Below are 57,671 nucleotides of genomic sequence, written 5' to 3'. Positions count from 1 at the left end.
GGTTGACTTATATAAAAAATGGGTTGAAGATCTTAAAAATATTGCTGAAACACTTGATATACGATATAAATCGGCAGCAGCTAAAAATATTGCAGAATGCGAACGCGCTTGTAATCGAATGTATTCAGGAATTAAAACATTGCGAGATAATGATATTGCATATAATGCTTTTATGCTGGCAAACAGAGCAATGTTTATGCAAAGAATACACCTTAAAATGCAAGCAGAAACAGCCGACAAAGACCGTTATCCTGATGATATGCAAATTGCTTCAATTTTGAGTAATATGGATTATAGAAAAGCTGACGATGGAGATTGCAAATGGCGACCTTTTCAGATTGCATTTTTACTGATGGATATTAACTCAATAGTTGATGATGCATCGCCTGAACGTGACATTGTAGACCTTATTTGGTTTCCTACTGGCGGGGGTAAGACAGAGGCATATCTCGGGTTAACTGCATTTACGATTTTCTATCGTCGGTTAAAACACCCTAAACAATCAGGTGGTACTGCAGTGATGATGCGTTATACACTTCGTTTGCTTGCAGCTCAACAATTCACTCGTGCCTCTACATTGATATGTGCTTGCGAATATATCCGCAGAGATTGTGAAGCAAAACGCCACAGGTATCCTTCTTATATGTTAGGTAAAGAGCCAGTTACTATTGGCTTGTGGATAGGTGGAACTCATATTCCAAACAGAAATGAAGATGCAAAGTTTCATTTAGAAAAGTTGTTGAATGTAAAAGAGCATTACTATGTCCGGAGTGAGAAAGACAGACATAATAAATTCCAGGTATTAAAATGTCCTTGGTGCGGCACAAAACTTGTCAAAGATGAGAAGGACAAAAAACTTGTCGGTAAGTGGGGCTACAGTATGAGGGACAATAAGCATTTCTATATGTTTTGTCCGCAAGATGAATGCGATTTTACTACGCGATTGCCTATTCAAATAATTGATGAAGAACTATACGAAGATCCCCCAACATTGCTTTTCGGAACAGTGGACAAATTTGCAATGCTACCTTGGGACGGACGCATTGGATCATTCTTTGCAACAGACACTAGTAATCGTACGCCTGAATTGATTATTCAAGATGAACTTCACCTGATTTCAGGTGCACTCGGAACTATAGTAGGTCTGTATGAAACTGCTGTTGATGCTTTATGCAGCAGTAAAGGTATACGTCCCAAAATAATAGCTTCAACTGCAACAATACGCCGAGCTAAGGAGCAATGTTCTGTTCTGTATAATCGTGAAGTTGTTCAATTCCCTGCTCCTGGCTTAAATTCAGATGACTCATTTTTCGCCCGGGAAGCTAAAATATCATATAAAGAAGGCGTGTTCGGTCGGAAATATGTTGGGATTATGCCGTCTGGAAAAACAAAGGCTATGACTGAAATACGAGTTATGGCTGCTCTTTTACAAAGAATTTATATGATGAACCTACCAGATGAAGTAAAGGATAAAATGTGGACTTTAACAGCGTATTTTAACAGCCTTAAAGATCTTGGTAAAGCATCTACACTTGTAGAAGATGACGTCAAGGATTTTATTATTCGAACAGCAAATCGTATGTTCACATCGCGTAGGTTGATTATTAGTGCTGATGAATTGACAAGTCGTGTAACAACAACTGAGCTTAACGAAACATTAGACAAACTAGAAAAAGTGGAATATTCGAGGAAAAATATTGACGATAAACGTTATGCTTCTAATATTCTCCTGGCTACTAATATGATTTCTGTCGGCATAGATGTTGCTAGACTAAATGTTATGTTGATGATTGGGCAACCAAAGCTGACAAGTGAATATATTCAGGCATCCAGCCGTGTCGGACGCTCATTTCCGGGTGTGGTATTCGTGCAATACGATGCTACTAAGAATCGAGATCGTTCTCATTATGAACAATTCAGAGCATACCATGAGTCGTTTTATCGCTTTGTAGAGCCGACTGGAGCGACACCGTTTTCAAAACCCGCTCGAGAAAGAGCTCTACACGCCTTGCTTGTTTCGATTATACGGCAACAAGCTGGGTTGAACGAGGATAAGGACGCGGTGAACTTTGACAGTGAATACTTCTCAGATATTGTTTCAGGTGCAGAGCAGTTTATACTTGATAGAATTAAAAATATCAATAAACGTGTCGATAGCGGAGTGAATTATGATGCTGATGAAGTGAAATGCGAAATGAGCTCCTTCATTACTGAATGGCAAACGAAAGTTGATTTGTGTCTGGAAGCGAATGTACCATTATTTTTTGGACGTAGATTCATGGTCAATCCTCCTGGCACAGATATGAAACGCTTACTTAAACCGTATAATACTATTGGAGAAGACAATTCGATTGAAACTCTTACCTCTATGAGAAATGTAGATACTCCAGTTAAAGGTAAGGTTATTATTTGGGAGGGATAAGTCAATGGTAAATAAAATCAAAGAAAAAGTCGATCTTAATAAAGTTACACATTCGGTGCGCGCTACCCAAGCCGTTCTGCAATATGGGGTTGGTGCTATGGTTGACTTTCCTGATCAGACTCTTATTACGGCGGCGCCGGAATACTGGAGTGGAAAATTGAGAATCGATGACGAACGGTTTGCAAAGGCACTTGGCGTAGACTATTTTGCGATGCCTGTAGATATATCATATATGAGATTTCCTGAATGGTATTTTTGCCCGAAGTGCCGAAAGTTTCAGCCTATAACTCAGTGGGTTAATGAATATAAGAAACGATCAAAGGCTAGAACACTTGAAAATGATGAGCATATGGTAAGGCACATGCAATGTTTGGAATGCCGTCAAGATTTGGTTGTAGCTAGAATCGTTACTGTTTGCGAACACGGTCATATTAATGATTTTCCTTGGATTAAATGGGTGCATATACAAAGCAAAAAACCGATATGTGCCAACCCTACCCTAAAGTTTAAAACAGGTGCTTCAGGAAGTGAAGGTCTGGAAGGATTGAATATAGCTTGTTCTTGCGGCGCCTCAACGACTCTTAGGGGTGCCTTTGATAAGGACTGTTTTGAAAAATTTGATAAAGCATCAGGATCGAATGATTTCCGTTGTGAAGGTAATCACCCTCACAAACATATCAAAGAAAAATGTGATTGCTATCCGCGAACTGTACAACGAGGCTCATCATCGGTGTATTTTCCTGTGGTATATAGCTCTCTTGTGATTCCTCCATATGCGGATAAGCTAAATGCTCAAATAGAAAAAAGTAAAGCTTTTGCAGATTGTTTGACCATTATTGAGGACGAAGAACCTGGGGATAAAATTAATACTATAAAAAGTCGATTGCCAAGATGGACGAAAAAAATTGCATTGGAAATAGGTGCTGCAGAATCTGAAATAGAGAGTATTCTAATTAGAAAATGGCTTGATTGTTATGAATCTGAAATTGATGTAACGAGCGTAAAGTATCGTGCTGATGAATATGCAGCATTAAGCGGAAAAGTGTCCTCTTCATCCGGGTTATTTGGTGATTTTTCAAGAGAAGAAATGCCAATAGATGAGTATCATCTTCCTCACATCAAGTCTATTTCACTTATCGATAAAGTTAAAGTCGTAAATGCTCTAATCGGATTTTCACGAATCAATCCTGTTGTTGGGAAGAATGATGCGGGTTTTGTCCATGTAAAAGAACCAGATACTCGATGGTATCCTGCTTATGAGGTTCGAGGGGAAGGAATATTCATTGAGTTTGCACAAAATGATATTGATGAATGGATTTTGAATAATCCTTCGGTAATTGAGCGCGTGCACCGAATTAATGAAAATTATGCTATGTCGTTTATTGGACAGGGCAACCCTCGAACCATATCCCCGAAGTTTATTTTGCTTCACACAATATCCCATTTGCTGATCAGGCAACTTAGTTTTGAGTGTGGTTATAGTATAGCGAATCTAAGCGAACGTATTTACTGCGCTGAGGAATCTGAAGGGAAACAAATGGCGGGGATATTTATTTATACAGCTAGCGGCGATTCTGAAGGCACATTAGGCGGACTAGTCAGACAAGGGAAATCGGATGCATTTCCGCGTATTTTTAGAAAAGCGATTGCTGGAGCAAAAGCATGTTCAAATGATCCTGTATGTATTCTAAGTCAAGGCCAAGGACTTGAATCCCTAAATCTTGCTGCTTGCCATACTTGTGTACTTTTACCAGAAACTTGTTGTGAAGAACGCAACGGATTTCTTGATCGAGGTATGCTTATTGGAACATTTGAAGATAGAGGCATAGGATTTTATAGCGAGTTACTGCAAAAATAAAATTATATCTTTGTAAGGCAAAAGAATACAAACCTGTCTTTACAAGATATGTTATTTGGATAACTTGACAATAATTATTGATAGGAAAAATATACACATAATGCTGTTGACGAAAACTTCTGTACTAGAGGGTATATAAATTAATGTATGGGCTATATACGCTAAATAAGCTACTTAAATCCTACAGGATATTTAAGTAGCTTATTTAGCGTGCTATTTTAAGGGGGTGATGCTTATGCTTGCACTGATATACACATTATTACTTGGATAACACAACAAAAGGAGGAATTAAAAATGATCGGTATCGAGCAATATCAAAAAATCCAGGAATACAAAGCACTTGGACTTGCCCAGACCAAAACTGCTAAAGCGCTGGGGCTCACCTATACTTCTGTCAGTAAATACTGGAATATGAGCAAAGAAGATTATGCCAGGGAAGCTGAGCAGGAAAAGTATCATATGGATAATTATCGACAGTACATATTAGAGCAATTGAAAATATGCCCACAAATCCGGGATACGAATATCTATCTCAAATTAATGGAAGCTTTTCCTGATTTACAAGTTAAACGAGCTACTTTCTATCGCTATATGAAAGCCCTAAGGGAACAGCATGGGTATCAGCATACCAGTAAGCAGAAAATCTCGCCACGTGAAGTCTCGCCACCAGGATATGAAGCTCAGGCTGATTTTGGTCAATATAAACTTAAAGATATGTATGGACGAATTGTGCGGGTATATTCCTTTTGCATGGTTCTGAGTTATAGCAGAATGAAATTTGTTTGCTTTTCACCGGATCCCTTCACGACCGAAACAGCCATAAAAGCTCATAACTATGCATTTCAATATTTTGGAGGAAGACCACAGACAATTCTATATGATCTTGATCGGGTCTATGTGGTTAGCGAAAATCTAGGTAATATTATATTTGTACCGGCCTTTGAAGAATATGTAAAGCGTATCGGCTACAGTGTTTCATTATGCAGGCCAAGAGATCCTCAGAGTAAAGGCAAGGTAGAAGAGGTCATTGGATATGTTAAGCAAAGTTTTCTGGAGGGGAGGGTATATACCGGAATTGACAGTCTTAACAGTGCAGCTCTTGCATGGTTGGATAGAGAAGGCAACGGGAGAGTTCATACTGTGACTAGAAAAGTGCCACGAGAAATGTTTATTGAAGAACAAAAACAGCTTTTTCATGTTAAACCATATTCAGAGGTATCAAGTACTGTAGCATCCTTTGATTCCAATGGAGTGGTCAGCTATAAAGGGAATCGTTATCAGATTGATGTCGGTGTGATGGATGCACATCAACGCATACGTATAGAGGATGATGGTAAAATACTTCTATTTTATGATACCGATACTAATGAATTATTAGCTAAGTATCCAGTAACAGAAGATACTGGACAGATATTCAAAGCTGAGGAAAAAAACAACAGAAACAGGGTTTCTCATGCTCTTATAAAACAATATTTTGCAGAGCATGAAATCGCTCAGGAATTTATACGGCGGATGGAACAAGAACAAACAAAATATTTTAATAGCCATTGCATTCGCTTAAATCGCATGACGAAGTTTTATTCGATGGAGCAAATGCTTGATGGGATAAGATACTGTATTGAGACTGAACGCTGCAATGCCTATGAACTTTTGGCTTACATAATGTATAAGCATGGTGAGCAGATAGCAAAGAAGTTCTTACCAAATCAACAGTATTTCAACCATCTGACACGTAGCAAGGAGATAAGGAGGGAAATCGATGGCTGATATAACTGAAATCCGCGAGTTGGCTAAGAAGCTAAATCTATGGAATATTGCCAGGGGATATATTGATTTGAATGATGAGAAACTGTCCAACCTAGATTATCTTCAAATGATATTACAAAAAGAACTAGAGATACGAGCCAGACAAAAACAGATCAAGCTAAGAAGGGCAAGCAAACTTCCCAACAAAGTATTTGATGCATCGAATTTAAACAAAGGTTTGGAATGGCAGATAAAACAATTATCCCATCTGACGTGGCTCAATGAAGAACAAAACATTATTCTGCTTGGTAAATGCGGGACAGGCAAAACTAGTCTTGCAGTTCATCTTGGAGAAACAGCGATCGACAATGGACATAAAACTTACTATGCATCCATTGATGTTTTTATATATATTGTAGAGAACAAAGATATAAACCCAAAAGCAGGCGCAACCTTCTCCTATATGCGGGAATGCGACTTGATTATTATTGATGATGTATTTTATCTAGAACCAACCAGGTCAGAGTTGCAGGCTTTTTATCGAGCAGTTACCTTTCTTAATGAAACAAGAAGTATCATTTTTATTACCAATCGAGAAATATCTACATGGTTATATGTAGTGGAAGACAAACATCTTTGTCAGACTCTGTTAGATAGAATAACAGCAAATTGTCAGATCATTCGCTTGACTGACAGATAAATTAAAACACTCGCCTCTTTTCTAAAAAAAGGTTAATACTTAAATTTGAAAACAATGCCGATTAACGGCTTTAAATAGATGCAAAAAATCTCACGAAATCCTAAGATTAGCTTAACTTTTGAGATTTTCTGCAGTTTCTGGGGTAGGGGGGTCTAAATCTCTACCACTTTTTGCCCCGGAAACGGGCGTGGGGTAACGCGTGAAAATTCGCGGTTTCAAACTGCGGAGATATTTACCGCAGAGTGCATTGGAACAACAGAGGATGCAAATCCATCGTCTGGCGGTGTGTCAGCCGCTTGGAAGAGAAGGGTTCTGATTGCTCCTCTAGGACTATTAGTGAAGCTACGCTGCAAGATGCTGTAGTAAAGGCAATCAATGAGGTGTTAGAAAGTAAAAATACCTTCCTTACTGTTCTGCAGGAGAACATAGCGGCAGTTTTAAATGAGGATAACGACCAGACCATTCAAGAGATAGAAAGCAGGCTAAATGAGCTGCAGCAAGAGCTTCTTCAACTGGTCAATACAAAAGCAGACTATCAAAAAGTGGCGGATGAAATTTACCATCTGCGTGAACTCAAGCAGAACATACTGGCCGAGAATGCTGAGCGTGAAGGCAAGCGGGAACGTATAGAAGAAATGATGAAGTTTATACATGACCAGTCTGTTGAATTACAAGAATATGATGAGCAGTTAGTAAGAAGGCTTATTGAAAAGATAACAGTATTTGATGAAAAACTAACTGTCGAATTTAGGTCAGGAGTTGAACTCGACGTTAAGATGTAAAGTTATGATTGACCGCCAATCAAAGGGTTACACCTCAATTGGCGGTCTTCTTATTTATACAAATATATGAACAATTATATAGACAAAGTGGTTAATCAGATGTATAATCATGGTAACAAACCTAGTCGGTCGAGGTGAAAAGTATGGACGTAAAAATAGATAGTTTAATACCCTTTGATTTATTACGAACTGATCTGGAACATGTTTTTTCAGTGGTAGAAAAGAACGGAAAAGTCGTTCTTCTTAAAGATAATAAGCCTGCTTATATTGTGCTGAAATACGATGAAAAGGACATAATTGCTGATAATGTCGCAGACAAGCATGCTAACTATACACTTCAGGAAGCTATGAAGATAGTGCTATCAGAGGTTGAAAACAAAACTATGCATGCATCTGAGCTGGCAGATGAAATATACAAACGTAGGTTGTATTTGCAGAAAAACGGGAAGAAAGCGCAATATACACAGATTAGGGCGAGGTGTGGGCATTACCCGGAATTATTTGAGGCCCTCCCCGGTAACTATATCAAATTAAAGGATGGTGTAGAGTAATGAATGGTGAAACACTATGGAATCACGTAACTTCGGTTTTATCATCATCGGGAGTAGAAATACAAACTACAACAGGTCTTTGGTTTACTGCATCGTCCCGTGATGGAAGGTTGTATGTTGATAGGGCTATTTACAATTCGCCTTCCAGCGAGCTATCAATGAAAAGAGCAATATCAAAGAAAGATTTTTTATTTATACATTCATATTATGATCGCTGGGTTAATGGAGAAACGGGTGTTAGGCATGAGGTCAGCAGAAAATCAAGAAATACTGCTTATATTTTCGCTTTGATAGAAAAATATTCAAATAGTGAAGAGGAATAAGAGTTTAAACAATATTATAAAGGGGACACCGAAATTGGATATAAGCAAAATAAAAACGCTATCGTATGATGAGTTACGTGCCTTATATAGAGAATTCCTACATAGTCAGAGTATTGCAAAGGCAACTATAAACACATCTTATGTTGATACCTTCTACCTCTGGAGGAAAGGGAGTAAAGACCTGTTTTGGAATACGGTAACTTCGCCTGCTTTTGAGAATGATGCGAAAGAGGCATTAATTAAGGCTCTTTCTGAGAACTCGACAGGTAATGTCAATTCACTAGTTAATAGTTATTTGTCTCATTTAAGAAGATTCCGTTTATTCTTAGCTTCTGACGGAACTGCTGAAACATCAACGCCTAAGCAGGATAATACTGCTAATCGTACATATAGACGTAAGAAAAAAACTGAGATTAATGTTCCTCAACCATCAACTGAACAGGTTGAGTTATATCTTGCTAAGTGGAATACACTTGAGAACTATCGCCTGCAGGAGAATGCACTTAATAAGCTGTTCTTTGAGCTATGTCCAAATAATACGGACATTATTGATGTCCTTTTGAAAGCATCAGCGCTTAACGACTTTTATAGTACAAATATTTTCTCTATCTATCCAGTGGCCAAGCACATATGTACTTTGAATATTGATACGAGGCTTAAGGCTGGAGATGTTACTCTTGTTGGAGACATCCAGTATGTAAATATCGGCGATACAGAGAAGAATTTTTACTCTTTTGCCACAAAGTATTGCAGCCATCACAATCCACTCGATTATCCGATTTATGACAGCTACGTCGATGAGGTGCTTCGATATTTTAGAAATCGTGATGGATTCTCAGATTTCCCAGATGGTGATTTGAAAGAATATATTAAATTTAAACGTATACTGATAAATTTTCGTGCTTTCTATGGCTTGGATAAATATAACCTGAAGCAAATTGATCAGTATCTTTGGTTACTTGGGAAGGATTACTTCCCTAAAACCTATGGAAAGAAAATTAGGGGGGACAAATAGTTATGAAGATTCATTATTTCCAAAGATATCATGCGAAAGAGAATGTCGCAACAGCAAATACGATGCTACTATTATCTCGGCTATATTCATACTCTTCAGATAAGTTCTTTCGTTTCCTGAAATCAGAATTCTTTTCAGATTCCTTTGAACCAGAGATTGTTTTTAACCTTCAGGAAAAGAGTACTAAAAGTATCCCAGATGCTACCATTACACAAGAAAGCTTTAAAATTGTTGTTGAGACAAAAATGTCTGACTGGTTTTATTCAGATCAGTTACTACGACATTTAAAATCTTTTGGTGATGAAAAGTATAAAGTAATAATTACTTTAGCACCGGAGTTGATGGCTCCAGAAAAGAAAAAAGAATTCGATGACCAATTAAAGAAATATAATGCCACACAGAGATATCCTGTCATGCACGTTAATACCACTTTCGAGGGTATTATTGATGCGATACGAGATGTTATTGATGATAGGGATTATGAAATGCAAGAGGTTTTAGAAGACTTTTTGAATTACTGTTATAACGATAAACTCATAATTGTTTCAGATTCATGGAAACGTATGAGAGTACAACTGGCAGGTACTACATTTAATTTTAATGTTAGTGAGAACCTTTATTATGATGATATTGAGCGTGGATTTAGTGCACATGATTATCTCGGTCTATATAAAGAAAAAAGTGTAAGAGCAATCGGGAAAATCAATGCCATCATCACTGCAGTTACTACAGAAAATGGCCTTGAGTATAAAGCCGAACTTGGAGAATTGACCGAAGAAAGAAAGCAGCAAATTGATCGTGCAAGAGAAGATGGTAAAAACTATGGCTATGTAATGGATGCTACAAGATATTTTTTCGTAGAAAAATTCTACGATACTGATTTCAAGAAGATAACTCCCAGAGCACCGATGGGCTCACGAGTGTTTGATTTAACACAAATTCTTGAAACAGAAAAACTACCTGGAACTGAGGAGATCGCAGAGTTACTTAAATATAAGACGTGGGGTTAGTTGCTGAACTGAACAAATATGTATGTTTGTTCAGTTGAGGTTCACTATAATTGCAATGATGATAATGATATGAAATGTGTCTGTATGTAAAACAGGAAAGGTGGTATATGTATGGGTGAATACATAAAAAAGAAGAAGGATATGGTATTCCAAAGTGTAGAATCATTACAGCAGGTTGTTAATGTTATCAACGAAGCAGCAGTAGCTGTTAATGATAAGACACGAACTGTAAGAGAGAGTGCTATTCCTGAAATTTTAGCAGGAGCTATTGGTGCTGGTATTGGCGGAGTAGGTTCATTTGCCGCATTATATGGTTTGGGCTCAGTCGGTTTATCTGCTGCAGGAATCACATCGGGACTTGCAGCGGCAGGCGGTATTGTTGGTGGTGGAATGGTTGCCGGAGTTTTCGTACTTGCTGCTCCGGTTGCTTTATTGGCAGCAGGTGGTGTTGGTCTTGCATCTCACTTAAAACATAAACAGCTTAGACAGGAGAAAGAGCGTTTATATAAAGAAGCACTTAAAAAGCATCAAGCCATTATTTTGGCGTTGAAGGATGAAGCAAATGCAGATAAGGAGCGCCTGGATTATTTACAGAGTCTTAATATCCTGTTGACACAAGCTATAAAAGATTTAAAGAAGGATTTAGGTGAAACCGCATGAGTAAGTTCAAATACTCTAATGGGGAACAGCAAATAAATAATGTTCTGAATTATCAGGCTCAAGAGTTCAAGAGCATTCAACGTCCTGATATGTCTGGAGTGGACAAACGAATATCAGAGAGTGAAGAACTGCTAAAATCACTTGGTTATTCCCTGACTGATATTCCAAAGATTATACCATTATCAGAGAGAAGAAAGCATATTGTACCTACTTGGGAAGAAATGTGCACTGAGGCTGAGAAGTCTGTTGGTAACAGTACAGATTTGGAAACTCTTTTTACCAAGGAAGAATTGCGAGCTAATGAGCAGGCAATCAAACTGTTAAATGAAGAGTTCAATGCGGTACATCGACTTGATAAATTCGATATTACAATAAGTGCTGCGGCGGGAATATTAGGGGCAGCAGTAGATATTCTCTTAGTGGGTATTCCACAGAAAACCTCTGATGGACTTAAAGCAGGTGCTTTGTCGAATTATATACGGGAGTGGTTTGATAAAAAGTTTCCTGAAGAAGAAATGGAAAAGCTCGCAAATTCAAGAATTAGCAAGGTTCCATATGATGCTCAGGATAATAGAAACACGACAGAATTTGTTAACGGACTTTCTGCGTATTATCACAGACTGTTATCTCTGGGACATGATCCTTTGCTTGGTCTGATATTCGGTGTGTTTGATATTATGACAGGCAGAATGACAACCATTGATAAAACGGGAAAAATCGTAACTCAGGTAATGGAAAATTATGCGGATAGAAAAGAAAGCAATATATTTGCGGCAATTGCTAAGCAAATAATCCATTTCAAGTCAGACATTACTACTTCAATGGGATTACCTGTTCCGTTGATGGGACTATTTAATCTGCTTCAATTTGGCAACATAGGTGAAGAAGAACAGACGATAGCAGAAATAGTACAAGGAATGTATTATGAAGGCTATGATTTCATTCATTTCTGTTCGATGTCAATTCCGACAATGATTATAGAAGTAGTGATTAGAATAGGATATGCATTCAAAAGAATAAAGGAAGGCTATCCAGTAAAGGAATCTATCCCGTTTTCATTGAATCGAGAAAAACATCCGAAACTAAGCACGATGCTGTTTATAGGACATTCAGCGATTACTGCAATAAATGCCGGTAAAATACTCTTTACAAAAAATCCGATGGCGATAAATTATACACAATGGATCTTATTTGCAAAATATTCATACAAGCAATTAAAGTGGGCACTATTAAAAAAGCCAGAATTAAGAGATGCTTACGTGAGAGGCACTGTTTTCAAAGAATTAAGTGTGATTTGCGAAGAAGTCGATACAACTTTTAGAGAATATGCAGAAAAGTATATTGTTGTATTCAAGTAAATATCTTTCGCCCTATTCGGACTAGGTTGATATGTTTCCTTGAACGACGGTTTTTCAAAAAACAGCCAAAAACACATTGACATATTCCCACGTACAGATGGTTTCTAAAGTGGCCCGCAGACATCAATTCCATCAACTCGACCCATGTTGAGTGCGTCACATTGATGTCAAGGGTGGATAAATAGATGGCTGAAAGTGCCTGCAAATAAAGGGTTTCCAGACATTGAACTTTTCTTTCGGCTGTTTAGCCTGAGGTGACAATGTCAGGAAACCCTTATTTTTATTGTTTGGGAGATGATGTCAGCTACTAAATAAGGATATGGATGAGTAATATTTCAAATAAAAAAATGAAGAATAATGTAAACTGAACATAACAGGATATGTTATGTTTAATTGATTGATTAATAGAAAGGTTATAATATAATAAGTATAAAGGATGTGAAAAGTATGATAAATATGAATCTGAAAGAATTGCGAAAAGCCCATAGATACACACAAGAAGAGGTTGCTGAAAAGATAAGTGTTTCAAGACAAGCGGTTGCAAAGTGGGAAAATGGTGAAACTGTACCTGATATCAATAATTGTATTGCGTTGGCAGAATTGTATGGAGTTACCTTGGACGACTTAGTAAATCATTCGAAACAAAAAAACGGAATAGGTATTCAGCCTGAAGGGAAACACGTATTTGGAACGGTAAAGGTTGGAGAAAGGGGACAAATTGTAATTCCTAAAAAAGCCAGAGAAATATTTAACATTTGTCCTCAAGACAGTTTGTTGGTTTTAGGCGATGAGGCACAGGGAATTGCCTTGGTGAAACAAGATAAATTTATGCATTTTGTAGAAGCTGCTTATAAAGCGAAAGAATGCAAGGAGTAGTAGATACCTTTAATGCAGAATGAATTTTAAGGGATCCATAAATGTAGTTATCTAATTAAGGAAGGACACGATATAAAGATGAAAAAGAAAAAGAAAATAATATTAAGCGGAATTTTAGTATTTATACTATTTATGGTGGGAAGTTACTTCTATAATAATATTACTTATATTGAGAACCCCCTTAAAAAAATGTATAGAGCTGGATTTGTTGAAAAACAAATAGAGCTAAAGGATGGCACCATATTAAATTATGGAGAAGGTCCAAACAATGGAAAAACACCGCTTCTACTCATTCATGGTCAAGGTATGTCTTGGGAGGATTATGCAAAAGTATTGCCTGAATTATCAAAGCATTACCATGTATACGCTGTGGATTGCCACGGGCATGGAGAATCTGATATGAATCCTGAGAAATATTCGGCTAAAGAAATGGCGGAAGATTTTATAGAATTTATTGATGTAGAAATAGGGCAAAAAACAGTAGTTTCCGGTCATTCCTCAGGTGGAATGATTGCTGCATGGTTGGCTGCATATGCACCAGATCGTATACTGGGTACAGTTATTGAAGATTCCCCCTTCTTTTCAACGGAACCAGGTAGACGAGAAAAAACATATGTATGGGTATATGGTTTTCAATTATATGAAGACTTTAAAAATCAAGATGAAGAGAAGGATTACTTCAAGTATAGTTTAGAAAGAAGTTATTGGAGAAATATGTTTGGGGATTTTCTTTGGAATAAATTTTCTAAAGATGCAGTAGCATATCATAAAAAGCACCCTAATGAGCCTGTACACATAAAGTATTTACCACCACAGATAAATAGGATATTTGAAACCGCGACTTATCCATATGATCGCAAGTTTGGAGAAACATTTTATGATAATACCTGGTTTGAGGACTATAATCAATCCGAAGTGTTATCAAAAATTAAAAGCCCTACAGTATTCATAAAAGCTGCAACAAGTTACGATGGAGATTTACTAGTAGCAGCCTTATCGGATGAAGATGCTGATCATGTGATTGAGTTGTTGGAAAATGGAAAACGGATTAATGTGGATTCCCCTGGACACGATATACACTACGATAAACCCGAAGAATTTATTGAGATTATGATTGAGTTCTTAGATGAAGTTCAATAATGATATAGAAAGAATACAAAGATTGGATAAAAGAGTAATGAAATCAACGATTAATGAATTTTTAAAGAAGGTTAGGAACTTATAATCAATTAGATATGGGGAACTATCAATTTATTTTCAAAATGTAAATTGATAGTGGCTTCTATATTTTAAATATTGAATCCATCAAACTATTGTGTTAAAATATACGTTGATAAAAATAAGAATTTAGGAGGAATCGAAAGGATGACAGCCTCAATACGTTTAAGATAAGCTGGCAATAAAAAAGGCAGAATCTATCCTCGATGATAGGCTTTTTTGTTGTGCTTATTTATACGATATTGAGCATTCATTAGTTACGGTAAGCTATAATTTCTTTAGCTGTGCCTTTATTTGACTATGTCTTTTTAAAGAATGTTTCCATATTGTATGTATGCAGACTAAGCCACATTGTGGATTTTGGCCTGCATTTTTTATTGCCTCGAATATTGTTTAAATAAAATTTAATCAAAATAATGAATGTAGGAGATGATAAAAAATGGAAAAATACAATTGGAAACTTAAGTTTTTTACAATATGGGCGGGACAGGCAGTATCTTTAATCACTAGTGCCATCTTGCAAATGGCGATAATTTTTTATCTTACAGAAAAAACAGGATCTGCGATGGTTTTGTCTATGGCCTCGCTGGTTGGTTTTCTACCCTATGCGGTCTTTGGACCAGCTATTGGTGTGCTAGTGGATCGCTATGATAGAAAAAAGATAATGATTGGTGCTGATTTAATTATCGCAGCAGCTGGAGCAGCACTAGCTATTGTTGACTTATATATGGAATTATCTGTTTGGATGGTTATGGTGGTATTATTTATCCGTAGCCTAGGAACAGCTTTTCATACCCCTGCGTTAAATGCAGTTACACCTCTTCTAGTACCAGAAGAACAGCTGACCAAATGTGCTGGCTATAGCCAGTCCTTGCAGTCTATCAGTTATATATTAAGTCCAGCAGTTGCGGCATTGTTATACTCTGTTTGGGAATTAAATGCCATTATAACCATCGATGTACTAGGCGCCGTAATTGCTAGTCTCACAGTAGCATTGGTGAATATTCCAAAGCTTAAAGTAGAAGAAAAAAGTTTGAAACAAAATTTCATCGGAGAGATGAAAGAAGGGTTTTTGGTCTTAAAGGATAATAAAGGATTGTTTGCTTTATTACTCATAGGAACACTATATATGTTTGTTTATATGCCTATCAATGCACTATATCCTTTAATCACCATGGAATATTTTAATGGTACACCGATGCATATTTCTATTACGGAGATTGCTTATGCATCTGGTATGATGGCAGGTGGTTTGATATTGGGGTTATTTGGGAACTACAAAAAGCGAATCCTATTAATTACAGCATCCATTTTTATGATGGGGATAAGTTTAACCATTTCAGGCTTACTTCCTCCAAGTGGATTTTTAATATTTGTAGTTTGCTGTGCGATAATGGGGCTTTCGGTACCCTTTTACAGTGGTGTACAAACGGCTCTTTTTCAGGAGAAAATTAAGCCTGAATATTTAGGACGGGTATTTTCTTTAACTGGAAGTATCATGTCTCTTGCTATGCCAATTGGGTTAATTCTTTCTGGATTCTTTGCTGATAGAATCGGTGTAAATCATTGGTTTTTACTATCAGGTATTTTAATTATTTGCATTGCAATAGTTTGCCCAATGATAACTGAGATTAGAAAATTAGATGCAAAATAAAATAAAGGAGTGTGTTCGTATGATATATAATATTATTCAATCAGTGACAGAAAAATTATCCTCTTTGCCTTATATAGAAGGCATCGTATTAGGGGGATCCCGTGCAAGAGGTACCCATACAGAGGATTCTGATATAGATATCGGAATTTATTACAATCAAGAATCATTTGACCTGACAGCGATTAACCAAATTGCTACAGAGTTGGATGATGAGAATAGAAACAACCTTGTTGTACCTCCCGGAGCGTGGGGGGATTGGATCAATGGCGGCGGATGGTTAGTTATGAACGGGTATCATGTTGATTTGATTTTACGTGATATAAAACGGGTGGAACAAATAATCAAGGATACGGAGCAAGGAATTGTTACTGCAAATTATCAGACCAGGCATCCCCATGGTTATATAAGTGCTATGTATCGTGGAGAATTGGCTATCAGCAAGATACAATATGCTAAAAATGAAAGCTTATGCGAATTAAAAAATCAGGCGGAAATTTACCCTGGTGCTCTAAAGAAGAGCTTGATAAACTTTTTTTTATTTGAAGCAGAGTTCTCTTTAATGTTTGTAAAAGCAAATGCGGGAGCAGAGGATAAATATTATATTGCAGGCCATGTTTTTCGTATTATTTCATGCTTAAATCAAGTACTATTTGCATGCAATAATGCTTATTGCATTAACGAAAAGAAAGCTATAAAACTGCTTGAAACTTTTGAATATAAACCTAAAAAATATGCCGAAAGGGTAAATCATATTTTTGAAGTACTCGGTCTTTCACTTTTTGAATGCTACGATATGACCGAGAAGCTTTATAAAGAAGTGAAAAAAATTGCAACGGAGATAAATAACTTTTTAAACGAGGGGGAATTCAGATGAAAGAAAACAAATATGATGATAATATATTTTTTCAAAAATACAGTCAAATGAGTCGCTCACAGCAGGGACTAGCCGGTGCAGGAGAATGGGAAACATTGAGAAAGCTGCTGCCGGATTTTAAAGATAAGCGTGTGCTTGATTTAGGATGCGGCTATGGATGGCACTGTATTTATGCGATGGAACACGGAGCGTCTTCTGTTGTAGGTGTTGATATTTCTCATAAAATGCTCGAGGTAGCCAAAGAAAAAACACATTTTCCACAGGTTGAATATAAATGCTGTGCTATAGAAGATGTGGAATTCCCAGAGGAGAGTTTTGATGTAATATTAAGTTCACTTGCGTTTCACTATGTAGCAGATTATGAGATTTTAGTAAAAAAGATATATAGAATACTGAAGTCTGGTGGTAAGCTAGTTTTTACGGTTGAACATCCTGTTTTTACTGCCTATGGAACACAAGACTGGCATTATAACGAAAAAGGAGAAATACTGCATTTTCCGGTGGATAATTATTATTATGAGGGCAAACGGACAGCTGTGTTTTTGGGAGAAAAGGTTACAAAATATCATAGAACACTGACCACATATCTAAATACACTGCTTTCAAATGGTTTTATAATAAATCATATTGTGGAGCCGCAGCCGCCGGAAAACATGATGGATATTCCGGGGATGCAGGATGAAATGCGCCGTCCCATGATGCTGATTGTATCGGCCAACAAAAAAGTGGATAGATAGAACTAAAACACCTATAAGGTATAAATGGAGGTAATTTATGTTTAAAGAAAAAATTATTATAGAGATGAAAGAAGTATTCAAAGAAATTCCTTTTGGCATAGAGCATACTCTCAAAGTTTTGAAAAATGCAGAAGATATAATGAAAGGAGAAAATATCGGAGAGGAAGAAAAAGAATTCATCAGTATTATTGCTATACTACATGATATTGGTGCGGTTGAAGCACAAAAAAAATACGGTTCTATTGATGGTGTCTATCAAGAAAAGGAAGGACCAGAAGTAGCGAAAGAAATATTAAAAAAGGTAGGCTATAACAAAAATATTGATAGAATATGCTTTATAATAGGCAACCATCATACTCCATCTAAAATTGATGGACTTGATTTTCAAATACAATGGGAAGCTGATTTGCTTGAAAATTTAACGGTTATGGATAAAGAAAAAGAACAGGAAAAGATAAAAAAGTGTATAGATGAAAACTTTAAAACAAACACAGGAAAAAGGATAGCTTATAATCGCTTTATTTTAGATTAGTAGTAGATTATTACAGTTATGTATTTTATATCGCAAAGAAAAAATAGTAGTTAAGTTTAACCCTAGATAATAAGCAGCAAAGGAGTGCGATAAGATGATATCTAATAATACCTCCATGCCTACAACGGATGATGAGTTGCAAAAGAATACGGTTGGTTGTTAAGGATTCTGCTGATGAGTCATCCTACGTTCCAGTGTTGGAAGCGGCCGGATATGTGCTACAGATTCGAGAACCTGACTGGTTTGAGCATCGTTTGTTTAAAGGACCGGATACCGATATTAATCTGCATGTGTTCAGTTTGGGCACATCAGAGATTGATAGAATGTTACGCTTCCGTGATTGGTTGCGGACTAATGATACTGATCGGGACAAATATGCACAAGTCAAACGAAGCTTGGCAAAGAATAAATGGAGGCATGTCCAGCACTATGCGAATGCTAAAACATCAATAGTACAGGAAATCATGAAAAGAGCGAATAGTAATAATGCTTAAGGAGAGTGTCATGTTTTCTTGGTTTGTTATAGGAGGTTATATCAATGAAAAATACAGTAGATAATTTGTCGAAAAGTAAAGTTATTTTAATGTGCGGCCCTGCGGGAGCAGGTAAATCAACACTAGCAAAAAAATTTGAAAGTACCGGGATGACAATACTATCTTATGATGAAGAATCATTCAAACGAGGTTTGAATGAACATCCTTTACCTCAGGAGGTTTTAGAAGATATTAAAACCTATCTTGATGAAAAACTAATTTCACTTATCATGCAAAACATTGATATTGTTCTCGATTATTCATTTTGGTCTAGAGAAATGAGAAATGAATATATTTCATTATTAAAGAAATACGACATAGAACCCAAAATCTATTATATAAAGACACCTAAGGAAGTTGTTATGGAACGTATTCGAAAAAGAAACGGAAATCATCAAAATGATATCATATTGACGGAGCAAACAGCTTCCACTTATTATGATCATTTTCAACCCCCAACTGATGAAGAAGGTGAAGTTATAGTAGTCGAGGGATATTAATATTGTGGTTTTAGGCATGGAAATTGTACTAGATGATAAGTTTTGTCAAATTTTTTGAAAGATATACTTCCAACAAGGGGATACCAGCTTCAGGTGATATCATTATTGTCATCTCAGAGCAGGGGGTAGTATTGATTCAGCCGGAAGAATAAGTGGCGATGCAATGAAGACGATGAATGCATTATTGAAATTACAGGAAAAAAACTTACTGAAATACGTTATGTTTATTCTTTTGACAACTCTACTCAATCATGATTATGCAATTAGACACGTTATTTTTTATCATGAATGGATATGTTCCCGTCTACCGATAGTGCTAAAAACGCAGTGGATATGTTTCCGAGAACGAACATACTCAAATGACATTCATTCTGTCCTCTCAAGCCACGTTGAGTGCATAGTTCAGATAAAACGCGCCGAAACCCGCATGGGATAAGGGCTCCCGGCGTTTTAGAAAGACATTTTTTAAGGGGTAAAAACGATGATAAAAACTCGGTTATTTTTAAAATAATCGGGTTTTTATTTTTATAAGATAAACAACCAGAAAAAGCATTAATTGCCTGACTGGATTTTCTTTGATAAATATGGAGGTATAGCTCGCCAGGAAAAGCGCTTAAATGATATTCTGAAAAATTAGTCAAATAAAAGTCTATCAACAAGTTTTACCAGAATTTATGATATAATTATGTCTATAATGGGAAGTTGACAATTTTTGTTTAGAGGGGTAGACGAAATGATAGAAAAAGAACAAGTGCTCAATGAAATAATTGAGTATTATTTAAAATCTCATGACTTTAACGGGTTGCCTATTTATCAAATGAAGTACTATGATTACAAAATATTATGCGAGTTGATTGATGACGGCGTAATTGAAGTACTTTCTGAAAAAGAAGTTTTAAATCCGCATATTAAGGGGTTCGATTTTAATATCCCTGTCGAGCGACAAAAAGAAAACGTCTCAAGAAGAACAAAGCATTCTGTACTATACCCAACCCGTAAAGCACTTAAAAATATATCTGCTGATTATAGTAGCCCTTATACTGTATTGATGCAAAAAGGCGAGAAACAATTTAAGATAATTTATTTCAACATAGAGATATTGGAAAGATATGCTAATAACCCAAAATTTTTAATCATGGATAGTGGATATCGAGGCAATATATATCCTAAAGATGAATACTGTGAGGATAAAACTATTGAGGATGAATATATAAAAGACTATGGGATGGCTTATATAGAAGGAGAGCATTTAGAACGAGCAATAGGTGTTTTTGTATGTGATCTAGCAAAGCTGTCCCCTCAGAAACAAATGCTTTGGAAAGGGTTTGAACTTTCCAACCAAGAATATTGCAAAATAGCTTCTGGCTTTGTTGATAATCTAATACATGGTAAGTGGGTAACAAAAGTATGGATTTTTCATGCGTTGATTGACGAAATGATTGTAATAAATGAGCAGTGCAAAGCAATGGGTATTCCAAAGTTGTTTAATAAAACATTCGGAACACACTTTTCAGAAATGCCGGAAGGATATAGGAACATTTTTTTACCAACTCTAAAAAACTACTATGACTTTGTGCTTGTACTAGAAAAGCTAGTTGTTCACAACTTATCATATAAAACATTCCAGAAATCGGCTCCATATATTACCAGCATTAATCGGTATGATGAAACTGGTAAAGAAAAAGGAAGCCTAACAATGTTTGAGGAGTGGTTATGTAAAAATATCCGTACTAAAGAAAACCTTACAGAGATAATTATAAAACCTTTACGAAATATCCGGAGCCTACGCCAAAAACCGGCACATGAATTAACCTCTAACAAATATGATGTTTGTCTATATCAAAAACAGGTTGATCTAATGAATGATACATATGCTGCTATTAGAGCTATCAGGCTATTTTTTGCTAATCATCCATTGGCAAAGGATGTAAAAGTTCCCGAATATCTAATTTCAGGGAAAGACATAGTCAACTATTGAATTAAAGAGATAGTTTAGAATACTTTGAATTTTGTTGTGGTTTATGGGGGTTGTTATGATTGATGTCAATACGTATGTTGCTTTAGCTCAAAATGATAGCATTGATAATGCAGAGCAGTATAGACTATCTAATTCACCTAAAAAACTTTTCAAATTTATGCCATTCTATGATAGTGGCAATCTCGCTGTTAATAAAAGAAACATTGAAACAATTGAAGAAAATAAAATATGGGCTTCTAAATACTCAACTTTAAATGACCCATTTGAGTTTAAATCAATTTATTTAGATGAAGATAAGATAAGGAAATCAGGAAATTCAGTAGAGACATTTGAAAAATATCTTGACTATATCAATAACAGTTTTTTAGTAGTTAGTTTTTCTGCTGAAGGAAATATACACCCACTAAATAATATGCCGATGTGGGCTTATTACAGCAATAATCATCATGGGATTTGTATTGAATATGAGGTAGTAAATCCTATAATTTTGTACCCTATTATTTATGAAACGACACGAAATCAAATTGCTTCTATTATAGGAAATTTTGTTTATTTAGCAACAGCAGCAGCGAAGGGTGAAATTCCGCCAGATGATGCCGATTTAAAATTATATCAATTTTTAATGATTAATAATCTTTGTAGAAAACATAAATCGTGGCAACATGAAAATGAGTATCGTATATTGGTTCCTAATGTAGATAAAATATTGCATGGCAAAAGAGTTTTGCTAAATCAAATTGGAGTTAAGATAAAAGCAATCTATTTAGGTAGAGATTGCAGCACACGGAATAAGAAAAATTTATATCACACCTCTCAGAAGTTAGGAATTGACATTTTTCAGATGGATATAAAAAATAAAAGTAATGATTTTGAAATGGAATACAAACCTTATATGAAAAATTGAAACTGATATATCCCTTAAAACAACTAGCAGCTAATCAGAAACTGGGTTGGCTTTTTAAGGGTATTCATAGATTGCTTGATAGCGCAACTTCATTTTATATATATAACGAAAACCAAATAAGGAATTCCCCATTAGCAAATTAGCGGTGGCATTTTAGAAATAAGATGCTGCCGTTTTTTTATGCCTTTTTTATGGGTTAAAATCACAAACGATTGGAGGAAATCAAATGTCAAACATCAAGCAAACCCTCAAGTTTTTCAGTCCCCTGTCGATTACAGTATATCCTTCTCATGGATATGGCGGATGCGGCGCGGACGTTCTGTCTGAAGTATTGTCTCCATCGGAGGCGGTGTATTACATGGATGAAATCCTTGCCGCCATCGAAAAAGAAAAGCTGCCCAGCGAAGGTGATCGTGGTCTGATGGTATATTTCTACGACGACCAGGCGCTGTCTGAAAAAATCTACAGCCTCCACCCGACCGTAGAGGAATGGAACGGCAAGCTGTGGGGCGTGATGGTGGCTGAGGTTTATGGTGAGCTGACTGAAGTGGAAACAGCTAAACTGCTTGATTTTATCACTGGTCAATTATCTGACGGATGGGGTGAGGGGTTCGAGCAGCGTCCTATCAAAACGAATGACGGTGAAATCTTCGTCAGCTTCTGGAACAGTGAGGACTTTTTTATCAAGCCGGAACAGGAGCTGAAGCAAGGAGCTGAACAAAACTTTAACGGACAAACGATGGGAGGAATGTAACATGCCAAATCATATTACAAACATACTCACCGCACATGGCGATGAGAAAAAAGTAAGAGCAATGTTTGAAGCGATTAAGAATGATGAGATTGGAACCGGCAGCATTGACTTTAATAAAATTGTACCGATGCCGGAACATATCTACAGGGGGAATCTTGGCAGGAAGGAGATTGAAAAGTACGGCGCTGAAAACTGCTGGTACGACTGGAGCATAAAAAACTGGGGAACGAAATGGAACAGCTATGGCTATGACGAACATACTGCAGAAAATTTTGAAGGAAGCACGGTAAAATTCTTAACCGCATGGAGCAGCGTTAGCGATCTAATGAAAAAGCTGTCCTCTATGTTTCCCGATATCCGTTTTGACTACAAATGGGCGGACGAGGACTTTGGCTATAACACCGGCAAGGCAGAGTATAAAAGCGGCAAAACCTTAAGCTGTTATATACCGGCGGGTGGTTCTGCCGAAGCCCTCGAACTGGCGGCAAGCATTCTTGATATAGACCTTGCCGAAGCAGGATATATCTACAATGAAAGCACCGGCGAATATGAATATATGGAAGATGAGCCGGATGAAACTCCCAAGATGGGCGGTGTGTAGAAATGCATGCCGCTGTTTTTTATGAAAGGCATACAAGCATGAGGCGCTATCTGAATAGGCAGCGTCTTTTTTGTTGCCGGAAAGGAGCTGAACTATGAACACAGACACAAAAACGCAGGAGAAAAAAACCGGCAGCGATCCTGCACCACCGAGAAAAATTCATACCGTACCTTTGCCAAAAGACACCGAGCGCTGCAAAGGCTGTCCCTATCCTGGTGTCGGCTTTATCTGCTGGAGTATAGACGGGAGCTGTATGCGGACCGATATGGACAGGATCAGCAGGCCAAGGAGGTGATGACTGATTGAACAGCATTATCAGCTGGGTCGGTGGCAAAAAGGCCCTGCGCTCCCTTATCTACCAGCGGATGCCTAAGGAGTATGGGCGGTACATCGAAGTCTTCGGCGGAGGCGGTTGGGTGTTGTTCGGAATGCCACCCGATACCGGCATGGAGGTCTACAACGACTTTAACTCCGACCTTGCCAACCTGTTCCGTTGCGTCAAGGAGCGTCCTCTTGCCCTGCTCAAGGAGCTGAACTTCCTGCCCCTAAACGGCAGGGACGAATTCAATGTCCTGAAAAAATATCTTGAAAAGGAGGAATTCACCAGCGAATACCTGCGGGAGGAGCTGGAACTGGCGGAGAACTGCCTGTCCCCGCCGCAGTTTGAGGAAATCAAAGCAATTCTCATTGAAAACGCGACCATGTCAGATGTAAAACGCGCCGCCGCCTTCTTCAAGCTGATCCGCTACAGTTACGGCAGCGGCTGCACCTCATATAGCTGCCAGCCCTTTGATATCCGGAAAACCTTCCACCTGATATGGTCGGGAAGCCGCAGGCTTAAGGATACGGTCATCGAGAATAAAGACTTTGAGGCGTTGATCCTTCAATACGACAGGGACAACGCCTTTTTTTATTGCGACCCGCCGTACTACCAGACCGAGGGGCATTACGAGGTGGAATTTAAAAAGGAGGATCATGTGCGACTGCGGGATACGCTGAAGCAATGTAAAGGCAAATGGCTGGTGTCATATAACGACTGCGAATATATCCGAGAGCTATATAAGGGCTACTACATTGAAGCCGTCACCCGCATTAATAACCTCGCACAGCGATATGAGGGAGGCTGCGAATACCCGGAGGTGCTCATTTCCAACTACGACACCGCGGAGCGGCTGCGGGATGCCCCAATGCAAATAGGGCTGTTTGATCTGGCAAACGGCTTTTACAACACGGAATAGCGACTTAAAAAGACCATGTGAAATTTAAAATGCTCCATTCATGGGCAATAAGGAGGAAACCGAATATGAAAATGATTGAAATCCAAAGTGCCGTGGACAGGCACGGGCAGCTTACCATTCCCGCGTCTCTCCTGCGCGACATGGGGCTTGCGGCCGGAGACACGGTGAAGCTTGCCTACATTAGCAACGCCCCCGATTCTATCCGCAATACCTTCAAGGAATTTGTCATCACCCCTGATGGCATTACCGCCCTCGCAGAAGATGAGGAAAACGAACTTACCCTGCCCCATGACCTGCTGGAGGCGGCTGGGATTCCTGTGGACAGCGATCTTGAAATTGTCTGTGCAAAGGGTGCTGTTGTCATCATGGAGGCAGATCTGCTGGACAGCCTTCCCGATGAACTGCGCCAGCTGTTTGATGACCTGGGCATCAATCCCGAAACCGTTCGGGCAGTCATGAGAAACGGAGGTGTTTATGATGAGTAACAGCAAGCCTGTCTACAAGGTAATGGACGAAAAAGGCCGCATTCTGATCCCTAAGCAGCTTCGCGCCGCCACCGGGATGAATCACGGCGACATTATAAAGCTTACCGTGCAAAAGGGTATTGTTGCTGCCAAAAAGGTTGACATCATTGAAGTGGGGGATCAGTCCCCGCAAGCGGTGGAGGCTTATGTGTTTTCTGCCGTAAAGACGATGGAAAAGCAAACCCTCCTCTCCCTAGCGGCGCAGCTTATTGCCCTCATCGAAGAAATTACCAGGGAGTAAAGATTATTCAAGTATGGAACGGAGCCAAGGTCTAAAGCGATGACCCTGGCTCTTTGAATATCCATAAAAAATAAACAGAAAGGATTGAGAACCTTTGAAACAGAAAAGCAAAAAAATTTGGCTCATGGTCCTTGTTCTGTCCTTCCTGCTTTGCGGCAGCGTCTATGCTGGAACGCTGATTTTTCCCGACATCGCAGGGCATTGGGCGGAACAGACCATCATCAGACTCGTGGAAAAGGGTGTGATTAAGGGCTACCCTGACGGAACCATCAGGCCGGACGACACCATTACAAGAGGCGAGTTCGCCGCCCTGCTGGCCAGGAATCTGGAAATTGATACAACAGAGACAGAGAAAGAGCCGCCCACCTTTGACGATATTGACGGTCACTGGTCGGAGAAAAACATCGAGGCCCTCGTAGACGTATGTCTCCTTGATCCGGCAGATTATGACGGCAGCCTGAAGCCCGATGAACCGATTACCCGCATTGAAATCATCAAGATGCTGGTACGGGCAATCGGCAAAGGCGAGGTTGCAAAGCAGTTCAGTGGAAATACCGGTTTTAAGGACGATGAGGCAATCAAAAACTCCGACAAGGGATATGTCAGTATTGCCAAGGAGGACGATTTAATTAGCGGCTATCCTGACGGAACCATTCGTCCGGACGGTGAAACCACCAGAGGCGAAGCCTTTGAACTGATTGATAATCTGAACGAAGCAAAGGACAAACCGGATCAGGAGAAACCACCCGCCGACATTAGCGACAGTACGGGTAACAACACGGGCGGGAATTCAAGCGGCAGCCCTGCCAGCCACCCAAAGGCACAGGTGGTTTTTGATCTTCCCGCTGCTGCGCATACCGATACGAGTATCACCATAGCACCTGACCTGAAATATGCCAAGACACTTACCTGGTCGCTTGCCAAAGAAACCGCAACCGGTGAACTGCAACCCATTGACCTTGGAAAAGCGGTAGACGGCTCCCTGGGCAAAGAGGGCGGCACAATTGTATTTAAAGAAAGTGGCAGCTACACCTTGACCGCCACCGCTGTAAACTACGGCGGCAGAGAAACCTCCTGTTCAAAAAGCATCACGGTCTATCCGGTGATAAACGCAGGCTTTGAGCTGCCGGAGTACACCCATACGGACAGGACAGTCACCATTAAAGCAACCGCTTCCGGGCTTGGAAGCCTTGACATTGTATGGTCGGTAGTTAAAGACGGCGAGGCTGTTGCATGGGATACAGTTATTGACGGCAGGCTCTCCAATGATGGCGGTACGATTGCCTTCAAGGAAAAGGGCAGCTATGACATCGCCGCCACTATCACCGATGCCACAGGCAGAATCTTCGCTCACTGCGAGGCTGTCGCCGTTTACCCAGTAGCGGGCGTGGCGTTTGAGCTTCCCGAAACAGCGCATACCGATACGACCATCGATCTTGTCACTACCTTGACGGAAATGGACGGGCTGACTGCCAACTGGAGTCTAACCCTCAATGGTGAAGCAGTTTCCATCCGTGAATATGTGGAGGGTGAACTGTCAAACAGCGGCGGCACAGTCCGTTTTAAGGAAAAAGGTGTGTACGCCTTGATCGCCAGGGTTACCGACAAAACAGGCAGAGTCTTTGAAACCACGGCAACAACCACGGTTTACCCTGTTGGATCAGTTGGTTTCTATCTGCCGGAAATCACCCATACGGATACCTTTGTTGCCGTTGAAGCCAACTTTCAAAATATTGACACGGCTATGGCAGTGTGGACCCTGACCAAGGACGGAAAGCCGGTTGCACTAAGTGAGGCGATCCAAGGCGAGCTGACCAATGATGGCGGTTCTATCCGCTTTATTTCCAAAGGTGAATATGTACTGAAAGCATCCTTTACGGATGGAGCAGGCAGAACCTACAGCTATACCTCGGCGGTGACGGTCTATCCCGTCCCAAGTTTTTCATTCAGCCTGCCTGCCACGGCGCATACCGATACCGCCATCCCTGTCACAACAACCGCAGAGGAAATGGATGCTTTAACCGTTGAGTGGATGGTAGACAATACCTATGGTTTTCAGGATTGGTCGACTTATGTAGATGGCAAGCTGAATAACAACGGCGGCACCATTCGCTTTAAACACGCCGGAGTTTACGAGCTGGTGGCGAGGGTGGCCGATGCCACAGGCCGGGTGTTCCTCTTTGAGTATGAAAATAAGACTGAGGTGCATCCTGTGCTTGACATCCGGTTCGAGCTGTCGGAGGCAACCTACACGGACAGAACCATCGACCTTAGAACAATAGGAAACATCGGCGTTCTGCCCATTGAATGGGTCGTTACCAAAGACGGCAAAGCGGTAAAGCTGGCGGAATATGTGGAAGGTTCGCTCAACGCCCAGGGAGGAAAAATTCGTTTTACTGAGGAAGGCGAATATGTGCTGACTGCCTCCATGACCGATGCCCTCGGCAGAACTTTTTCATACAGCAGCGCCGTTAGCGTGCACCCGATTCCGGAAATACAGCTTACACTGCCGCAGGTATCCTATGCGGGTGAAGCTGTCTCCGTCGCTATCAGCGGAAACTATCTTGACAACCTTAATACCGCTTGGAGTATTTCAGCAAATGGCGGTGATGCTGCACCCTATACCGACTATGCCAGCGGCAGTCTTTCCGGTGAGGGAGGTACCATCACCTTTGTGGAAAAAGGGAGCTATACGCTGACTGTTACCATGACAGACGCTCTTGGCAGAGCCTTTTCTGACAGCAGCGCCATTACCATATACCCGATACCGGAAATGCTGATTACCCTGCCGCCGCTTTCTTACGGCGGGGAAGACATTCCTGTCGCAGTCAGCGGAAGAGATCTTGATGGTCTTAATATCACCTGGAGCATTTCGGTAAACGGCGGCGCTGCCTTACCCTATACCGATTATGCCAGCGGCACATTGTCAAACAGCGGCGGCGAGATAAGCATCAGTACGGACAAGACCATTGCCGTAAAGATCATTGCGGTCGCAACGGATAAGAACAACCGCAGCTTTACTTTTATGTCTGATACAGTTGCCGTAAAGCCAATAGCACAGTGTTCCTTTACGCTCCCATCATCCGTTCATGCAGGTACGGCCTTTCAGGTGTCCATGCGAAATGTGTCTGGCTTGGAGGGCAAGAGCATTGTATGGTCGCTTTCCAAGGATGGCAATGCGGCAAGCTTTACAGGGAGCCTCACAAACAGTGGCGGCAGCATTGTCATAAATACTACAGGAACCTATACCTTGACTGCCAGCGTCACTGATGATGCAGGCAGGGTGTTCACCCATTCTGAGAGCATAGCAGTCACCAATGCCGCACCTAATGCGCCGACCGCCAGTGCAACGGTGACAAGGACCGTTAAGGATCATAAATTCCTTGTGAATTTTACAGTTTCCGCCAGCGATCCCGATGGAGATGCAGTCACCTATGAATATACAGGTCACAGTGCGGACGGTTACTATGCTGTCGGCTCCCACACCGTAAAGGTCAGAGCAAAGGATGCTTACGGTGCGTATTCCGAGTGGACGGATATCAACTTTACCGTTGCCAATTCAGCGCCAAGTACCCCGGTTATCACCAGAACGCCAAACGGCAACAGCGTTCCGCCCGGCACGCCCGTCACCATCACGGCATCGTCCACCGACCCGGATGGAGACGCCATCACCTACGTGTGGGAGGGCAGACCGGCTCAAACATCCACATATCCGTTAGGCAAAAATACTGTCCGTGTCAAAGCGGTGGACGCCGCCGGGGCAGAATCTCCCTGGACGGCCATCGTATTCTTTGTGGCCGATTCCACCAATGGCGGCGGTATGACCTTGACTGGTCCCGAATCCGTTATTCTGGAAAATGGCATTGAAGGAGCAACCATCACTGAGTACACCTTCACGGTTCCTCCAGTCAGCGGCCACAGCGGAAGCGACTATGGCCGGGTGCGGGGATATAACAAGAATACCCGCCAATGGGATCAGCTGGACTACCAGACAACCACCAATGGTATCACCTTCAGCAGAACTCTGGCTTCTGGCATCTACAGCAATTTGGAATTTTACTATTACACCAACCACAACTGCATGTACAACAAGTCAAATATCACCTATTCGGTCAAGTACTACTTCGAATAGCCTGAATGGTATGCAAATCAAAGGAGGGATCTGAGTGAACGGCATCAGCATAAAAAAAGACCGCATCCTCTTTTACGGCAATACCGCAGGGTATGTGGACGGCGGCAAGGCGGTGGTCGATCCCATATTTCATTGTGAGGAATTAAAGGATTATCTTACAGTGAAGAAAGGGCTTACCGTGCAATGGACAGACGGCGTGTACGACCGGCTGGCAAACAGCAAGCCTGACATGGACGGCAACGCGCCGATTCTGAAAGCCTGCCGCATCCACCAGCTAAAGCCGGAAGTGGATGTCATGATGAAATTCATCGGCTATGATGAGCTGCTGGAGCGGTTTGGCGAGCCGAATCCGGAAAACTACCGCGTGGTGTATGACGGACAGCTGGAAACCAACGATCTTGATGCCATCTATGAAAAATTCAACTTAAACCACCCGCCCGATTACCAAGGACACTCCCTGTCCATGTCGGACATTATTGAGCTTTATGACGACAGCGGCAGCACCTTTTACTATGTAGACCGCTTTGGCTTCAAGGAGATTGATTTTCAAGCACCGGCACTGAAACAGTCAAGTATACAAGACATGAGCCTATAAATCCAATAACAGCCGGGTGGCTGTTTTTTTGCCACCGAATTAATATCAAGAGGTGATTTTTTTGGACATAGAAAAAATCATAGAATCCCAGGCCAATACAGGACTGCCGGAAAACTATTCTATACGTGATGGGTTTTTATTCAAAGGGGACACGCCTGTATCCCTTGCAACTTCGGGTATTGTTGAGTCTGCAGTTAAGGGATTTCTTCATGTAGATGAAACAGAAGAATACAAAACGAAATAAAAATTCACAGGGAGTATTAAAACACCGGAATAAACCGCCGGTGTTTTTTACTTCCTGTGCCGGAGGTGGTAGCTACGGAGGAATTAAAGCTTGACCTGATTAGGGTTGTATGCGATTCCAATCCTCTTTTTAAGTATCAACTGATTTACAAGGCCGGGAGCGCCACCGGCGTGGTGGGAGTGTATAGCTATGATGAAGACTGGTACTACCTGTATAAAGAGGACAACGACAGGTACAAGGTAAAAAGGCGCAAGGACCTTGAAGGAATTGAGCCAGCTTTTACCTATAAGCAGCAGCGGAAAAGGCGCATTGATCAACCGGATAATCAAAAAACTCTTAATAGTAAAAAAGGAAAAGTCGCAGAGATTGGAGATAAAAACATGGCAATTGAAGTAGTCACGGAAAACACTGCTGCACAGGCGCTGGATATGAACCGAAACCAGGCACTTACTCAGGATAATCCCTCTTCTGAGTTGCCAGAGCAGACCTCCGGCATGCAGATGGGTGGTATGTAAGCCAAATTTTGTGTAGAAAGTCAACACTGCACAAATTAACACGATTGAAAAGCCCAGAAATCACCGAAAAAGCAGGAAATCAATGAAAAATTAAATTTATGGAGGTTAGAACATGATGAGAAAATTTGCGACCAGAATAATGAATAAAATTACTGGGAAGACACTGATGGCAAAAGCTATCCTGAGATCACAGTGCGGTGAAAATTTTGTGGATACGGCAATCAAAATTTTAATGGCTGTGGTCATCGGCGGACTCGTGCTGGCCGGACTCTATGCCCTGTTTGGCGAAACGGTATTGCCGACCTTAAAGGAGCGCATCCAGGAGATGTTCAATTATGCAGGCTAATCTGCCGCTCTTTATGCAGGGTGGCATTTTTATTGCCCTGCTTTTGGCGGCATCGGGTATTGTCCTCGGTTTCATAGGAAGCATTGCGGCCATGGTCATTGGACTTACCGCCATGCTTCTTTTTTATGTTTTTCATGCCATAGTCCAAAGACTGCGCGGGAGGGAATGCCCCAAAGCATACCCTCTTGCACCTTTTCTATCTATCGGCTGTATCGCCATATATTTCATGAACACAGGAGGAATCACCCTATGAGCTTTATAAAAAACAGAACCGTACTCGGTGTCATCTGCATTGTGCTGTCTCTTTTGATTTGCTTTGTGGTAGCGCCGCTTTTTAACTCCGGTATCTCCCAAAAAACCGACATTGTCCGTGTCATCAAGGATATCAAAGCCGGAGATCAGATCACCAGGGAGATGCTGAAAACTGTGGAGATCGGCAGCTACAACCTGCCGAAAAACGTAGTCAAAGATGTGGATACGGCTATCGGAAAATACGCTGCGGCTGATATGGCTGCAGGCGACTACATCTTAAGCTCCAAGCTCACCGATGTGCCTGCGGCAGAAAATGCCTATCTTTACCACCTCGATGGTGAAAAGCAGGCCATCTCCGTGACGCTCAAAAGTTTCGCCACCGGTCTGTCCGGCAAGCTGATCACTGGCGACATCGTATCAGTCATAGCTCCCGACTACAAAAAGCGAGGCACGACCGTCATTCCTGCGGAGCTTAAGTATGTGGAGGTCATTGCCGTCACCGCCAACACCGGCTATGATACTGACACCGGCGGACAGCGGGGGAATGAGGATGAAAAGCAGCTCCCAAGCACCGTCACCCTTCTGGCATCGCCGGAGCAATCGAAAATCCTTGCCGAGCTGGAGGCGGACGGCAAGCTGCACCTGTCCCTCGTGTACCGGGGCAGCAAGGAGAATGCCGCCAAGTTTATTGAGGCACAGGACAAGGTAATCGAAGAATTGTATCCCTCCGCCAAGGTGCAAACAGGAGAAGAAAAAACAGAGTCAATCGGGGCAGAGAATACCGGAAATATAAAACCCGACACGCCAAAGGAGGGAGAATAAATGCTTAATTTTATCAAAGGCAGCATTTTCTCCCGAAACACCGGTGTTGAGGCGCAGGCTGCGGAATCTGAAAAGGATGTTCAGGTGCTGGCCGTATGGGGCAGCCCCTCCTCCGGCAAGACCACCGTCAGTGTCAAGCTGGCCAAGCATCTGGCAGACAAAAAGCGCAATGTAGTGCTGCTTTTATGTGACATGACTGCACCCATGCTGCCCTGCATCTGCCCGCCCTCTGACCTTGAATGGGAACGGTCGCTGGGCAGTATTCTGGCTGCAACCCATGTGACAGATACCCTGATTAAACAGAACTGCATCACCCATAAGAAAATCAGCTATTTAACCCTAATCGGCATGCTCAAGGGAGAGAATGTGTTCACCTACCCGCCCTATAACGCGGAGCTTGCCACAGAATTGCTCGATCATCTGCGGGATGTTGCGCCATACGTTATCATCGACTGCAGCAGCTATATCGCCAACGACATCCTCTCCGCTGTTGCCCTCATGGAAGCGGACTCGGTACTGCGTCTGGTCAATTGCGATCTCAAATCAATCAGCTACCTTTCATCCCAGCTCCCGCTCTTAAAAGACAACAAATGGGATGCGGATAAGCAGTACAAGGTTGCAAGCAATATAAAGACCAATCAAGCCAGCGAACATATTGAACAGGTGCTGGGCAATGTGGCGTTCAAGATACCTCATTCCGATGAACTGGAGAATCAAGCTCTTGCCGGGGATTTGTTCCGGGACCTGGTGTTCAAGGACAGCCGGGGCTTCCGCAAGGAGATTGAAAAAATTTCAAAGGAGGTCTTTGGCATATGAAAAGCAAAAAACGTAAGCAAAGAACCCTTGAAAAGTTCCAGGTAAGAAATGCAGAAGTGCTTGCGGTAGAATCGCCGCAAACTATCCGGCCTATGAATGCAGCCCATAACCACAGCCTGTTTTTTGCGCCAAATAACAACTCCAAGGATTTTGGCACTGTTTTGCGCGAAGTGCAGGAGTATATCTCCAGCAAGTATTCCACCCTCATTCTCGATGGGGGAAAAGAGGAGGTTAAAACACAGGTCAAGCGGTATATCAGCAAATATCTGATGGATTGCCGCATCGCCGTAAAGGGGATGACCGACCAGCAGCTCGTTGATGCCCTCTATACCGAAATGGCCGAGTTCTCATTTCTCACTAAATACATCTTCGGGGCAGGAATTGAGGAAATTGACCTCAATGCCTGGAATGACATTGAGGTCCAGTACAGCAATGGCACTACAGTCAAGCTTGACGAACACTTTGACTCTCCCGAACACGCCATCAACGTAATCCGCCGTATGCTCCATGTGTCAGGCATGGTGCTGGACAATGCCAGTCCCGCTATTTTGGGACATTTGAGCAAAAATATCCGCATCGCCGTGCTGAAAACACCCCTCGTGGACGAGGATGTAGGTGTGGCGGCCTCCATCCGTATTGTGAATCCGCAAAACATGGAGAAAGCTGACTTTGTAAAGGGCGGCACAGCAACCGATGAGATGCTCGACTTCCTGGCGGAATGCCTTCGGTACGGCATTTCGGTGTGTGTGGCTGGCGCGACCAGCTCCGGCAAGACTACGTTGGCCGGCTGGCTGCTGACCACCATTCCGGACAACAAGCGTATCTTTACGATTGAAAACGGCTCCCGTGAGCTGGCACTGGTGCGAAAAAAGGACGGCAAGGTGGTCAACAGCGTTATCCATACCTTGACACGCTCCAGTGATAACGAGAAGCAGAATATTGATCAGGATATGCTCCTGGATATGGCGCTGCGCTTCAATCCGGAGGTCATCTGCGTGGGCGAGATGCGCTCGGCAGAAGCATACACCGCCCAGGAATCTGCCCGTACCGGCCACACGGTGCTGACCACCATCCACTCCAATTCCTGTGAAGCCACATGGCGCAGGATGGCCACGCTTTGCAAACGGAAATACGATATTGCGGACGATACCCTCATGTCCCTTGTGACCGAGGCGTTTCCGATTGTTGTGTTCACCAAGCAGCTGGAGAATAAGCAGCGCAAGATCATGGAAATCATGGAGTGTGAAATCCTGCCTGACGGCACACGCAACTTCCGCACCTTATACCGGTTCCACATCACGGAGAGCCGCATGGAAGGCGACCGTTTCATCATAAGCGGTAGCCATCGGAAGGAGAATACCATCTCCAAGAGCCTGCAGAAGCGCTTCCTGGAAAACGGCATGCCGCAGGAGACACTAAAGAAAATTACGAAAGGGCAGGATGATCCGGCACAGAATCTTTCTGTTGCAACCGCTTCAAACGCAGTTCATCCTCCAGCGAATTAAATGAGAAAAAGAGGAAGTGATTGAAAAATGACTTTTATTCAGCTCATCGCCTGTATCGGCATGATTGCCGGTGCTTTTATCTTGCTTGGAATCTCGCCCATAGCGTTCACGGACGGCCTGTTTGGCTTTTTGATTAAAAGACCCAAAAGCATCAAGGATGAAATCAACGAGGCCACCAAGCGCAAGCGCCCTTCCTTCCTCCGCAGGGAGATTATAGAAGCGCAGGAAATTCTCGCGCTGACCGGACGAAGCAGCCGCTTCTCCCTGATCTGTGCCTGTTCGCTCTTGTTGTCCGCTATAGGCGTAAGTATTGCCATTCTGCTGCAGAATGTGTTCCTCGTCCCTGTCCTTGCGCTGGGCCTGATGTTCCTGCCGTTTTGGTATATCAAGCTGACTGTTACCCACTACAAGAAGAATATTGCTGCAGAGTTGGAAACGGCGCTGTCCATCATCACCACGGCTTACCTGCGAAACGAGGACATTGTGACCGCCGTGGAGGAAAATATGCAATACTTAAACCCGCCGGTGCGCAATATATTTGCCGGGTTTCTGACCCAGGTGAGGCTCATCAATCCCGATGTGGATGCGGCACTGAAAACTATGAAGACCAAGATTGACAACGAAGTGTTCCGCGAGTGGTGTGATGCCATTACCGCATGCCAGTATGACCGGAGCCTCAAGACAACGCTTACACCCATTGTCAGCAAGCTCTCCGATATGCGGATCGTCAACGCGGAGTTGGAATATCTCGTGTTCGAGCCTCGCAAGGAATTCATCATCATGGCGCTCCTTGTTATCGGCAACATTCCCCTGATGTATTTCCTCAATAAGTCTTGGTATAACACGTTAATGCACACTTTTGTTGGGCAGCTTATCCTTGCCATCTGTGCGGCGGCAATTTTTATTTCCACCGCCTTTGTTATTAAGCTCACCAAGCCCATTGAGTACAGGAGGTAGCATACATGTTGTTACTGTTATTTTTATTTGCAGTCCTGCTTGCAGCAGGGCTGTTTTTTATTCTCGCGGATGTGCTCAAGCTGCCGACCATGGGAGCAGCCAAGGCCATGCTCAGTGCCGGTAAGCAGGACAAAAAGGCTGCCAAAACCGTGGATGCGTATTTCATGTCCGGCGCTGTCAGGCTGTCAAGATTTATTCGCCTGGATGAGTACCGCAAAAGCCGCATGTCCAACGTCCTCAAAGCGGCTGGCATCAGTATGACACCGGAGGTTTACCTTGCGTATGCCTTCGTCAAAGCAGGAGCGATCCTCCTTGGCGTGATACCCTGCCTGTTCTTGTTCCCGCTGCTTTCCCCGGTGATGGTGCTCCTCGCCGTGCTGGTCTATTTCAAGGAAACCAGAAAAGCGGATGAGCAGCTGAAGGTAAAACGAGAGCAGATCGAAAGCGAGCTGCCAAGGTTCGTGGCGACCATCGAACAGTCGCTGAAAAGCAGCCGCGATGTGCTGTCCATTCTGGAGAATTTTAAGAAAAATGCAGGCGCTGCTTTTGCAAGTGAACTGGACATAGTGACTGCAGACATGCGCTCCTCGAGTTATGAGGCGGCGCTCACGCGGTTCGAGGCAAGGCTCAATTCACCGCAACTCTCTGATGTAGTGCGCGGACTCATTGGTGTGCTGCGCGGCGATGACGGCGCAATCTATTTTCAGATGCTCGCCCATGATTTTAAGGTGCTGGAGTTGCAAAGACTCAAGGGTGAGGCGCAGAAGATACCGCCCAAAATCCGGATTTTCTCCTTCATCATGCTGATGTGCTTCCTGTTTACCTATCTCGCCATCATCGGCTATGAGATCATCAAGTCCCTCGGCGGGATGTTTTAGGGAGGGGATTTGAGGTGCTAAAAAAACTATTGCATTGTAAGGGCGGTGAGGGCTACATCGATGTGGCGATACTGGTACTTTGCGCCATGCTTGTCATTGCTCTTGCCGTCAAGGTATTTCCGGTCTACATCGCCAAGAGCCAACTTGACACCTTTGCCTCGGAACTTTGCAGAGAAGCGGAGATTGCAGGCAGGGTCGGCAGCGAAACCAACCAAAGGGCGCAGGTGCTTCGGGAAAAAACAGGGCTTGATCCCGCCATTTCATGGTCAAAGACCGGTAAAATCCAACTCAATGAAGAGTTCACGGTGACCGTTTCCATGCAGACCGACATCGGGCTCTTTGGCGGTTTCGGCTCCTTTCCCATTACCCTGACCGCACAGGCGACAGGCAAAAGCGAGGTGTATTGGAAAAAATGACAAAATTATATGGTATACTAAAGGAAAAAAAAGGATCGTCATTCCCCTTGATAGTTGCTATCACCCTCGCGCTTGGCATCATCCTGTGCGGAATATCCGAATACATGAGGCTCATGATCATCGCTTCCGGTGTTCGGGATGCGGTGCAGTCTGCCATCATTTCGACAGTTAACGACAACTATGATGATGTTTACCACGGCGTCCGGGAGGGCTATGCAGGAGGGTATAAGCCAAGCGGTTCCTCATGGGAGGGCAGCATTGACTATGGCGATATTTATGAGTATCTTGACAATACCCTTGGCTTGCAAAAAAACGGCGGCTATCATGTAAAATACGCAGGCGAAGGGGTGGAATTTAAGCTCTCCGGTTTATCCGTCGATATTACTAATGTGCCCTTTGCACCCTCCGACTCCGACAGTGCGCAGGGCCTTCTCGCCGATGCGGTGATCCGGCTGGAGGTTCCGATGTCCTTTGGCGGCAAATCCCTGCCGCCGATGCGGATGAACCTTAAGGTGAAAGCGAAATATATGCCTTTATTTTTAACTGTATCGGAATTGTAATAGACTTTTGAAAACTCTTGTGGTAGGGTGGCTTGTAAGGAACTGTAAAAATAGACAAGGAGGTAATCTCTTATGAATAATATAACTGACAAGACAAAGAAATGGCTGACCATCGCCGGACTTGGTATTGTGTGCGTGGCGCTGGTTATAGCAATATCCTCTCAATTTAAAACTGAAACGCCGATGGGAGATGCCATAGCTTCGCCCACTGCAGTTACAGATAATAAGGTCAATCCAGGCATCGATACCGGTGATACGGCAGAAGAAAAAGAAGTGGTCATCCAGGCCAACGAACCGGTTGCAGCGCCGACCGATGACACAGCGGCTAAGACCGATCAGCAGGTACAGAATCTTCAGCCGGAAGTGACCAAACCGGCAGCGCCGACAGAAAGCCAAAAGACCGACAAAACCCAAAAGCCCAACGGAGAAAAGGTTGACAATGTGAAAGCGGTAGACCATGACAGTGTAAAAAAACCAAATACCACGCAAACCGGTGAGCCGCAGGGCGGTGAGAAAAAAGACGGCAAGGTTTATCTCCCCGGCTTCGGTTGGGTAACCGAAACAGGAGGCTCGGGTACAACGGTAGGTGAACAAGGGGATGAGCTTACTGGCAACAAGGTTGGGACGATGGATTAACCAATTAAATTAGAATAAAGCAAACGAAGAAGCACAGTAGAAATGCTGTGCTTCTTGCTGTTTAAGGAGGTCTTTATGAAACGAAACCTTAGTATTTTTCTTATGCTGGCTTTGCTGCTGACCTTCCTGTCTCCTCTCGCCGCCTATGCCGAGGGCGAAGGAAACATTGACCATGGAGGCGGCGGGATGGGCAGCGGTACCAGCGAAAACTATTGGAACCCTGGTGATGAGGGAGTTCGTGTAACGGTTGTAAGAGCAAGCGATCGTACAGTAGTAACCACTCCTATAGACTTTACAAATAACCACCCTGACAACATAGCTGTGAATTTTGGAAAGGTTAGTAAAATATCATACAACAGTGGCTACAGTTTAACACCAAACACAAATAAATACGCTTATGTTAATCCAGCGCAAACTATCCCGAGAATTATAAGCTCTAGTAGTGGCCAAGCAAGCATTGAAGCCATAAAGAAATATTTTTGTTCAGAATATACACTGATGCGTATTGCTGAGCTTACTGGCTTTAACTACAAAACCCTCATCAATGGGGATTACAAAATCCTGCTTGAACCCATTGCTTACATGACCTTTCAGGGAATCAAGTACGCCATGACTGCGACGGAAGCCGCGCTTTACGACCAACAGTTGAACGGCGGTCTGCGAAGCAAGATGGTGTCTCTCAGTCATAAGAACCTGCCACTGGCGATGTTCCTTGAAACACCTGATCTCGGCTACCCTGCATGGGATGGTTCCACGACCACGGCCGCTTCAAACACAGATATTATTTCATCTCTCGGCCTTGGTATCGTGCGGTTTAATGAAGCGGAGCCTGAGCCTCCGGCTGTTACCGCTGCCGACTACGAATATAGGGTTAATACTGATGTAGTCACATCGGTGACTGTTCGGGGCGGACAGGCAGATCCCGACCATCCTGTCACGGTTCGCTTTACAATCGGAGGCCAGACCTATACCGTGAACGCCGTATATTATCCCGCAGGCGACAGCCAGTTGGTATGGGTGCGCTGGACGACACCTTCCACACCGCAGACCATGACCATTCGTGTGTCGGTGTCGGGTGGAGGCACGGCAAGTCAGGGGATTATCATTGCAAAGGTTGTGGCTCTCTCTGGAAATGATCCGCCTAATCCGGTAGCCGATGACCGGGATGACTCCTATTCTGCAGCCGCCGTGCCCAACAAAGCTCAGAAAACCTCGGCTTCCTGGGGTGTGTGGCGGCCATGGTGGCATGCCTATTGGGTATGGCATTCCACGGGTGAGGACTCCGGATATTGGTGCGACCACGGCTGGTGGGAGTTCGACTGGCTCTCTTATACCGCCAGCCTATCAGCTGCCATGAGCGTTGTGCCTGATGCAAAAGCACCGACCGCATACGGCAAGAACATAAAAAGCGGATACGTGCGCCCAGATAGGGCTTTGTTTCAGTAGAAAGTGAGCAAAAATCACTGGTTGGAACTACTACACAAGATGACGTGTAAGTCAACCTACCTTACTGCAAGGGGAAACCCGATACAGGAACACCGCATGGTAGGAAAGCGACAAGTGGACTTAGGGTAAAAGTCTCGACTTATGTTGCGATGACAAGCAGATACGAGGATAAGCTTGCGATTGGCGAATGTGAGGTCTAAGCTACCCTTGTTTTGGGTCTAAGGAAATTACCATGATACCTTAGTTGTAATTATCCATATATACCGTAACCGTATATGGAGTCATCAGCAAATTACAAAGCAGGCATGAGAACATGTTATAACGGACCGAAAGCATATCCGACAATCTGCACTTCCAAGGACAAAGTTAAACTGGGGATTGCCTAAACAGATATATTATCTGCATGGCAACAGAGTTCCAATAGTAGCTTAGGCTGAGGAAATCTCAGAAAACAGCGAAGTGGAACAGTTAATAAATTCAAAATAAGAAAGATGAAAGGACGGAGAAACCGTGACAAAACCAACATCTGATATTTTGGAGCGTATTTACAAGAATTCAAGCGAGCACAAAGACGGTGTCTACACACGTCTGTACCGTTATCTCCTAAGAGATGACATCTATTACCTTGCATATCAAAAGCTATATTCCAACAAGGGTGCATCAACCAAAGGCATTGATAATGATACTGCCGACGGTTTTGGAAAAAAGTACGTTGACAGCTTAATAAAAGAACTGTCAGACGGAACATATACACCTAAGCCGGTTCGCAGAGAATATATCAAGAAGAAAAACGGCAAAATGCGGCCTTTAGGAATACCGTCATTCAGAGATAAGCTGCTGCAAGAGGTAATACGTAACTTTTTGGAAGCAATCTATGAGCCTACATTCAGTGACTTTTCGCACGGGTTTAGACCTAAGAGGAGCTGTCACACAGCCCTTGAACAAGCAAAACTATATTTTAGGGGTGCAAAATGGTTCATTGAAGGCGACATCAAAGGATGCTTTGACGACATTGACCATGATAAGCTGATTGAGATTTTGCAAAGGAAAATCAAGGATAGCAGATTTATTAATGTTATCCGTAGTTTTTTGAAAGCAGGATACATGGAGGACTGGAAATACCATCAAACATATTCCGGCTGTCCGCAAGGCGGCATCCTTTCTCCAATTCTTGCCAACATCTATCTTAATGAGCTAGACAATGAAATCGCGAAAATAAAGCAAGCCTTTGATAAGCCTGCAACCAGAAAAATCACACCTGAACATAGCTCCTTAAGTGCGAAACTCTTTAAAAGAAGGAAAAAACTGAAAAGTGCCACAGGCGAACAAAGAACAGCCTTGTTATCTGAAATTCACGACCTGGAGGAACAATACCGAAAAACACCCTCAAAAATGCAGGATGACAAAAAGGTATCGTACGTCAGGTATGCCGATGATTTTCTGATAGCAGAAAATGGCAGTAAAGAAGATTGCGTAAGGCTTAAAGAGCAGTTAGCAAAGTTTCTTTTTGACGAATACAAACTCACTCTAAGCAAAGACAAAACCCTGATTACACACAGCAGTGAGCGAGTAAGATTCTTAGGCTATGATATATCGGTTAGGCGAAATCAAGAATATATGACCGATAGCAGGGGACGTAAGGCAAGACATCTAAATAACACTGTTGCATTAAGCGTACCATTTGAGAAAATCGAAAAGCATATGTTTGAGAAAGGATTTGTCCGTCAAACTGAAGCGAAAAAGTTTAGACCGCTACACAAAAAAGGCTGGTTGTACCTACCTGACGCAGAAATTGTTGAACGATACAATGCGGAGATTCGTGGGATAGTGAATTACTATTACCTTGCCTCAAATCTATACAAGCTGCAATATTTCGCTTATCTGATGGAATACAGTTGTCTTGCTACGCTTGCAGGAAAACACAATTCCACAATTAAGAAAATAGTAGCCAAACATAAGCAAGGCAAGGATTGGGCCATCAAGTATAAAACGGAAAATGGCGCAACCAAAGAAAAGCGAATTGTAAAACTAAAGGACTGCAAGGGTAAGTGCGAGGACAAGATTGTACAACACAGATATTCTGTAAATACAAATGCGACAATTAGGGCGCGACTACAGGCAGGGATTTGTGAATTGTGCGGTAGTAAAGATAAAGCCAGCTATGAGGTTCATCATGTGCCGAGTGTAAAAGGGCTGGACGGAACATCGCTTTGGGAGCAGATAATGAAATCCAAACGTAGAAAAACCTTAGTGGTATGTGAAGATTGTCATAAGGCAATCCATGACGATTAGACTTGAATTTTTTATACGTTAAATATTAACGGAGAGCCGTATACATCGAGAGGTGTACGTACGGTTCGGTGGCGAGGGTCAGCAATGACCCTTAGCCTATGGTATCAATCAGACCGTAACCGCAAATGTCAGCACCAACCAGTCCTCTGCGGTGACCGATGCGCAAACTGCTGTAACCTATTTTCCTGAATTCCGGTACGAAAGCTACTGGCGATTGCTGGAGCGCATCCAATCCGGCTACAGCTCAAAATTCGAGTTTGCGTCCAACAAATACTCGACCTATAAGCGCCGGACGCACTTCACACCCGTATGGTTCCCTGACGGCAGCTACACGCCGTACACCTGGCTAATCGACTGCTGGACGCCTGCAGGTATGCTATCCATGAACCTCACCGATTCGGTGACTATTCGGGGAAGCCTTTGGGACGACTGGCACATCGCACCGGTAAAGCCTTAACAACAGAAAAAAGAAACAGGGCTGCAGGGCAATGCTTGTTTGCTTTGCGGTCTTTACTTATGTAAAAAATCATACAGAAAGGTGGTTATCCTCATGAAACTCAAAAGAATCCTGTCTGTTCTCCTCGTGGTATTGCTGGGCTGCATGCTTTGCACGACTGCTTACGCCGCACCGCCCACAGGCGACGTAGCCGGAGCCATTGAAAGCACCTGGAACGACGCTTCCGGTCAAATCAAAGCTGTGGTAAACAAGGTGGTTTTCCCTGCTATTGACCTGATTCTTGCTGTGTTTTTCTTCGCAAAATTGGGTACGGCATACTTTGATTACCGCAAGCACGGGCAGTTTGAGTGGGCAGCGCCCGCAATCCTGTTCGCTTGTCTGGTATTCACCCTGACCGCGCCGTTATACATCTGGACGATACTGGGGATGTAACGGAGAATAGGAAAACGAGGCTGACAAACGCCAGCCTCGTTCTTTATAGTTTGTTGTCAGCGATTCGCTCTCTCAAATTCTCAATTTTAGAGCGGATTGCTTTTATAGTACGTTCAAAGTCCACATCGCTTTTGCCGGTTGGGTCATCTAACCCCCAATCCTCCCTGTGCATACAGGGCAAAAAAGGACACTGCACATTGCAGCCCATGGTCACCACGATATCCACTGGGGGAATCTCCTCCAGCAGCTTACTGCGCTGAGTTCGCTCCATGTCGATGCCATAAATCTGCTTCATCAGCCGCACAGCATCCTGATTGATTTGCGGCTTTACTTCCGTTCCGGCAGAATAGCTTTCAAAGACATCAGACGCAAGGTACTTGCCCAGTGCTTCGGCAATTTGGCTGCGGCAGGAGTTGTGTACGCAGATAAATGCTACTTTAGGTTTGCTCATACTGGAAACCATCCTTTCGTTTTGTTGGCGATTTTTACAAGCAACAGCATCACCGGCACCTCGGTCAGCACGCCAACTACGGTGGCAAGAGCCGCCGGTGAAGTAGTACCAAACAATGCAATCGCCACAGCGACCGACAGTTCAAAGAAGTTGGACGCGCCAATCATCCCCGCAGGGGCGGCAATATCATGGGGCAGCTTCAGCCATTTGCAAGCAAAATAAGCGATGAAGAAAATAAGGAAAGTTTGCAAAACAAGCGGCACAGCAATGAGTAGAATGTGCAGCGGATTATTCAAAATCACATCACCTTGGAAGGAAAACAGCAATACCAAAGTGAGCAGCAGACCAATGCTGGTGGCATTATCAAATTTATGGACAAAGGTGTTTTCAAAATACTCTGTGCCCTTGCGATTTGTCACCAGCACACGGGTCAGAATACCGCCCGCAAGCGGAATGACTACAAATAAAATGACCGATAAAATCAGCGTGTCCCATGGCACGGACACGTTGGAAACGCCCAGTAGGAATTTCACAATCGGCACAAAGGCAACCAGAATAATCAAATCGTTGGTTGCTACCTGTACTACGGTGTAGGCAGGGTTTCCTTTGGTGAGCGTGCTCCAGACGAACACCATCGCTGTGCAGGGTGCCGCACCCAAGAGTACTGCACCCGCCAGATACTCCTTGGCGAGGTCAGGGGCAATCAAGCCCTTAAAAACCACATAGAAAAATAGCGCGGCGATACCGTACATGGTGAACGGCTTGATGAGCCAGTTTGTCACCCATGTGACGAATAACCCCTTTGGGTTTTTCCCCACATTTTTGACGCTCTGGAAATTCACCTTCATCATCATGGGATAAATCATCACCCAAATGAGGATGGCGACCGGAATAGAAACTCTGGCATACTCAAAACGGCCTAAAAATGCAGGAACGGCAGGTAAAAGTTTACCAATTAAAACACCTGCCGTCATACAGAGAGCAACCCACACGGTCAGGTATTTTTGAAAGAAGCCAATGCTTTGTGATTTTTCCTTTGCCATAAATTTACCCCCGTACTTTTTGCAGGATTTTAACGACCTCGTCCTTTTTTAAAACCTTTCCAAAGGAAACGACCTTGCCGTCCACAACCAATGCAGGAGTTGTCATCACACCGTAAGCAGCGATCTGTGTAAAGTCTGTCACATGGTCAATGGTGGCATCCATGCCAAGCTCTTTGAGCGCTTCCAAGGTAGCCGCTTCCAGTTGATTGCACTTTGCACAGCCCGAGCCAAGCACCTTGACGGATGAACCGCTCACTTTTGCTTTTTCGGCTTCCGCAATCGTTTCTGTATTGCAGTCACCGCCACAGCAGCAACCGGAGTTTTTTGCTTTTGCTTCTTCGTCAGCTTTCTTTGCGGCAATTTCGGAGGGCTTGCACATTTCCCCGCAACCACACTGCACCAATTCTTCCTCTGCATTTTTCTTTTTACCAAAACCAAACAATGCCATAATAAAAACCTCCTTAAATTCATGATTAGAAACCTGAATATAACAAATAGAAACCGATGAGCAGGATCACCGCGCCCATGACGATTTTCAAAATAGCGCTGGCTTTTCCATACTTCTCGCTTTGGGAGAGCTTTTGGGCAAAGCCCATGGAAGGCTCCGCAATCACGGCGAGAATGCCGTGCCCAATGAAATAGAGCAGCAGTAGCAAAACACTCCATACAAGGCTGCCCGCCGTGGCCGCAAGGATACCCAAAACCGTAAAGGTCAATCTCGGCAATGACGGCGAAAATCAAAAGTGGAATAACTGTTTTTATATCCTTTGTTTACTCATCCGCAAGTACCTTCAGGGCAGCAACCGGTCTTCACAGCTTTTCCCTCAAAGAAGTTTTTGAGATTTTCTGGAAGTGAATACTCGCCGCAGTCACAAACGGGCTGCACCATGCCGAGCACAGCTCTTAGAATTCCTTCGGCCAGCATGGCTTTGGGCGGTACTTCATAGGCTTGACCTTTGTATGCAAAGGTACGACAGGTCACATCGGTTCCGCTGATTTCACCACAGCAGCCGCAGGTGTTTTCCGCAACAGGTCCGCAGATATCCTGCCCATTTACACGAATGGTGGGCGACGCAAGGAATCGGTAGTGCTCCGCCAGTTCTTTTGTGGCGATCTGTACCTTTTGAAGCCGCATGGTATATCCGGCAGCCTCCAGAGCGGGCGCGATACTGCCCAAAACTTCTTCCAGTACCGCATCGGCGCCGATACAGCGGTCACAGGTATTGAGATCAAGATAGAGATATTCCACAAGCACAGCCTTGGAGGAATCCTCCTCACAAGTCCCGCCGCGGCAGCAATCTACGCTTTTTTTTGCACTGCATTCGCCGTTTGGCGGTGTCCAGCCAGTATCGTCGCCTACATAGGAGATGGCGCCTGCCGGACACTTGTTGCCGCAGCCGTGGCAACGGTCAATGCAGTTTCCGGGTTGCATCACCACAGGGGACGGGGCTTTTGCTTTGTTATAAACACTGTGGGAGCAAAAATCCACGCAGGTTCCGCATTCAGTGCAAGCAAGATAATCGATGACTGGATACCAGTTTTTAGCCATTCTCTTTCCCTCCCATTAAACCAGTAGATACTGGAAAATATTAAACAGATAGCCAACAATGATAATGCCGATGGTGCAGATGGCAATAAATGTGCCCAACAGCTTCGGCTTTACCGCCTTGCGCAGCATGATGATGGAGGGCAGGGAAAGCGTTGTGACTGCCATCATAAAGGAGAGAACCGTACCAAGCTGCGCGCCTTTGTAGAGCAGCGCTTCGGCCACCGGAATCGTGCCGAAAATGTCAGCGTACATGGGAACGCCAAGCAGAGTTGCCAGCACTACCCCAAAAGGATTATTGCTGCCAAGCACCATCTCAATCCAGCTTTCAGGAATCCAGTTGTGGATGATAGCTCCGATGCCCACGCCAACCAGAATGTACGGCAGAACTTTTTTGAAGGTTGACACCACCTGATCCTTGGCGTAAATGACACGCTCTTTGCGGGTTAAGTCAGGCGATTCAATATCTACGCCGCTTGCCGAGCGAATGAATTCTTCCACATAGTTTTCCATGTGAAGTTTTTCAATCAGCGTACCGCCAACGACCGCGATAACCAGGCCCACAACGACATAGACGATAGCGACCTTTGTGCCAAAGATGCTCATGAGCAGAACGAGCGACCCGAGGTCTACCATGGGTGAGGAAATCAGAAAGGAAAAAGTCACGCCAAGGGGCAGTCCGGCACTGGTAAATCCAATGAACAGAGGTATGGAGGAGCAAGAGCAAAAAGGCGTTACCGTGCCAAGCAGTGCTGCCATGATATTTGCCCACACGCCGTGAAAGCGGCTCATAATTTTCTTGCTTCGTTCCGGCGGGAAGTAGCTTTGAATGTACGAGATGATGAAAATCAGCACGCAGAGCAGTACGGTGATTTTTAGTACATCATAGATAAAGAATTGAACGCTGCCACCAATTCGTCCTGTTACATCAAGACCGAACAACGAGAGCAGATTACCGATTAGGGCGTTGAGCCATTTCATTCCAAGCACTTGGTCTTGAAAGAACAGCCACGTATTTTGAAGGATCTCCATAGGGTAAGCGCCTCTCTTTCTTAAATTCAATAGTCATATCAAAAAAACTTGATATGTTGTGCCGAATAAAAGCCATCTTCCATCAGATGGCCGTTATTGATTGCAACAACGAGTATCTTCAGCGGTTGCATTGGGGGTGGTAATTGCTTTTAACAGGAGCATGGCCTCGTGGCTGCCCTGTTCACTGATTTTATAATGTGTCCATTTGCCTTCCTGTCTGCTTTCGACAATACCCGATTCACATAAAATCTTCATGTGATAGGACAAGGAGGACTGACCGATTTCCATTTGATCAATGAGCACGCAGGCGCATTTTTCACCGCTGCGCAGCAGTTCCAAAATGGCAAGCCGCTTTTCATCGCAAAATGCCTTAAATACATTAGCGTTCTTCTCCGGAGTAAGCTCCAACGTTTATCACCTCACATCAAATTATCTTGATATGATATAGTATATGCTTCACATCAAAAAATGTCAATATGAAAGGAAGCGCTGTTTATGAAAATTAAAATCCGTTCACCGACCTAATGCAAGGATACTCTGGACTATACTTGGGATGTGACGGTGAAAATATAACGAGGACAGCCTTGCTCTATCAAGCAAGGCTGTCTCCAATTTCATACGGATATAATAACTATTCTGTTTAAGACAAATGTGTATCAATTTTCATTGTTAGATGGCAAAGTCTGCATCAGGGCAAAGAAATGTTCAGGCTTACCGTTACTGAAATAGTTATACCAAGCCTCCAGTGTATCTGATTGAAATACACCTAAATGCTCAATGATTTGCTTTGCCCACAATAAGCCTCCGGTAGAACCGGCGGTAATGAGGTTGTTATCGGCTACAGAAGAATCATCCATATAAAAACTCTGGCCTTTATAGCAGGGAGAAACCATTTCAAGAAAACCTTCTCCATTACTGGTGTGTGGACGCTTATCCAAAAGTCCAACATTGGCAAGCGCAGCAGTGGCTCCGCAGATTGCACCCACCAAGGCACCTACAGAAAGGAATTCACTTACTTTTTTGATAATAGTTCCATGCTTTGGGTCGCTCCAAGTATTTGCACCCGGCAATAGCAATACACTTGTTTCGTTCACAACCATATCGTCAATCAAGCAATCTGGGACAATAGTCAGTCCGCCCATTGTACGGATTGGCTCCTTAGAGCAGCTTACCGTTTTAAGGGATATACGCTGTGCATCCTTTTTGAAAAAGCGACCAGAATTCAGCTCCGAAGTTACATATCCCAATTCCCAGTCGGCTAAAGTATCAAGAATATAAATATACATTGTAATCATAACTTTCCTCCGCTTGTTTTGTAATATTGTTTTGTTTGTTTTTTTAGTGTATCATATAATTGTTGACAATAGTATGGCAACAATTAAAAGGGAGAATATTGGTTCAATGAAAATAGACAGACTTGTAAGTATGATTATGATACTTCTCGATAAAGAACGGATAGGTGCACAGGAATTGGCGGATATGTTTGAAGTTTCACCTCGCACAATTTACCGTGATATAGAGACAATCAATATGGCAGGTATTCCTGTCTGCTCCATATCGGGAGTGGGTGGCGGTTTTGAAATTATGCGGAACTATAAGCTTGATAAAAAGGTTTTTTCCACTGCTGATCTTTCTGCTCTCTTAATGGGGCTTTCCAGCCTTTCAAGCACAGTACGAGGTGATGAATTGGTAAATGCCCTTGCAAAAGTCAAGAGCTTTATTCCAGCCGATAAAGCGAAAGAGATAGAATTAAAAGCAAACCAAATCCATATAGATTTAAGCCCGTGGATAGGTAACAGAAATATAGGGCCGTATTTGGAAACAATCAAAACAGCATTACAGGAAAGTAAATTGGTTTCGTTCCAATACTCAGCTCACCACGGAAATAAGACTGCACGAATAGTTGAGCCGTATCAGCTTGTACTCAAAAATAGCCATTGGTACTTCCAAGGGTACTGCCATAAGAGGAGTGATTATCGCTTATTTAAACTATCTCGCATATCAAATCTTGAAATGCAAGTGGAAACTTTTATACCACGAGATTATCAGAGGCCGATTTTAGAATTTGCGGATACTTTAGAAACAATGCAAACAAAAATTAAAATCCGTATTCATAAAGCTGTGATAGATAGGATTCTTGATTATTGTGCTTATGAAGAATTGACTCCCGATGGCGATGAGCATTATATTGTGGAATTTCCTTTTATAGAGAACGATTATCATTTTGATATTCTTCTTAGTTTGGGAAATAAATGCGAGTGCTTAGAGCCGTTGCACATCCGTGCAGAAATAAAGCGTAGAATAAACGATATGGCTGTCTTATATGAAAAATAAAATATGTTAAGTCGAAATCCACTCGCCATCTTTATGCAAGCATTGACTGGCAGATACTTGGAATGTAGGAGGTAAAGCTATGAATTACTTTGAACAGGAGCTGCGCAGGCTGTTCGGAAATGACACTAATATCACTGATAAAAGGTTCGTCGGAAGAGCTTTATTCGGCAAGCTCACTGACAATCTCCGTGTCAGGATTGAGTTCGTCACGCTGGGTATTGCTGACCATTACGAAGCAATAAAGGCAAGTAATAAATCGCAACGACGGTCCGGTAGATGCCCTCACGCTGAGATTCTCCGACCTGCTCGGCAGGAAAATGGTCAGCAACCCAAACTTCAGGGATGGTATCGCCCCGTATATATGGAAGTATGGGGACAAAATCGAATGGTATGTCTACAAACCCACAAAAGCGGATTACGATCAGATCTCCGGGGCTGTTAATGATTACTTGAACGTATTCCGGGAGCCAATGCTGGATATGGAGCAACCCGGTCATAACGAAAAGGGAATGACTATGCAAGGCATGTAAATAAAGCAGCTTTTGGGAGTCTGTGTGATGACAGGCTCTCTATTTTTTTATCCTGAAGGAGGTGAACACCCATGTTTATATGGGATTTTGTCGCCGACACCGTGCTTGGTCAGATCGTTGACTGGATCTACGGCCAGATCATCGGCTTTCTCGGCAACTTTTTCGCGGCCATGGGAAATATGGGCGCTGACCTGTTCGAAATGAACTGGGTACAATCCATCGTCCTGTTTTTTGTTTATCTGGCTTGGATGCTCTATGGAACCGGACTCATAGTCTCTGCCTTTGAATGCGGCATTGAGTACCAGGCTGGCCGCGGAAGCATCAAGGACGCCGCCATAAACGCCATCAAGGGCTTTATGGCTGTCGGGCTGTTTTCCACTGTGCCGATAGAGCTTTACAAGCTGTCCATATCCCTGCAGAGCAGTCTCACGGCGGGAATCACTGGTCTGGGAACGGGCATCGACACTGTCGCCGCCAACATCATCAATCAACTGAGTGCCGCGGGAAGTCTTGAAAACGCGGCTAATGCCGGGGTGTTTGGCGGCATGGGAGCGATCACCAACCCCATTATGCTGATCTTCATTCTCATCCTCATGGGATACGCGGTGATCAAGGTCTTTTTCGCAAACTTAAAGCGCGGAGGCATTCTGCTCATCCAGATTGCTGTAGGCAGCTTGTATATGTTTTCCGTCCCGCGCGGGTATCTTGACGGCTTCGTCAGCTGGTGCAAGCAGATTGTCGGCCTGTGTCTGGCCGCTTTCCTGCAGTCCACCATTCTCATTGCGGGACTCATGGTGGTCAAGGATCATGCACTGCTGGGGCTGGGCTTGATGCTGTCTGCCGGTGAGGTGCCGAGAATCGCTGGAGCGTTTGGACTGGATACCAGCACAAAAGGCAATCTGATGAGCGCCGTTTATACTGCACAGACCGCCGTCAACATAACAAGAACCGTGGTAAAGGCGGTGGCTGCGAAATGAAGCTGGTATATATCTGCTCCCCTTATGCCGGGAATATCGAAAACAATGTCCGGTTTGCAAGAGCCGCCTGCCTCTATGCCGCAGAGCATGGCTGTGCGCCTGTCACAGTTCACCTGTTATATCCGCAGTTTTTGGATGATAATGTAAACGCCCAGCGGGAGCTTGGCATCCGGATGGGTCTGAGGGTACTTAGCTCCTGCGATGAGCTCTGGATTTGCGGAGAGCGCATAAGCTACGGTATGAGCTGTGAAATCGCAGAAGCCGAGCGGCTTGGTATTCCATTAAGAAACCTGTCAACGGAACAGATACAGGAAAAATGCCATATGGAGATATTGCCCCACTATTCCAAAGAAAGAAAAATCATGCCGGAGGAAGCGCCTTCCCCCGGCATGAAGCTTAAACTGTGACCCCACCGCTGACCCTCGGAAGCCTGTTTGACGGGATCGGCGGTTTTCCGCTGGCAGGCGTCCGGCAGGGCTTTACCCCTGCATGGGCCAGCGAAATTGAGCCGTTTCCCATTGAGGTCACGAAAACACGGTTTCCGGAAATGCTCCATGTAGGCGACATTACAAAGCTGAAGGGCGCTGAGCTTACCCCTGTGGACGTGGTCTGCGGGGGTTCGCCATGTCAGGATCTATCGGTCGCTGGAAAACGTGCCGGACTTAAGGGCGAGCGATCCGGCCTGTTCATGGAGCAGATCCGTGTCATAAAGGAGCTGAGAGCACATGACGCAAGAACCAAACGAACAGCTGACCCTGTTCGACTTAGACCCAGATATATGGTCTGGGAAAATGTCCCCGGAGCTTTCTCCTCTGCAGACGGAGAGGACTTCCGGGCGGTGCTTGAGGAAACCTGCAGAATTGCTGACGGTACCGTTTCTGTACCTCGACCTCCGGGAGGGATATGGAGGTCTGCTGGGGCCATATTGGGAGATCAATTCTCACTTGCTTGGAGAGTATACGATGCTCAATACTGGTCCGTCCCACAAAGGCGCAAAAGAATCTACCTTGTCTCAGATTTTGGAGGACACACCGCACCACAAATATTATTTAAGCAAGACAGCCTGTTTGGGAATACTGCGCCGGGCGAAGAAGCGAGGCAAGGAGCTTCCTCCTGTGCTCAAACAGGCGCTGGAGCTCCAGGCGGGAGTCCGGCCCGAATAGGAGAGGACAGCAAACCCATTGCCTTTGCCTGCTACCAGCGGGATGGGCTGCGAAATCTGCATGATGTGTCGGGAGCCATACAGCCCCAGCCGATCCTGGAAGCATCGGAAAGCGGCTCCAACATGGTGCCGTCTGTCCTGTGCCTGAACGATCAGGGCGGAAGCCGCATGAACGTGACAGAGAATATAACAGCTACCTTACGCGCTCAAATGGATGGGCATCCTCCCCTCGTTATGGGCAGCCAGCAAGGTGGCGCGGAAATTTGTGAAAACTTGTGTCCGACTATTACATCAGCAGCGGGTACCAGTGGAAATAATCAGCCTGTTTTGTTTGAGAATCATGGTATTGATTCCCGCTATACAGGCCCGCACGAAGTAGCTCCTACAATGTCTGCCCGGTATGGTACCGGCGGCAATAACGTACCGCTTATTTCGCAGAATGCTGTATTTTCCGAGGATGAACCGGCCGTACCGCCGCATGCAGAAACATACTGCATCGCCGGAAACATCATCGACCGGCAGGATCACAACGGCGGCAACGGCATGGGGTTCCAGCCGGATATCAGCTACACCCTGAACACCGCAGACCGGCATTGCGTATTCTCCCAGCAGAGAAGCGATGAATATGTTCATAACGACGTGGTCAGCACCCAGAGTGCCCGGCAATACAAGGACTCGACAGACCTTGTATGTGAGATGAATGTTGCAGGTTTGGACTGCCGAAACGGTACGGAAAACGGAGATTTGAGCGGAACGCTCCAGTCCAAGACGGACGGAGGGTATTCCCTGAACAATGTGCATCCCGTACGCATCGGCAAGCTGATCCGCAGGCTGACGCCGCTGGAATGCGAAAGACTACAGGGCTTTCCAGACTATTGGACGGACATCCCCGGCGCCTCGGACAGCGCAAGATATAAAGCCCTTGGCAACAGTGTGGCGATCCCCTGTGTGGAGCATGTACTCCGGGGGATCGCATATTTTTTGCGAAAATTTTATGAAGAACTGGAGGAACCCGAATGTACATCTACCCCGACAACCTGAAATCCAAGGCGGTGCTGTGGCTGTGGCAGCTCAGGGACATCGGCGTCATCGGCGTCGGTCTTTTGATTTCTGTATTTGCGCTGGCACAGCTTAGGTTTATGCCGCCCATCGTCATCACGGCTCTGTATGCCTTCCTGACTATACGGTTTGACGATACCAGCATCCTCGATTTTATCAGATACGCCTGCGCCTTCTTCATCACGAAGCAGCAAACCTATGAATGGGGGTATGGGAAGCAATGAACAGAAAAGAAAAAAAGACGGCAAAGCAAAAGCAGTATACCCGACAGCTCATCAACACACAAGACGTTACAGGCCATAGCCTTCTGACCTTCCGGGGCGATGAGCTGGTGTATTTTATCATTAAGCCAACCAATATTTCTGTCCTGTCGGAAGCCAACATATCAGCCCGGATCTATTCCTTGATGACTGTGCTGAAGGGAATGGCGGAGCTGGAGTTCTTGTGCCTGAACAGCCGGGAAAGCTTCGAGGATAATAAGCTGTTCTTAAAAAGCCGCCTGGAGCAGGAGAATAACCCTGCCGTCCGCAGGCTGCTGGAGCATGACCTGAACCACCTTGACCGGATACAGGTGCAGATGGCAACAGCCAGAGAATTCCTTGTGGTCATACGACTGAAGAGTGAAAAGGAAAATGAAGTGTTCCCCTATCTGAACCGTATAGAAAAGACATTGCGGGAGCAGGGCTTCTCCGCCAGTCGGGCGGAGCGGGAGGACATCAAACGCATGCTGGCGATTTATTTCGAGCAGAACGTCACAACAGAACGCTTCGAGGATTTCGACGGAGAACGGTGGATTATTCTCAACGAATGAAAACAAATCAAAACAAATCAGTAAAAGACCAGCTAATTAAAGTCAAGAGTTTTTAAGAAAAAGCTTTATGAATTTTTGAAAACTCCTGACATAGAAAAAATGCATAACAACAAGACCACCTTTGCGAAGTAGACATAAAATAGCTAGTCTAAAATGAAATACTGATCCTTGAAAACTAAACATCAAGTGCAGGTACTGCTAAGCTGCTATATGCTTTGCTGCTAATATCTGAGCATGTTCCTGAGGACTGCGTAACTGGTACGGTTTTCTGTCCCTTAGAACAGCAAAGATGTAAATGATGATCTTACGCATAACTGCTCCCAAAGCTACCTTCTTAGGTTTACTCTGGCATTTTTGCTTGTAGAATTCAAGTAATACAGGGTTGCAAGCCTCTTTATTCCGCTTAGTTCGGATATTGGCAAGAGCAGTTGTAAAAAGAACCCTGCGAAGTAGCCTGGAACCTCTCTTGGACATTTTATTCCGTGTGCCGGTAAATTCTCCGGATTGCATCACAGAGGGGTCAATGCCAAAGTAAGCAACCAGTTTTCCCGGCTTAGAGAAAGCGGAAAAATCGCCGATTTCTGCTAGAATGGTGGCAGCAGTAAGAAGGCCAATACCTGGCAGGCTCTGAAAAAGTTCAAGAGTTAATGCTAGCATGGGCATATCCTTTGCCATATCTTCAGCGATCAATAGATGAATGGTTTTTAGGACCTTCGCCAAGTTATCTTCCAGAGTTCTGATCATGGATATGTAGACACCCAGCATAGCAATGTTCGAGGAATTATGAACAGTCAAAGGCGCAAACTCTCTGGCTTTGGAGACCAAAAGATTATACTTTGCAGTTGACCACTTAAGGCTTCTGCGAGAATTCTTCTGGATCAGTGCAATCAACTTGTTCCTGTTCGCTTTAAGAATATGCGCAGGCGTAGGATATTTCTCCAATACTGCAAGAGCAGCCTTTGAAAAGATGTTGGGGAATACATCCTTGAAGTTTAACATGAGTTGGTCAACAATACCCGTAAGCCTGTTTTTGTAGGCAGTAAGTTCGTCAGAGAGCTTGTAGTACTGTCGGCAAAGACTTCGCAGGCATTCAATATCCTCATCGGGGATATTAGTAGTTTTAAGCTCCTGAAATCTGTATAGCAGGGCAATTTTCCGGGCATCAGCTTTATCATTTTTCACTTTTCTGATTCCAATATTTTTGATAGAATCAGTCTGGATGGGGTTTATGATGGAGACCTCCAATCCAGCTTTACAAAGTGAATGGAAAAGGATTTTGTGATAGTGCCCGGTGGATTCCATGACGACGAAAGGCCTAGAATCAAAGTCCTTTTCCGTTTTTTTCAGTAATTCAACGACTCTTTCAACGTCAGAACTGGAATCATGGTGGATCTTCATGCGGGCAATCACTTCATTGGATGGAGAAAGAATTGCCATCTCACTGAAGAATTTACCTACATCGATTCCTGCAATAGGTCTGAAATTCATCAAAATGCCTCCTTAAAAAATTAATGGACTTAAAAGCCTCCATTCCTTCTCATGTAAGCAAACAACCTTGCATGTGACACGAGGAACCAGCTAAAAAGCTGGCCTCAACCAGCCAAATCATGTAGACTTACCGGAATGGAAAAATACTCTTTCATACGGGTAATCGGCCCGCCAAGGTCCGTCCCAGGAGGTGAAACACACACCTTCCAAGTCCGGAAGATATTATACATGATTGTCAAAGTTCAGGCCAACAAACGCTGGCATAATGGCTAAGATGTGAAGCCGGATGATGTGCTTGATGTTTGGAAAAGAATAAAATTTGAAGTGTTATGTTAACTATGACTTTTAATGGGTCGAACAGTGGCTTTGGTCACTGATTTAATACAAAATAATTGTACAAGGAGGAACGGAGCAATTTGAAACTACTGAAAAACCGAATATTTTTAAGCATCATCTGCATTATCATTGCAGCGGTAATTTCTTTTGTGCTTTTGCCGCGTTTTTATGAAGATAAAAGCGCAACGGTCATGGTGTTGCGGGCATCAGGAGATATACAGGCTGGAACAGAGATTACGGATAAGCACCTTGCAATTGTAGAAGTAGGACAATATGGCCTGCCGGAAGGTATTATCAACGATAAAAATTCAATCTTAGGAAAGATTGCACTAACTGATATTGCAAAAGGAGATTATTTCTTTCCCCAAAAACTCGACGTATTCCTTGTAAATGAGCTATTTGACCGTATTGCTAAAAATAATCAGAGGCTGGTAACTGTAAGCGTACCAAGCGTTGCAGCTGGACTTTCTTCTCACCTGCAAAGCGGCGATATAGTAACAGTAGCCGTATTTTTGGAGCAGGCTTCCGACGGGGAGGATTCTTCCCCGCAGGTTATCCTCTATCCCGAGCTGAAAGGACTGGAGGTTTACAGCGTGGAAAACGCCCGCACACAGGATACTGCAGAGGTACGAAAGCAGCAATCTGAGAGTCAGTCATCTACCGGAGATCCGGTTCCAAAGGCTATAACACTAATTGTTACAGAAGCGCAGGCAGAGAGACTTATCGAAGCCGAATATACAGGGAAACTGCACATGATCCTTGAGAAACGGGGTGTTGGCCATGAGCGGTAAAACCTATACTGTTTGGGGAGGTAATAATTGCGGTAAAACAACTTTCGCAGTAAACCTGGCCTGTGCACTTTCTAAACGTGATATGCTGGTAGGACTCATTTCCTCAAATTTGACATATGGAGATCTGCAAGTTTTTTTCGGCCAGAATGTTCCTCCTGAGATAGGCCTTTATAAAGCATTAAAAGATGATAACCCAAACATTGGAGATAAGTTTAGCCATTACGAGGGGAGTAAAAACCTGTTTTTTCTATCCGTGCCTACCTGCTATACCGGGCTTCTCTGCGATACCGTAACTCTTCAGGAAACTGAACGCATGATGAAGGCCGCAACGATGGTATTTGATATTCTCATCGTGGATGGTGCCCCTGAGTTGACCAACCCGATATCCGGAGTAGGCCTCTGGCTGGCTGAAAGAATATTTACCCTGCATAAGCCCTCAATAGCAGCCCAAATGTGGTACAGGAGTGTTTCCGATTTTACCCGGGAACTGCATATTGCAGACAAGCAGACTCATATTCTTGTGTCTCCTAATGGTGAATTTGATGATAAAGCCTATCGAAGTATGATGAAAGTGCCTTTTGCCTATGAGCTGCCATATATCAAGCGGGCAGGAGAACTTGAGAATGCCGGGACACCGCTGTATTCCTACCATGATCGGTTCTGCAGACGTTATAGCAAGGTACTGGAGAAAATCGCATCCTCGATTTGTGGAGGTGAAAAGAGGTGAACCATGGATTTTCAGTAAATGACCTGATTTACCGGGCTAACAAACTGCGTTCCGACAGTGGTGAGAGTATGCAGGCCCAGGATTACAGCGAAATTCTTGATAAACTGCAGCGCATAATAGCGAAGAATCATTCATCGGAGCTTGCCCAGGTGTTGTACTCGGAGGAAGCCGAGGAAAAGCTTAAAGACCTAATCATGCGCTATTTAAACAGTGAGCAGCTGGTTGCAAAGGATAAAGGCAACATTTCTGAATTGGTAGACGCGATATATTATGACATGGCGGGTATGGGACTGTTATCACCATATCTTCAGGATACTGACACGGAGGAAATAAACGTCAACGGTTATGGTGGCATTTGGGTACTGTATAGGGATAGAAAGGTGCGACTCAATGAAACCTTTGGTACACCCGAAGCCTGCTCCAATATTGTAAGAAAGATGAGCCGGTTTGGAAATGTCATTCTCGATGGCTCAAAACCTATTGGAGACAGTTTC

At 43.5% G+C, this 57,671-nt stretch carries 61 protein-coding genes and 2 pseudogenes (2 of these 63 only partly in view); 54 read left to right on the top strand and 9 right to left on the bottom strand.

Annotated features, from left to right (window positions below):
* From K412_RS0105880 to K412_RS0105660, 44 genes and pseudogenes are all read left to right on the top strand, one after another.
* Nucleotides 1-2,422: the 3' portion of a helicase-related protein gene (locus K412_RS0105880; RefSeq protein ID WP_242835554.1), read on the top strand. It extends 1,214 nt beyond the left edge of the window; only the last 2,422 of its 3,636 coding nucleotides appear in the window; its start codon lies off the left edge, out of view; it ends in the stop codon at nt 2,420-2,422.
* A 4-nt stretch (nt 2,423-2,426) separates the two neighbouring features.
* Nucleotides 2,427-4,280 carry a DUF1998 domain-containing protein gene (gene drmB / locus K412_RS0105875; RefSeq protein WP_024832237.1) on the top strand — a complete coding sequence of 618 codons (1,854 nt, stop codon included), beginning with the start codon at nt 2,427-2,429 and terminating at the stop codon, nt 4,278-4,280.
* A 294-nt stretch (nt 4,281-4,574) separates the two neighbouring features.
* Nucleotides 4,575-6,047: an IS21 family transposase gene (gene istA / locus K412_RS0105870; RefSeq protein ID WP_024832236.1), complete on the top strand. Its 1,473-nt coding sequence runs from the start codon at nt 4,575-4,577 to the stop codon at nt 6,045-6,047.
* Entirely contained in the window at nt 6,040-6,726 is a 687-nt protein-coding gene (locus K412_RS0105865) for an ATP-binding protein (RefSeq protein ID WP_024832235.1), read from the top strand. Before istA ends, K412_RS0105865 begins: the two co-directional genes overlap by 8 nt.
* 230 nt (nt 6,727-6,956) lie before the next feature.
* On the top strand, nt 6,957-7,508 hold the full coding sequence (locus tag K412_RS0105860; protein WP_081741740.1) for a recombinase zinc beta ribbon domain-containing protein: 552 nt from the start codon (nt 6,957-6,959) through the stop codon (nt 7,506-7,508).
* A gap of 143 nt (nt 7,509-7,651) precedes the next feature.
* Nucleotides 7,652-8,059, top strand: a complete 408-nt coding sequence (locus K412_RS0105855; RefSeq protein WP_024832233.1) for a hypothetical protein — start codon at nt 7,652-7,654, stop codon at nt 8,057-8,059.
* Nucleotides 8,059-8,382, top strand: a complete 324-nt coding sequence (locus K412_RS0105850) for a hypothetical protein (RefSeq protein ID WP_024832232.1) — start codon at nt 8,059-8,061, stop codon at nt 8,380-8,382. The genes K412_RS0105855 and K412_RS0105850 overlap by 1 nt, the downstream gene beginning before the upstream one ends.
* Nucleotides 8,369-9,397, top strand: coding sequence for a hypothetical protein (locus tag K412_RS21755; protein WP_242835551.1), 1,029 nt, complete (start codon nt 8,369-8,371; stop codon nt 9,395-9,397). The genes K412_RS0105850 and K412_RS21755 overlap by 14 nt, the downstream gene beginning before the upstream one ends.
* Nucleotides 9,398-9,399: 2 nt before the next feature.
* A complete protein-coding gene (locus tag K412_RS0105840; RefSeq protein WP_024832230.1) occupies nt 9,400-10,407 on the top strand; it encodes a hypothetical protein in 1,008 nt (335 codons plus the stop codon).
* Between the two features lie 111 nt (nt 10,408-10,518).
* Nucleotides 10,519-11,067 (top strand): hypothetical protein, encoded by a 549-nt coding sequence (locus K412_RS0105835; protein ID WP_024832229.1) that lies wholly within the window; start codon nt 10,519-10,521, stop codon nt 11,065-11,067.
* Nucleotides 11,064-12,425, top strand: a complete 1,362-nt coding sequence (locus K412_RS0105830; protein ID WP_024832228.1) for a hypothetical protein — start codon at nt 11,064-11,066, stop codon at nt 12,423-12,425. Before K412_RS0105835 ends, K412_RS0105830 begins: the two co-directional genes overlap by 4 nt.
* Nucleotides 12,426-12,872: 447 nt before the next feature.
* Nucleotides 12,873-13,301: a helix-turn-helix domain-containing protein gene (locus tag K412_RS0105825; protein WP_024832227.1), complete on the top strand. Its 429-nt coding sequence runs from the start codon at nt 12,873-12,875 to the stop codon at nt 13,299-13,301.
* Nucleotides 13,302-13,379: 78 nt separating this feature from the next.
* Complete coding sequence (locus tag K412_RS0105820; protein ID WP_024832226.1) at nt 13,380-14,441, top strand: alpha/beta fold hydrolase; 1,062 nt, start codon at nt 13,380-13,382, stop codon at nt 14,439-14,441.
* 517 nt (nt 14,442-14,958) lie between these two features.
* The gene (gene mef(A) / locus K412_RS0105815) at nt 14,959-16,173 is read left to right on the top strand and encodes a macrolide efflux MFS transporter Mef(A) (RefSeq protein ID WP_024832225.1); all 1,215 of its coding nucleotides are present in this window, start codon (nt 14,959-14,961) and stop codon (nt 16,171-16,173) included.
* Nucleotides 16,174-16,192: 19 nt separating this feature from the next.
* Nucleotides 16,193-17,047, top strand: a complete 855-nt coding sequence (locus K412_RS20535) for a nucleotidyltransferase domain-containing protein (RefSeq protein WP_034847223.1) — start codon at nt 16,193-16,195, stop codon at nt 17,045-17,047.
* Nucleotides 17,044-17,784 (top strand): class I SAM-dependent methyltransferase, encoded by a 741-nt coding sequence (locus tag K412_RS0105805; protein WP_008766909.1) that lies wholly within the window; start codon nt 17,044-17,046, stop codon nt 17,782-17,784. Before K412_RS20535 ends, K412_RS0105805 begins: the two co-directional genes overlap by 4 nt.
* 37 nt (nt 17,785-17,821) lie before the next feature.
* The gene (locus tag K412_RS0105800; RefSeq protein WP_008981870.1) at nt 17,822-18,316 is read left to right on the top strand and encodes an HD domain-containing protein; all 495 of its coding nucleotides are present in this window, start codon (nt 17,822-17,824) and stop codon (nt 18,314-18,316) included.
* Nucleotides 18,317-18,447: 131 nt separating this feature from the next.
* Nucleotides 18,448-18,810 carry a GrpB family protein gene (locus K412_RS0105795; protein WP_242835549.1) on the top strand — a complete coding sequence of 121 codons (363 nt, stop codon included), beginning with the start codon at nt 18,448-18,450 and terminating at the stop codon, nt 18,808-18,810.
* A gap of 44 nt (nt 18,811-18,854) precedes the next feature.
* Nucleotides 18,855-19,349, top strand: a complete 495-nt coding sequence (locus K412_RS0105790; RefSeq protein WP_002337568.1) for a P-loop nucleotide/nucleoside kinase family protein — start codon at nt 18,855-18,857, stop codon at nt 19,347-19,349.
* A 733-nt stretch (nt 19,350-20,082) separates the two neighbouring features.
* Nucleotides 20,083-21,327: an AAA family ATPase gene (locus K412_RS0105780; RefSeq protein WP_242835547.1), complete on the top strand. Its 1,245-nt coding sequence runs from the start codon at nt 20,083-20,085 to the stop codon at nt 21,325-21,327.
* 55 nt (nt 21,328-21,382) lie between these two features.
* A complete protein-coding gene (locus K412_RS22700) occupies nt 21,383-22,231 on the top strand; it encodes a DUF2971 domain-containing protein (RefSeq protein WP_024832222.1) in 849 nt (282 codons plus the stop codon).
* Nucleotides 22,232-22,457: 226 nt separating this feature from the next.
* Nucleotides 22,458-22,985, top strand: coding sequence for a hypothetical protein (locus K412_RS0105770; protein WP_024832221.1), 528 nt, complete (start codon nt 22,458-22,460; stop codon nt 22,983-22,985).
* Between the two features lies 1 nt (nt 22,986).
* Nucleotides 22,987-23,586, top strand: a complete 600-nt coding sequence (locus K412_RS0105765; protein ID WP_024832220.1) for a DUF1281 family ferredoxin-like fold protein — start codon at nt 22,987-22,989, stop codon at nt 23,584-23,586.
* Between the two features lie 302 nt (nt 23,587-23,888).
* Nucleotides 23,889-24,824, top strand: coding sequence for a DNA adenine methylase (locus tag K412_RS0105755; protein ID WP_024832218.1), 936 nt, complete (start codon nt 23,889-23,891; stop codon nt 24,822-24,824).
* 65 nt (nt 24,825-24,889) lie between these two features.
* Nucleotides 24,890-25,309 carry an AbrB/MazE/SpoVT family DNA-binding domain-containing protein gene (locus K412_RS0105750; RefSeq protein WP_024832217.1) on the top strand — a complete coding sequence of 140 codons (420 nt, stop codon included), beginning with the start codon at nt 24,890-24,892 and terminating at the stop codon, nt 25,307-25,309.
* Nucleotides 25,302-25,589 carry a hypothetical protein gene (locus K412_RS0105745; RefSeq protein WP_024832216.1) on the top strand — a complete coding sequence of 96 codons (288 nt, stop codon included), beginning with the start codon at nt 25,302-25,304 and terminating at the stop codon, nt 25,587-25,589. The genes K412_RS0105750 and K412_RS0105745 overlap by 8 nt, the downstream gene beginning before the upstream one ends.
* A 94-nt stretch (nt 25,590-25,683) precedes the next feature.
* Nucleotides 25,684-29,721: an S-layer homology domain-containing protein gene (locus tag K412_RS0105740; RefSeq protein WP_024832215.1), complete on the top strand. Its 4,038-nt coding sequence runs from the start codon at nt 25,684-25,686 to the stop codon at nt 29,719-29,721.
* A 34-nt stretch (nt 29,722-29,755) separates the two neighbouring features.
* A complete protein-coding gene (locus K412_RS0105735; RefSeq protein ID WP_024832214.1) occupies nt 29,756-30,316 on the top strand; it encodes a YodL domain-containing protein in 561 nt (186 codons plus the stop codon).
* Between the two features lie 61 nt (nt 30,317-30,377).
* Nucleotides 30,378-30,560 (top strand): hypothetical protein, encoded by a 183-nt coding sequence (locus K412_RS0105730; protein ID WP_024832213.1) that lies wholly within the window; start codon nt 30,378-30,380, stop codon nt 30,558-30,560.
* 65 nt (nt 30,561-30,625) lie between these two features.
* Nucleotides 30,626-31,075, top strand: coding sequence for a hypothetical protein (locus tag K412_RS22145; RefSeq protein WP_173585578.1), 450 nt, complete (start codon nt 30,626-30,628; stop codon nt 31,073-31,075).
* A 115-nt stretch (nt 31,076-31,190) separates the two neighbouring features.
* Nucleotides 31,191-31,421: a DUF6133 family protein gene (locus K412_RS0105720; protein WP_024832211.1), complete on the top strand. Its 231-nt coding sequence runs from the start codon at nt 31,191-31,193 to the stop codon at nt 31,419-31,421.
* Nucleotides 31,411-31,674: a hypothetical protein gene (locus K412_RS0105715; RefSeq protein WP_024832210.1), complete on the top strand. Its 264-nt coding sequence runs from the start codon at nt 31,411-31,413 to the stop codon at nt 31,672-31,674. Before K412_RS0105720 ends, K412_RS0105715 begins: the two co-directional genes overlap by 11 nt.
* Nucleotides 31,671-32,495 carry a Flp pilus assembly protein CpaB gene (cpaB, locus tag K412_RS0105710; RefSeq protein WP_024832209.1) on the top strand — a complete coding sequence of 275 codons (825 nt, stop codon included), beginning with the start codon at nt 31,671-31,673 and terminating at the stop codon, nt 32,493-32,495. The genes K412_RS0105715 and cpaB (K412_RS0105710) overlap by 4 nt, the downstream gene beginning before the upstream one ends.
* Nucleotides 32,496-33,311, top strand: a complete 816-nt coding sequence (locus tag K412_RS0105705; protein WP_024832208.1) for an AAA family ATPase — start codon at nt 32,496-32,498, stop codon at nt 33,309-33,311.
* A 92-nt stretch (nt 33,312-33,403) separates the two neighbouring features.
* Nucleotides 33,404-34,816 (top strand): type II/IV secretion system ATPase subunit, encoded by a 1,413-nt coding sequence (locus tag K412_RS0105700; protein ID WP_242835672.1) that lies wholly within the window; start codon nt 33,404-33,406, stop codon nt 34,814-34,816.
* 27 nt (nt 34,817-34,843) lie between these two features.
* Nucleotides 34,844-35,773 (top strand): type II secretion system F family protein, encoded by a 930-nt coding sequence (locus K412_RS0105695; protein WP_024832206.1) that lies wholly within the window; start codon nt 34,844-34,846, stop codon nt 35,771-35,773.
* Nucleotides 35,774-35,778: 5 nt separating this feature from the next.
* Complete coding sequence (locus tag K412_RS0105690) at nt 35,779-36,651, top strand: hypothetical protein (RefSeq protein WP_024832205.1); 873 nt, start codon at nt 35,779-35,781, stop codon at nt 36,649-36,651.
* Between the two features lie 14 nt (nt 36,652-36,665).
* Nucleotides 36,666-37,067 (top strand): DUF4320 family protein, encoded by a 402-nt coding sequence (locus tag K412_RS0105685; protein WP_024832204.1) that lies wholly within the window; start codon nt 36,666-36,668, stop codon nt 37,065-37,067.
* Entirely contained in the window at nt 37,064-37,627 is a 564-nt protein-coding gene (locus K412_RS0105680; protein ID WP_024832203.1) for a hypothetical protein, read from the top strand. Before K412_RS0105685 ends, K412_RS0105680 begins: the two co-directional genes overlap by 4 nt.
* Before the next feature lie 72 nt (nt 37,628-37,699).
* On the top strand, nt 37,700-38,263 hold the full coding sequence (locus K412_RS0105675; RefSeq protein ID WP_024832202.1) for a DUF6550 family protein: 564 nt from the start codon (nt 37,700-37,702) through the stop codon (nt 38,261-38,263).
* A 75-nt stretch (nt 38,264-38,338) separates the two neighbouring features.
* Nucleotides 38,339-39,679: pseudogene (locus K412_RS0105670) on the top strand (DUF8193 domain-containing protein); the annotation flags it as partial.
* 540 nt (nt 39,680-40,219) lie between these two features.
* Nucleotides 40,220-42,001: a reverse transcriptase domain-containing protein gene (locus K412_RS0105665; RefSeq protein ID WP_024832200.1), complete on the top strand. Its 1,782-nt coding sequence runs from the start codon at nt 40,220-40,222 to the stop codon at nt 41,999-42,001.
* Nucleotides 42,002-42,098: 97 nt separating this feature from the next.
* A pseudogene (locus tag K412_RS22690) lies at nt 42,099-42,458 on the top strand (DUF8195 domain-containing protein); the annotation flags it as partial.
* A 93-nt stretch (nt 42,459-42,551) separates the two neighbouring features.
* Entirely contained in the window at nt 42,552-42,890 is a 339-nt protein-coding gene (locus tag K412_RS0105660; protein WP_024832199.1) for a DUF3852 domain-containing protein, read from the top strand.
* Between the two features lie 43 nt (nt 42,891-42,933).
* Here the strand turns inward: K412_RS0105660 and K412_RS0105655 are convergent, their stop codons facing one another.
* From K412_RS0105655 to K412_RS0105625, 8 genes are all read right to left on the bottom strand, one after another.
* Entirely contained in the window at nt 42,934-43,341 is a 408-nt protein-coding gene (locus K412_RS0105655; protein WP_018213998.1) for an arsenate reductase ArsC, read from the bottom strand.
* On the bottom strand, nt 43,338-44,384 hold the full coding sequence (gene arsB, locus K412_RS0105650) for an ACR3 family arsenite efflux transporter (protein ID WP_018213997.1): 1,047 nt from the start codon (nt 44,382-44,384) through the stop codon (nt 43,338-43,340). Before arsB ends, K412_RS0105655 begins: the two co-directional genes overlap by 4 nt.
* Nucleotides 44,385-44,388: 4 nt before the next feature.
* Entirely contained in the window at nt 44,389-44,763 is a 375-nt protein-coding gene (locus K412_RS0105645) for a thioredoxin family protein (RefSeq protein ID WP_312576926.1), read from the bottom strand.
* 94 nt (nt 44,764-44,857) lie between these two features.
* Entirely contained in the window at nt 44,858-45,100 is a 243-nt protein-coding gene (locus tag K412_RS22295; RefSeq protein ID WP_020493353.1) for a hypothetical protein, read from the bottom strand.
* A gap of 59 nt (nt 45,101-45,159) precedes the next feature.
* A complete protein-coding gene (locus K412_RS0105640) occupies nt 45,160-45,933 on the bottom strand; it encodes a DUF2703 domain-containing protein (RefSeq protein ID WP_024832198.1) in 774 nt (257 codons plus the stop codon).
* A 15-nt stretch (nt 45,934-45,948) separates the two neighbouring features.
* Nucleotides 45,949-46,962, bottom strand: coding sequence for a permease (locus tag K412_RS0105635; protein WP_020072878.1), 1,014 nt, complete (start codon nt 46,960-46,962; stop codon nt 45,949-45,951).
* A gap of 93 nt (nt 46,963-47,055) precedes the next feature.
* Nucleotides 47,056-47,370 carry an ArsR/SmtB family transcription factor gene (locus tag K412_RS0105630; protein WP_018213992.1) on the bottom strand — a complete coding sequence of 105 codons (315 nt, stop codon included), beginning with the start codon at nt 47,368-47,370 and terminating at the stop codon, nt 47,056-47,058.
* 248 nt (nt 47,371-47,618) lie between these two features.
* Nucleotides 47,619-48,257, bottom strand: a complete 639-nt coding sequence (locus tag K412_RS0105625; protein ID WP_024832197.1) for a type 1 glutamine amidotransferase family protein — start codon at nt 48,255-48,257, stop codon at nt 47,619-47,621.
* A 106-nt stretch (nt 48,258-48,363) separates the two neighbouring features.
* On the opposite strand from K412_RS0105625, the gene K412_RS0105620 reads away from it, so the two are divergent.
* The 7 genes from K412_RS0105620 to K412_RS0105585 all read left to right on the top strand — a co-directional run bounded on the left by K412_RS0105620 (nt 48,364) and on the right by K412_RS0105585 (nt 53,835).
* Nucleotides 48,364-49,296 (top strand): helix-turn-helix transcriptional regulator, encoded by a 933-nt coding sequence (locus K412_RS0105620; protein ID WP_020072880.1) that lies wholly within the window; start codon nt 48,364-48,366, stop codon nt 49,294-49,296.
* A 317-nt stretch (nt 49,297-49,613) separates the two neighbouring features.
* Nucleotides 49,614-49,826 carry a hypothetical protein gene (locus tag K412_RS22980; protein WP_340139722.1) on the top strand — a complete coding sequence of 71 codons (213 nt, stop codon included), beginning with the start codon at nt 49,614-49,616 and terminating at the stop codon, nt 49,824-49,826.
* A 71-nt stretch (nt 49,827-49,897) separates the two neighbouring features.
* On the top strand, nt 49,898-50,803 hold the full coding sequence (locus tag K412_RS0105610; protein ID WP_024832196.1) for a conjugal transfer protein TrbL family protein: 906 nt from the start codon (nt 49,898-49,900) through the stop codon (nt 50,801-50,803).
* A complete protein-coding gene (locus K412_RS0105605; protein WP_024832195.1) occupies nt 50,800-51,210 on the top strand; it encodes a DUF7768 domain-containing protein in 411 nt (136 codons plus the stop codon). The genes K412_RS0105610 and K412_RS0105605 overlap by 4 nt, the downstream gene beginning before the upstream one ends.
* Nucleotides 51,207-53,006 (top strand): DNA cytosine methyltransferase, encoded by a 1,800-nt coding sequence (locus K412_RS20520; protein WP_034847203.1) that lies wholly within the window; start codon nt 51,207-51,209, stop codon nt 53,004-53,006. Before K412_RS0105605 ends, K412_RS20520 begins: the two co-directional genes overlap by 4 nt.
* Nucleotides 52,982-53,248, top strand: a complete 267-nt coding sequence (locus K412_RS0105590; RefSeq protein ID WP_024832194.1) for a hypothetical protein — start codon at nt 52,982-52,984, stop codon at nt 53,246-53,248. The genes K412_RS20520 and K412_RS0105590 overlap by 25 nt, the downstream gene beginning before the upstream one ends.
* Nucleotides 53,245-53,835 carry a hypothetical protein gene (locus tag K412_RS0105585; RefSeq protein ID WP_024832193.1) on the top strand — a complete coding sequence of 197 codons (591 nt, stop codon included), beginning with the start codon at nt 53,245-53,247 and terminating at the stop codon, nt 53,833-53,835. Before K412_RS0105590 ends, K412_RS0105585 begins: the two co-directional genes overlap by 4 nt.
* A gap of 198 nt (nt 53,836-54,033) precedes the next feature.
* Here K412_RS0105585 and K412_RS0105580 read toward each other — a convergent pair whose 3' ends face one another.
* Nucleotides 54,034-55,323 (bottom strand): IS110 family RNA-guided transposase, encoded by a 1,290-nt coding sequence (locus K412_RS0105580; RefSeq protein ID WP_024832178.1) that lies wholly within the window; start codon nt 55,321-55,323, stop codon nt 54,034-54,036.
* A 485-nt stretch (nt 55,324-55,808) separates the two neighbouring features.
* Here K412_RS0105580 and cpaB (K412_RS0105575) point away from each other — a divergent pair, with 485 nt between their 5' ends.
* The 3 genes in view from cpaB (K412_RS0105575) to K412_RS0105565 are tightly spaced (each overlapping or abutting the next) and all read left to right on the top strand, a layout consistent with a single transcriptional unit that may run on beyond the window.
* Nucleotides 55,809-56,450, top strand: a complete 642-nt coding sequence (gene cpaB / locus K412_RS0105575) for a Flp pilus assembly protein CpaB (protein WP_242835544.1) — start codon at nt 55,809-55,811, stop codon at nt 56,448-56,450.
* On the top strand, nt 56,440-57,177 hold the full coding sequence (locus tag K412_RS0105570) for a CpaE/TadZ family protein (RefSeq protein ID WP_024832191.1): 738 nt from the start codon (nt 56,440-56,442) through the stop codon (nt 57,175-57,177). The genes cpaB (K412_RS0105575) and K412_RS0105570 overlap by 11 nt, the downstream gene beginning before the upstream one ends.
* Nucleotides 57,174-57,671, top strand: the start of a protein-coding gene (locus K412_RS0105565) for an ATPase, T2SS/T4P/T4SS family (protein WP_024832190.1). Its footprint extends 891 nt past the window's final position; only the first 498 of its 1,389 coding nucleotides appear in the window; it begins with the start codon at nt 57,174-57,176; its stop codon lies off the right edge, out of view. The genes K412_RS0105570 and K412_RS0105565 overlap by 4 nt, the downstream gene beginning before the upstream one ends.

Source organism: Ruminiclostridium josui JCM 17888 (genome assembly GCF_000526495.1).
In the GTDB taxonomy this organism is placed as follows: Bacteria; Bacillota; Clostridia; order Acetivibrionales; family DSM-1351; genus Ruminiclostridium; species Ruminiclostridium josui.
Note: the sequence above shows the minus strand (reverse complement) of the source record. Positions and strands in the feature narration are given on the sequence as shown.

Excerpts from the sequence above, each read along its gene's own strand:
- K412_RS0105765 (WP_024832220.1), top strand. The coding sequence starts at position 22,987 with ATGCCAAATCATATTACAAACATACTCACCGCACATGGCGATGAGAAA.
- istA (WP_024832236.1), top strand. The coding sequence starts at position 4,575 with ATGATCGGTATCGAGCAATATCAAAAAATCCAGGAATACAAAGCACTT.
- K412_RS0105790 (WP_002337568.1), top strand. The coding sequence starts at position 18,855 with ATGAAAAATACAGTAGATAATTTGTCGAAAAGTAAAGTTATTTTAATG.
- K412_RS0105750 (WP_024832217.1), top strand. The coding sequence starts at position 24,890 with ATGAAAATGATTGAAATCCAAAGTGCCGTGGACAGGCACGGGCAGCTT.
- K412_RS0105580 (WP_024832178.1), bottom strand. The coding sequence starts at position 55,323 with ATGAATTTCAGACCTATTGCAGGAATCGATGTAGGTAAATTCTTCAGT.
- K412_RS0105805 (WP_008766909.1), top strand. The coding sequence starts at position 17,044 with ATGAAAGAAAACAAATATGATGATAATATATTTTTTCAAAAATACAGT.
- K412_RS0105830 (WP_024832228.1), top strand. The coding sequence starts at position 11,064 with ATGAGTAAGTTCAAATACTCTAATGGGGAACAGCAAATAAATAATGTT.
- K412_RS0105605 (WP_024832195.1), top strand. The coding sequence starts at position 50,800 with ATGAAGCTGGTATATATCTGCTCCCCTTATGCCGGGAATATCGAAAAC.
- K412_RS0105635 (WP_020072878.1), bottom strand. The coding sequence starts at position 46,962 with ATGGAGATCCTTCAAAATACGTGGCTGTTCTTTCAAGACCAAGTGCTT.
- K412_RS0105770 (WP_024832221.1), top strand. The coding sequence starts at position 22,458 with ATGTCAAACATCAAGCAAACCCTCAAGTTTTTCAGTCCCCTGTCGATT.
- cpaB (WP_024832209.1), top strand. The coding sequence starts at position 31,671 with ATGAGCTTTATAAAAAACAGAACCGTACTCGGTGTCATCTGCATTGTG.
- K412_RS0105655 (WP_018213998.1), bottom strand. The coding sequence starts at position 43,341 with ATGAGCAAACCTAAAGTAGCATTTATCTGCGTACACAACTCCTGCCGC.
- K412_RS0105780 (WP_242835547.1), top strand. The coding sequence starts at position 20,083 with ATGATAGAAAAAGAACAAGTGCTCAATGAAATAATTGAGTATTATTTA.
- K412_RS0105715 (WP_024832210.1), top strand. The coding sequence starts at position 31,411 with ATGCAGGCTAATCTGCCGCTCTTTATGCAGGGTGGCATTTTTATTGCC.
- K412_RS22700 (WP_024832222.1), top strand. The coding sequence starts at position 21,383 with ATGATTGATGTCAATACGTATGTTGCTTTAGCTCAAAATGATAGCATT.
- K412_RS0105625 (WP_024832197.1), bottom strand. The coding sequence starts at position 48,257 with ATGATTACAATGTATATTTATATTCTTGATACTTTAGCCGACTGGGAA.
- K412_RS0105645 (WP_312576926.1), bottom strand. The coding sequence starts at position 44,763 with ATGTGCAAGCCCTCCGAAATTGCCGCAAAGAAAGCTGACGAAGAAGCA.
- K412_RS0105855 (WP_024832233.1), top strand. The coding sequence starts at position 7,652 with ATGGACGTAAAAATAGATAGTTTAATACCCTTTGATTTATTACGAACT.
- K412_RS0105690 (WP_024832205.1), top strand. The coding sequence starts at position 35,779 with ATGTTGTTACTGTTATTTTTATTTGCAGTCCTGCTTGCAGCAGGGCTG.
- K412_RS0105590 (WP_024832194.1), top strand. The coding sequence starts at position 52,982 with ATGTACATCTACCCCGACAACCTGAAATCCAAGGCGGTGCTGTGGCTG.
- K412_RS0105865 (WP_024832235.1), top strand. The coding sequence starts at position 6,040 with ATGGCTGATATAACTGAAATCCGCGAGTTGGCTAAGAAGCTAAATCTA.
- K412_RS0105700 (WP_242835672.1), top strand. The coding sequence starts at position 33,404 with ATGAATGCAGCCCATAACCACAGCCTGTTTTTTGCGCCAAATAACAAC.
- K412_RS0105660 (WP_024832199.1), top strand. The coding sequence starts at position 42,552 with ATGAAACTCAAAAGAATCCTGTCTGTTCTCCTCGTGGTATTGCTGGGC.
- K412_RS0105820 (WP_024832226.1), top strand. The coding sequence starts at position 13,380 with ATGAAAAAGAAAAAGAAAATAATATTAAGCGGAATTTTAGTATTTATA.
- K412_RS22980 (WP_340139722.1), top strand. The coding sequence starts at position 49,614 with ATGGTCAGCAACCCAAACTTCAGGGATGGTATCGCCCCGTATATATGG.
- K412_RS0105705 (WP_024832208.1), top strand. The coding sequence starts at position 32,496 with ATGCTTAATTTTATCAAAGGCAGCATTTTCTCCCGAAACACCGGTGTT.
- K412_RS0105840 (WP_024832230.1), top strand. The coding sequence starts at position 9,400 with ATGAAGATTCATTATTTCCAAAGATATCATGCGAAAGAGAATGTCGCA.
- K412_RS0105585 (WP_024832193.1), top strand. The coding sequence starts at position 53,245 with ATGAACAGAAAAGAAAAAAAGACGGCAAAGCAAAAGCAGTATACCCGA.
- K412_RS0105695 (WP_024832206.1), top strand. The coding sequence starts at position 34,844 with ATGACTTTTATTCAGCTCATCGCCTGTATCGGCATGATTGCCGGTGCT.
- K412_RS0105640 (WP_024832198.1), bottom strand. The coding sequence starts at position 45,933 with ATGGCTAAAAACTGGTATCCAGTCATCGATTATCTTGCTTGCACTGAA.
- K412_RS0105610 (WP_024832196.1), top strand. The coding sequence starts at position 49,898 with ATGTTTATATGGGATTTTGTCGCCGACACCGTGCTTGGTCAGATCGTT.
- K412_RS0105675 (WP_024832202.1), top strand. The coding sequence starts at position 37,700 with ATGAATAATATAACTGACAAGACAAAGAAATGGCTGACCATCGCCGGA.
- drmB (WP_024832237.1), top strand. The coding sequence starts at position 2,427 with ATGGTAAATAAAATCAAAGAAAAAGTCGATCTTAATAAAGTTACACAT.
- K412_RS0105850 (WP_024832232.1), top strand. The coding sequence starts at position 8,059 with ATGAATGGTGAAACACTATGGAATCACGTAACTTCGGTTTTATCATCA.
- K412_RS0105835 (WP_024832229.1), top strand. The coding sequence starts at position 10,519 with ATGGGTGAATACATAAAAAAGAAGAAGGATATGGTATTCCAAAGTGTA.
- K412_RS0105720 (WP_024832211.1), top strand. The coding sequence starts at position 31,191 with ATGAGAAAATTTGCGACCAGAATAATGAATAAAATTACTGGGAAGACA.
- K412_RS0105745 (WP_024832216.1), top strand. The coding sequence starts at position 25,302 with ATGAGTAACAGCAAGCCTGTCTACAAGGTAATGGACGAAAAAGGCCGC.
- K412_RS0105680 (WP_024832203.1), top strand. The coding sequence starts at position 37,064 with ATGACAAAATTATATGGTATACTAAAGGAAAAAAAAGGATCGTCATTC.
- K412_RS0105795 (WP_242835549.1), top strand. The coding sequence starts at position 18,448 with ATGAGTTGCAAAAGAATACGGTTGGTTGTTAAGGATTCTGCTGATGAG.
- arsB (WP_018213997.1), bottom strand. The coding sequence starts at position 44,384 with ATGGCAAAGGAAAAATCACAAAGCATTGGCTTCTTTCAAAAATACCTG.
- K412_RS0105620 (WP_020072880.1), top strand. The coding sequence starts at position 48,364 with ATGAAAATAGACAGACTTGTAAGTATGATTATGATACTTCTCGATAAA.
- K412_RS0105570 (WP_024832191.1), top strand. The coding sequence starts at position 56,440 with ATGAGCGGTAAAACCTATACTGTTTGGGGAGGTAATAATTGCGGTAAA.
- K412_RS20535 (WP_034847223.1), top strand. The coding sequence starts at position 16,193 with ATGATATATAATATTATTCAATCAGTGACAGAAAAATTATCCTCTTTG.
- K412_RS0105800 (WP_008981870.1), top strand. The coding sequence starts at position 17,822 with ATGTTTAAAGAAAAAATTATTATAGAGATGAAAGAAGTATTCAAAGAA.
- K412_RS0105825 (WP_024832227.1), top strand. The coding sequence starts at position 12,873 with ATGATAAATATGAATCTGAAAGAATTGCGAAAAGCCCATAGATACACA.